This is a genomic window from Ferruginibacter sp. (assembly GCF_049840995.1).
GTDB lineage: Bacteria > Bacteroidota > Bacteroidia > Chitinophagales > Chitinophagaceae > Ferruginibacter.
The window spans coordinates 1-57,671 of sequence record NZ_JASGIP010000005.1; the positions used below are offsets into that span (position 1 = coordinate 1).

Annotated in this window: 50 protein-coding genes (1 of these 50 running past the window's edge); 17 read left to right on the plus strand and 33 right to left on the minus strand. The window is 42.4% G+C overall.

What is annotated here, in order from left to right:
• Positions 1–528: MFS transporter (locus tag QM738_RS14985; protein WP_462277540.1), on the minus strand; the 528-nt coding region annotated here is incomplete at its 3' end.
• 158 nt (positions 529–686) lie between these two features.
• On the opposite strand from QM738_RS14985, the gene QM738_RS14990 reads away from it, so the two are divergent.
• Positions 687–1,022 carry a hypothetical protein gene (locus QM738_RS14990; protein ID WP_462277541.1) on the plus strand — a complete coding sequence of 112 codons (336 nt, stop codon included), beginning with the start codon at positions 687–689 and terminating at the stop codon, positions 1,020–1,022.
• A gap of 81 nt (positions 1,023–1,103) precedes the next feature.
• Positions 1,104–1,982, plus strand: a complete 879-nt coding sequence (locus QM738_RS14995; RefSeq protein ID WP_462277542.1) for a hypothetical protein — start codon at positions 1,104–1,106, stop codon at positions 1,980–1,982.
• A gap of 42 nt (positions 1,983–2,024) precedes the next feature.
• Here QM738_RS14995 and QM738_RS15000 read toward each other — a convergent pair whose 3' ends face one another.
• The 7 genes from QM738_RS15000 to QM738_RS15030 all read right to left on the minus strand — a co-directional run bounded on the left by QM738_RS15000 (position 2,025) and on the right by QM738_RS15030 (position 10,145).
• Positions 2,025–2,456: an acyl-CoA thioesterase gene (locus QM738_RS15000; protein WP_462277543.1), complete on the minus strand. Its 432-nt coding sequence runs from the start codon at positions 2,454–2,456 to the stop codon at positions 2,025–2,027.
• A 13-nt stretch (positions 2,457–2,469) separates the two neighbouring features.
• A complete protein-coding gene (locus tag QM738_RS15005; protein WP_462277544.1) occupies positions 2,470–3,858 on the minus strand; it encodes a serine hydrolase in 1,389 nt (462 codons plus the stop codon).
• 130 nt (positions 3,859–3,988) lie between these two features.
• Positions 3,989–5,905 carry an SPFH domain-containing protein gene (locus tag QM738_RS15010; RefSeq protein WP_462277545.1) on the minus strand — a complete coding sequence of 639 codons (1,917 nt, stop codon included), beginning with the start codon at positions 5,903–5,905 and terminating at the stop codon, positions 3,989–3,991.
• 508 nt (positions 5,906–6,413) lie between these two features.
• Positions 6,414–7,130 (minus strand): SGNH/GDSL hydrolase family protein, encoded by a 717-nt coding sequence (locus QM738_RS15015; RefSeq protein WP_462277546.1) that lies wholly within the window; start codon positions 7,128–7,130, stop codon positions 6,414–6,416.
• 71 nt (positions 7,131–7,201) lie between these two features.
• Positions 7,202–8,854: an alpha-glucan family phosphorylase gene (gene glgP / locus QM738_RS15020; RefSeq protein ID WP_462277547.1), complete on the minus strand. Its 1,653-nt coding sequence runs from the start codon at positions 8,852–8,854 to the stop codon at positions 7,202–7,204.
• Positions 8,855–9,231: 377 nt separating this feature from the next.
• Positions 9,232–9,756 carry a class IV adenylate cyclase gene (locus QM738_RS15025; RefSeq protein ID WP_462277548.1) on the minus strand — a complete coding sequence of 175 codons (525 nt, stop codon included), beginning with the start codon at positions 9,754–9,756 and terminating at the stop codon, positions 9,232–9,234.
• Positions 9,757–9,758: 2 nt separating this feature from the next.
• On the minus strand, positions 9,759–10,145 hold the full coding sequence (locus QM738_RS15030; RefSeq protein ID WP_462277549.1) for a RidA family protein: 387 nt from the start codon (positions 10,143–10,145) through the stop codon (positions 9,759–9,761).
• Positions 10,146–10,261: 116 nt separating this feature from the next.
• Between QM738_RS15030 and QM738_RS15035 the strand changes: the two genes are divergently transcribed.
• Entirely contained in the window at positions 10,262–10,921 is a 660-nt protein-coding gene (locus tag QM738_RS15035; RefSeq protein WP_462277550.1) for a metal-dependent transcriptional regulator, read from the plus strand.
• The gene (locus QM738_RS15040) at positions 10,914–12,788 is read left to right on the plus strand and encodes an Nramp family divalent metal transporter (RefSeq protein ID WP_462277551.1); all 1,875 of its coding nucleotides are present in this window, start codon (positions 10,914–10,916) and stop codon (positions 12,786–12,788) included. Before QM738_RS15035 ends, QM738_RS15040 begins: the two co-directional genes overlap by 8 nt.
• A 6-nt stretch (positions 12,789–12,794) precedes the next feature.
• Here QM738_RS15040 and QM738_RS15045 read toward each other — a convergent pair whose 3' ends face one another.
• From QM738_RS15045 to QM738_RS15065, 5 genes are read right to left on the minus strand one after another with little or no spacing between them, the layout of a single operon-like run.
• A complete protein-coding gene (locus QM738_RS15045) occupies positions 12,795–13,361 on the minus strand; it encodes a hypothetical protein (RefSeq protein WP_462277552.1) in 567 nt (188 codons plus the stop codon).
• A 33-nt stretch (positions 13,362–13,394) separates the two neighbouring features.
• A complete protein-coding gene (locus QM738_RS15050) occupies positions 13,395–14,393 on the minus strand; it encodes a glycosyltransferase family 9 protein (RefSeq protein ID WP_462277553.1) in 999 nt (332 codons plus the stop codon).
• Between the two features lie 28 nt (positions 14,394–14,421).
• Entirely contained in the window at positions 14,422–15,654 is a 1,233-nt protein-coding gene (locus QM738_RS15055; protein WP_462277554.1) for an MFS transporter, read from the minus strand.
• Positions 15,635–16,339, minus strand: coding sequence for a DedA family protein (locus QM738_RS15060; RefSeq protein WP_462277555.1), 705 nt, complete (start codon positions 16,337–16,339; stop codon positions 15,635–15,637). The genes QM738_RS15055 and QM738_RS15060 overlap by 20 nt, the downstream gene beginning before the upstream one ends.
• A 27-nt stretch (positions 16,340–16,366) precedes the next feature.
• Positions 16,367–17,890, minus strand: coding sequence for a dicarboxylate/amino acid:cation symporter (locus QM738_RS15065; RefSeq protein WP_462277556.1), 1,524 nt, complete (start codon positions 17,888–17,890; stop codon positions 16,367–16,369).
• 141 nt (positions 17,891–18,031) lie between these two features.
• On the opposite strand from QM738_RS15065, the gene QM738_RS15070 reads away from it, so the two are divergent.
• Entirely contained in the window at positions 18,032–19,528 is a 1,497-nt protein-coding gene (locus QM738_RS15070; RefSeq protein ID WP_462277557.1) for an amino acid permease, read from the plus strand.
• A 125-nt stretch (positions 19,529–19,653) separates the two neighbouring features.
• On the opposite strand, the gene QM738_RS15075 is transcribed toward QM738_RS15070, so the two are convergent.
• The 4 genes from QM738_RS15075 to QM738_RS15090 form a co-directional block, all read right to left on the minus strand.
• Complete coding sequence (locus QM738_RS15075) at positions 19,654–20,085, minus strand: single-stranded DNA-binding protein (protein ID WP_462277558.1); 432 nt, start codon at positions 20,083–20,085, stop codon at positions 19,654–19,656.
• Between the two features lie 142 nt (positions 20,086–20,227).
• On the minus strand, positions 20,228–20,698 hold the full coding sequence (locus QM738_RS15080) for a DinB family protein (RefSeq protein WP_462277559.1): 471 nt from the start codon (positions 20,696–20,698) through the stop codon (positions 20,228–20,230).
• A gap of 60 nt (positions 20,699–20,758) precedes the next feature.
• Entirely contained in the window at positions 20,759–21,112 is a 354-nt protein-coding gene (locus tag QM738_RS15085) for a SnoaL-like domain-containing protein (protein WP_462277560.1), read from the minus strand.
• A gap of 194 nt (positions 21,113–21,306) precedes the next feature.
• A complete protein-coding gene (locus tag QM738_RS15090; protein WP_462277561.1) occupies positions 21,307–22,059 on the minus strand; it encodes an XRE family transcriptional regulator in 753 nt (250 codons plus the stop codon).
• Positions 22,060–22,275: 216 nt separating this feature from the next.
• On the opposite strand from QM738_RS15090, the gene QM738_RS15095 reads away from it, so the two are divergent.
• From QM738_RS15095 to QM738_RS15105, 3 genes are all read left to right on the plus strand, one after another.
• Positions 22,276–22,737, plus strand: a complete 462-nt coding sequence (locus QM738_RS15095) for a hypothetical protein (RefSeq protein WP_462277562.1) — start codon at positions 22,276–22,278, stop codon at positions 22,735–22,737.
• Between the two features lie 96 nt (positions 22,738–22,833).
• Positions 22,834–23,619 (plus strand): 5'/3'-nucleotidase SurE, encoded by a 786-nt coding sequence (gene surE, locus QM738_RS15100; RefSeq protein WP_462277563.1) that lies wholly within the window; start codon positions 22,834–22,836, stop codon positions 23,617–23,619.
• Positions 23,616–23,921 (plus strand): hypothetical protein, encoded by a 306-nt coding sequence (locus tag QM738_RS15105; RefSeq protein WP_462277564.1) that lies wholly within the window; start codon positions 23,616–23,618, stop codon positions 23,919–23,921. The genes surE and QM738_RS15105 overlap by 4 nt, the downstream gene beginning before the upstream one ends.
• A 26-nt stretch (positions 23,922–23,947) precedes the next feature.
• Here the strand turns inward: QM738_RS15105 and QM738_RS15110 are convergent, their stop codons facing one another.
• From QM738_RS15110 to QM738_RS15120, 3 genes are read right to left on the minus strand one after another with little or no spacing between them, the layout of a single operon-like run.
• Positions 23,948–27,691 (minus strand): sensor histidine kinase, encoded by a 3,744-nt coding sequence (locus QM738_RS15110; protein ID WP_462277565.1) that lies wholly within the window; start codon positions 27,689–27,691, stop codon positions 23,948–23,950.
• An 8-nt stretch (positions 27,692–27,699) separates the two neighbouring features.
• A complete protein-coding gene (gene mazG / locus QM738_RS15115; protein ID WP_462277566.1) occupies positions 27,700–28,473 on the minus strand; it encodes a nucleoside triphosphate pyrophosphohydrolase in 774 nt (257 codons plus the stop codon).
• Between the two features lie 5 nt (positions 28,474–28,478).
• The gene (locus QM738_RS15120) at positions 28,479–29,540 is read right to left on the minus strand and encodes a DUF3667 domain-containing protein (protein ID WP_462277567.1); all 1,062 of its coding nucleotides are present in this window, start codon (positions 29,538–29,540) and stop codon (positions 28,479–28,481) included.
• A gap of 101 nt (positions 29,541–29,641) precedes the next feature.
• Here QM738_RS15120 and QM738_RS15125 point away from each other — a divergent pair, with 101 nt between their 5' ends.
• On the plus strand, positions 29,642–30,472 hold the full coding sequence (locus QM738_RS15125) for a hypothetical protein (protein ID WP_462277568.1): 831 nt from the start codon (positions 29,642–29,644) through the stop codon (positions 30,470–30,472).
• Positions 30,473–30,505: 33 nt separating this feature from the next.
• On the opposite strand, the gene QM738_RS15130 is transcribed toward QM738_RS15125, so the two are convergent.
• From QM738_RS15130 to QM738_RS15170, 9 genes are all read right to left on the minus strand, one after another.
• Complete coding sequence (locus QM738_RS15130) at positions 30,506–33,460, minus strand: carboxypeptidase regulatory-like domain-containing protein (RefSeq protein ID WP_462277569.1); 2,955 nt, start codon at positions 33,458–33,460, stop codon at positions 30,506–30,508.
• Between the two features lie 3 nt (positions 33,461–33,463).
• Positions 33,464–34,708 carry a 6-bladed beta-propeller gene (locus QM738_RS15135; protein ID WP_462277570.1) on the minus strand — a complete coding sequence of 415 codons (1,245 nt, stop codon included), beginning with the start codon at positions 34,706–34,708 and terminating at the stop codon, positions 33,464–33,466.
• A 160-nt stretch (positions 34,709–34,868) separates the two neighbouring features.
• Entirely contained in the window at positions 34,869–36,134 is a 1,266-nt protein-coding gene (locus tag QM738_RS15140) for a hypothetical protein (protein ID WP_462277571.1), read from the minus strand.
• Between the two features lie 44 nt (positions 36,135–36,178).
• On the minus strand, positions 36,179–37,474 hold the full coding sequence (locus QM738_RS15145; protein ID WP_462277572.1) for an OmpA family protein: 1,296 nt from the start codon (positions 37,472–37,474) through the stop codon (positions 36,179–36,181).
• An 80-nt stretch (positions 37,475–37,554) separates the two neighbouring features.
• The gene (locus tag QM738_RS15150; RefSeq protein ID WP_462277573.1) at positions 37,555–38,202 is read right to left on the minus strand and encodes a response regulator; all 648 of its coding nucleotides are present in this window, start codon (positions 38,200–38,202) and stop codon (positions 37,555–37,557) included.
• 44 nt (positions 38,203–38,246) lie between these two features.
• On the minus strand, positions 38,247–40,463 hold the full coding sequence (locus QM738_RS15155; RefSeq protein WP_462277574.1) for a tetratricopeptide repeat-containing sensor histidine kinase: 2,217 nt from the start codon (positions 40,461–40,463) through the stop codon (positions 38,247–38,249).
• A 24-nt stretch (positions 40,464–40,487) separates the two neighbouring features.
• Positions 40,488–41,306, minus strand: a complete 819-nt coding sequence (locus QM738_RS15160; RefSeq protein ID WP_462277575.1) for a PhzF family phenazine biosynthesis protein — start codon at positions 41,304–41,306, stop codon at positions 40,488–40,490.
• 58 nt (positions 41,307–41,364) lie between these two features.
• Positions 41,365–42,285 carry a hypothetical protein gene (locus tag QM738_RS15165; RefSeq protein ID WP_462277576.1) on the minus strand — a complete coding sequence of 307 codons (921 nt, stop codon included), beginning with the start codon at positions 42,283–42,285 and terminating at the stop codon, positions 41,365–41,367.
• 6 nt (positions 42,286–42,291) lie between these two features.
• Positions 42,292–44,670, minus strand: a complete 2,379-nt coding sequence (locus tag QM738_RS15170; protein WP_462277577.1) for an alpha-ketoacid dehydrogenase subunit alpha/beta — start codon at positions 44,668–44,670, stop codon at positions 42,292–42,294.
• A gap of 136 nt (positions 44,671–44,806) precedes the next feature.
• Here QM738_RS15170 and QM738_RS15175 point away from each other — a divergent pair, with 136 nt between their 5' ends.
• The 7 genes from QM738_RS15175 to QM738_RS15205 all read left to right on the plus strand — a co-directional run bounded on the left by QM738_RS15175 (position 44,807) and on the right by QM738_RS15205 (position 53,596).
• A complete protein-coding gene (locus QM738_RS15175; RefSeq protein ID WP_462277578.1) occupies positions 44,807–45,283 on the plus strand; it encodes a DUF1573 domain-containing protein in 477 nt (158 codons plus the stop codon).
• Between the two features lie 30 nt (positions 45,284–45,313).
• Positions 45,314–45,874, plus strand: a complete 561-nt coding sequence (locus tag QM738_RS15180; protein ID WP_462277579.1) for a DUF1573 domain-containing protein — start codon at positions 45,314–45,316, stop codon at positions 45,872–45,874.
• A gap of 197 nt (positions 45,875–46,071) precedes the next feature.
• Positions 46,072–50,418: a PKD domain-containing protein gene (locus QM738_RS15185; RefSeq protein ID WP_462277580.1), complete on the plus strand. Its 4,347-nt coding sequence runs from the start codon at positions 46,072–46,074 to the stop codon at positions 50,416–50,418.
• A 64-nt stretch (positions 50,419–50,482) separates the two neighbouring features.
• Positions 50,483–51,520, plus strand: coding sequence for a PorP/SprF family type IX secretion system membrane protein (locus QM738_RS15190; protein ID WP_462277581.1), 1,038 nt, complete (start codon positions 50,483–50,485; stop codon positions 51,518–51,520).
• Between the two features lie 158 nt (positions 51,521–51,678).
• The gene (locus QM738_RS15195; protein ID WP_462277582.1) at positions 51,679–52,614 is read left to right on the plus strand and encodes a hydrogen peroxide-inducible genes activator; all 936 of its coding nucleotides are present in this window, start codon (positions 51,679–51,681) and stop codon (positions 52,612–52,614) included.
• A 48-nt stretch (positions 52,615–52,662) separates the two neighbouring features.
• Positions 52,663–53,136 carry a redoxin domain-containing protein gene (locus tag QM738_RS15200; protein WP_462277583.1) on the plus strand — a complete coding sequence of 158 codons (474 nt, stop codon included), beginning with the start codon at positions 52,663–52,665 and terminating at the stop codon, positions 53,134–53,136.
• Positions 53,137–53,437: 301 nt separating this feature from the next.
• A complete protein-coding gene (locus QM738_RS15205) occupies positions 53,438–53,596 on the plus strand; it encodes a hypothetical protein (RefSeq protein WP_462277590.1) in 159 nt (52 codons plus the stop codon).
• Positions 53,597–53,640: 44 nt separating this feature from the next.
• Here QM738_RS15205 and QM738_RS15210 read toward each other — a convergent pair whose 3' ends face one another.
• Positions 53,641–54,009 carry a DUF779 domain-containing protein gene (locus QM738_RS15210; RefSeq protein ID WP_462277584.1) on the minus strand — a complete coding sequence of 123 codons (369 nt, stop codon included), beginning with the start codon at positions 54,007–54,009 and terminating at the stop codon, positions 53,641–53,643.
• Between the two features lie 64 nt (positions 54,010–54,073).
• A complete protein-coding gene (locus QM738_RS15215) occupies positions 54,074–55,606 on the minus strand; it encodes an aldehyde dehydrogenase family protein (RefSeq protein WP_462277585.1) in 1,533 nt (510 codons plus the stop codon).
• A gap of 152 nt (positions 55,607–55,758) precedes the next feature.
• On the opposite strand from QM738_RS15215, the gene QM738_RS15220 reads away from it, so the two are divergent.
• Positions 55,759–56,682, plus strand: a complete 924-nt coding sequence (locus QM738_RS15220) for an AraC family transcriptional regulator (protein ID WP_462277586.1) — start codon at positions 55,759–55,761, stop codon at positions 56,680–56,682.
• A 42-nt stretch (positions 56,683–56,724) separates the two neighbouring features.
• Here QM738_RS15220 and QM738_RS15225 read toward each other — a convergent pair whose 3' ends face one another.
• Positions 56,725–57,441, minus strand: a complete 717-nt coding sequence (locus tag QM738_RS15225) for a head GIN domain-containing protein (protein ID WP_462277587.1) — start codon at positions 57,439–57,441, stop codon at positions 56,725–56,727.
• A gap of 21 nt (positions 57,442–57,462) precedes the next feature.
• On the minus strand, positions 57,463–57,671 hold the end of the coding sequence (locus QM738_RS15230) for a carboxypeptidase regulatory-like domain-containing protein (protein ID WP_462277588.1). Its footprint extends 2,128 nt past the window's final position; the window shows 209 of its 2,337 coding nt (coding positions 2,129–2,337); the start codon falls outside the window, past its right edge — the gene reads right to left on this strand; the stop codon is at positions 57,463–57,465.

Genomic DNA, 57,671 nt, shown 5'->3' on the forward strand with positions numbered 1-57,671 from the left:
ATCTACCCAAAATAATAAATGATAACTGATAGAAGCCAGCATACCTGCAGCAGCACTGCCCACACCCCAGCCCAGGTTAATGGCCAGGTGCACCAGCGAAAAAGATTGCGTACGGTTTTGAGGTGTGCTGTAATGCGCCACCGCACTGGAGTTGGCAGGACGGAACGCTTCGTTGATAAGGCTTGCAAAAAATATGCAGATGCAAATGGTAACATAAGAATCCATTTGCCCGATAATGATGAACATGATACCACCACCAAATAATGCCACAAACTGCATGGTATAAAAACCGATTTGATCACTCAGCCTGCCACCCATAAAAGCGCCAAATAAAGAACCGATACCATAAATAGCCACTGCAAGCCCACCTTGTGTTTCCGTATAACCGCGATGGTTACAGTACAGGGTCATAAAGGGCAGCACCATCGTACCGCTGCGGTTGATCAGCATCACTATTGCCAATAACCACATGCGGCGGGTAAGCCCGCTGTAAGCATTTTTATAAAGATTAAGGGTGGTCGTTATCATAACAGCGCTGCAAAGATAATTTTATTACCCACTTACCGCCGGTTAAATTATTGTACGGTAATTGTTATTTATTTTTTTGTAACAACATATTGTTAACACAGCAACTGTTATAAAATTTTAAACTTAGTATTCTCTTTAAACTGCCATTACCAAAGCTGTTGAAACAATGCTGTTCCATATTGCTGTTATCATTATTAACCTGGTTACAGTTTAGTAAGCAGCTCACTTATTTCCATTGCAGGATAAGCAATACTTTCTCTGCAGCACATTGCAATTGCGAAGACGTGCTTGCATCCGGTGATGAGCACAGCAATGATGATATACCATTGCAAAAAAACAATCCACTTACTGCACCGGATGAATTCTATTACATATCAGTCAGCTCTGCAACAAACGATGCTGCAATAAAACATATCATTGAGCACAGCTCATTCATACCGGTATTGTATACTTTCTGCTATTGCCATAGTTTATGGCGCCCACCCTGTTGTTGATATTTCTTCCATTTTAATTATTGGCACTATCCCGCAAAGGCGGGACAGGCATTCTATTACTATTAAAAAAACAATCACAACATGAAATATTTATTCGCTGTAATAGCAGCATTTATTTGTATTACCACAAACGCACAACAAAATACCCCCGACAGGATATTATACGGCAGCATTACAAAAGACAGCCTGCAGCAGGCGCCCTATAACAAATGGTTCAGCAAAGGATTTGATGAATACCATATCAATCCCGGAACAAAAGAAAAGCTACTGGCACAATCCACCAAAGGCATCAGCATCGAAATATTCTTTGGCAGCTGGTGTGGCGACAGCAGAAGAGAAGTACCGCGGTTTTTAAAATTGCTGGACGAAATAAAATTCAACAGGGCCAACACAAAATTAATAAGCGTGGGCGGCAGCGATTCGCTGTATAAGCAATCACCGCAGGGAGAAGAAAAAGGCAAAGGCATTTTTCGGGTACCGGTTTTTATTGTATACAAGAATGGTGTGGAGATCAACCGCATCAACGAATATCCCTCGCTGTCGTTGGAGAAAGACCTGTTAGCTATTTTAAATAACGAAACTTACACGCCGAATTATAAAAGTTTTAGTACGATAAACAAATGGCTGAACGAAGGCAACTTATCCGACAGCAATATCACTGCCAGGAGCCTTGCACAGCAAATACGACCCTTGGTAAGCAATGAATACGAATTGAACAGCCTGGGTTACCTGCTGCTGCAGCACAACCTGAAGGCAGAAGCGGTGACCATATTCAGGATCAATGCAAATCTTTATCCTGAATCAGGTAACGTATTATCCAGCCTGGGAGAAGGTTATTTAAAAACAGGCAATACAGAAAAAGCTATTGCAACACTTGAAAACAGTTTGCTGTTTACAAAAGACGCCACAGCAATGAAAGAAATTTTACAATTGCTGTACCAGGCAAAGGGAGTAAAATAATTCAAAACTAAAAATGGCTCATAAATTTTATGAGCCATTTTTTTATGAAGAAAAGTTATCTGCTTTGGGCATTGCAGCAAATGCCTGTTGAAATTTTTCAGGAGGAATGGCCAGTTTTCTTTTTACTGTATCCAGCCAGGCACCATCTACAGTAACCACTGCAGCCAGTGTGTCACCGTTCTTCCATATCTCGTTCAAAAAACTCCAGCGGCTGAAATCCTCATTCGATTTCAATAATTTTATCCTGATCTCGATCTCGTCACCAAATTTCAGTTCTCTTTTGAACACCGCTTCTTCGCGGAATAAAATGGGGCCGATATGTTCATCCTGTATCACCTGCATGGTAATACCATACTGCGCCAGTATCAGCAAACGTGCATTGGCACAATAATCATAATACTTGCTGTGCAGCACATGAAAATTAGGATCGATATCAGACCAGCGTATCTCAGCCTTCACTGTAAATGTCGACATATATTAGTTCGTTTTATTTATCAAGGTATTGCATAATGCTCACACCGATCTCATCATTGCTCACAGCTGTATTTGCCAGTATCACCAGTGCATTCTTTGTTCTTTCATTGATCACAAAAAAACTTTTATATCCGCCTGTCTGCCCGCCATGAAAGAACACAGTGCCCGATCCCCAGTTTTGTAAGAACCAGTTTAAACCGATCTGCTGCTGCCCCGCAACAAAGGTAGACTCATGCGTTAATGCCACCGCCTTTTTCAAATAATCATTTCTTGTGTCAGCGCTTAACAGCATCGTCGCGTACTTCATCATATCTGCCGCACTGCTCCTGATACAACCTGCGGCAGCCAGCGCTTTAAAATCCCATTGCCCCTGTTCTGCCAGTTCTGTATCATATCCCTGTACAAACAAAGCGCTGTCATTTTTCAGTAAGAATTGTTTGGTATCCATCATACCAGCCTTGGCGCAAACAAATTCCTTTACCATCTTTTCGTAAGGCATTTTATTTACGTGCTCCAGTATATTACCGAGCAAACCCACGGCTAAATTGGAGTACTCAAAACGCTCCCCTGGTTTACGTTGCAGCTTTGCATTTTTTAAATACGCATACAGCAATGTTTCATCATAATCTTTATAAGGATTGATGAGATCAGTCGCCCCAAAATTATCTGGCAATGATGGCAACGCAGAAGTATGGTTGGAAAGATGAACGATCTTTAAAGTATCGTCACCAAATTTAAGTGTGGGTATATCTTTGGGAAGATATTTATTAACAGGATCATTTAATTTCATTTTATTTTCCCCTACTGCCTTGGCCAGTAGCAGAGCCGTAAAGGTTTTGGTGATAGAACCGATCTCGTACAGGTTTTTGGAAGAAGGCAAGAGCGTATTGCCCTTCCTGGTTTCACCATAATTATAAAAAGATATTTTACCCCCTTTTAAAACACCCATACTCAGCCCCCTGGTCTTGCTTTCAAACATGAATTGCTGCACAATATCATCTATCTTTTTATCCATTTCGGATACAAGCTTGTTATCAGTCACCGTTCGGGTAAACGTTCCTGTTACTTCTTTTTTATACGGCTGAAAAAGGAATGTTTCCAGCTTACCTTCCGCATCAACGCTGATATACATGGATAATATCACTTTGGTAAGAGTGGCTTTGTATTTGCCCAGGCTATTTTCGTACTTTTCCAGTTCTACTGCTTTTATTTCTCCCAACGGGAATAAATTATTTTCACAGATCGTTTTGAATTTATCAGCAGTCAGTTGCTTTTTAAAAGCTTCGCCTGCAAGGCCATATAAGCTGTCGATCTGCTTTGCATTGAAGAACTGCACCACTTTCTGCTGCATGGCTTCGTTTGCTTCGCGGCCATCCTGCGCCAGCAGTAGCATCGTGTTCATACTGAATATTACCGTAATGATTATTTTTTGTATCATATTCCTTTACTGTTGCACCGGTTTTAAAAAGTTGCCGGTAATTATTAAAATGTACCGGCAACTGTTATCATAAATACGCTATAAAATTACCACTTTATGCTTCATCATTCTTTTTTTCATTCTTCTTCGCAATCTCCTCCAGAAGTTTTAAACCCAGTAAACCGCTGATACCGCCATTGGCCGTATCACCCCCACCATTGATCAGTATATCCGGCATGATCTTTACATTTTGTGCACCGATGGATTCCATCACCTTTAATTGTGTAAAGTTATTGCCACCCATCGCTTCTACAGAAAGTTTATACGCTTCCGCATTGGATTTACCGATCGCCAGAATCTTTTCCGCTTCTGCATTACCGGTGAGTGATATTCTTTCTGCATCCGCTTTTGCCAACAACTCTATCTGTTCTGCATTTGCTTTTGCCAGTACACGTATCCTTTCCGCATCACCATTCGCTAATAATTTCAAACGGTCTGCTTCTGCAGTAGATTGTAAACGTACACTGTTCGCTTCACCCGTTGCTTTTTTCACCGAAGCATCCGCCACTCTTTCCGCGATCACAACACCCTGGTCGGCTTTTACAATTTCTTTCTGCATATCAGCGATCGCAGTTTCTTTTTCCAAACTCTGCCTGGTTTCCTGCGCTTTCATTTCTGTTTCGTAAGTCACTTTCTGTTCTTCCGCGATCTTACGGTCGGTCAATGTTTTCATCAGGCTTTCAGGAGGAACGATATCACCGATCAATGTATCCACACCATACACATTATATTGATCCAGCACTTCACCAATATGTTTCTTTGCCGAGCTTTGCCTTTCTTTACGGGTGCCCAGGAATGCGATCACATCACTGTCCTGTGCACTGTTACGGAAATAGTTACCGATCGTAGGTTCCAGCACCTGGCTTACCAGGTTGTTCATATTACCAAATCGTGCGATCACTTTCGGCGCTTCCGTAGTGGGAATATGAATGATCTGCGACACGTCGAGGTTAAAAGGGAAACCGTCTTTACTACGCACCGTGATCGTTGATAAATGTTTATCCAACTGATGACTTTCACTTCTTGCATTGGCCCAGTTCAGCACCAGGTTGGTGGTAGGCACCAGTTCCACTTTCATGATGAATGGGTTGATAGGATATTTACCCGGGCCCAGTGGTTCGGCCCACACACCTTTATGCCCCTTGGCAACAATATTACCATGTTTGAATTCCACACCACTCAGATCCACACCTTCATCGCCCACATAACTGATCACCACGCCTACATGACCAATAGGGATCTCCGTCATGTTCACCATATCCACTTTTGCAAACCAGGGATTCAGGAAGTAAGTACCTGCCAGTATCACCTGCTCCTGCAAACCTTTATAACCACCGCTCTGCATAAAGATATCTGCATCCTGGAATTTATTATGCGATTCCACAATGCGGCCCGCAATCTGGCCTTCTTCCAAAGGCTTACCTTCCTGCGTGGTAACCACACCCACTGCATTATCAGGTATGCTCGTCATATCTGCCATGATCACATCAAATAAAAAAGTGTTGATACGATAACTACCGGGTGTGATCACCGCGGTTTGACGACCTTTGCGGCCACCATTTTTTAAAAATGATTCCGCATTCTGAAAGCTGTCGCATTCCACTCTTCGGCCGAGTATAGAACCGGTTTCCAGTTCGGCACCGTCTTTCGCCAGCACCAGTCCCAACTGCCCTGTTGGAATGATCGTAAAAGGTTGGAACTTGATTTCGTATTGCCATATCCATTTCCAGAAATAGATACCGGGAGGCAATGTCTGCGCCTGGAAGCCTGCTTCACCGTCGGTAGCCACAATGCGGCCTTCGGGTAATTGCTGCTTACCGATCAATACAAATTTTTTGGTCACCAGTCCGATGCGGTCTTCGGGCACTATTACAACGCCAAAGAATACACGAAGAATGAATTTGTAAAACAATAAAATAAATAAGAGGATGCCGATCGGCACACCCCATGTCATGAGTACTTGCGAGTCCATTTTTATAAGGGTTTTAGTTGATGAAAATAAGAAATGTTTTGGTTACACGGTCAGCCGTAGGCTTGGTACATGGTCAGACGTGGGCGTCAGACCATGTTGCCGTTTCACGGTCTGACGCCCTCGTCTGACCGTGTAACGGAACGTTGCAGTCTTCCTCACATGGTCTGACGCCCACGTCTGACCATGTGATTGAACGCTACCGCCTTCCGTTGATACCTGAATATAAGTCGTTTACCTGCAATTTCACTTGCAGTAAACAATTATTTAACGCATACCCAGGTAATACGTCAGATGCTATACGGTGGGGAAGTATTGAAATTGGAAAGTATAAAGGCACACAGAAAATAAGGAACAGGGGCCGTGGAATGTTTCATTGTAAATTAATTACCACACAAAGTTTACACGGTTTTTGTTCCCTTAATAATGAAATCGGGAGGAATGGCAGAGTATGTGTTAAGGCTGGTATAAAATGCAGGAACAATGGTAACCGGCAAAAAATGCCACCTTATTACAAAGAAGCCTTCATTACAGGCGCCAGTAATGCGGCCCATTGAGCGTATGCTTTGCCCGAGGGATGCAATCCATCTGCCGCCACCAGTGAAGGATCAGTGGCCGCCATCCTCGTTAAAGGAGTAATATCAATATAAGCAACATTCTTAGCCAGCGTCGCCTGCTTATTGATCACATTAAAAGAATCGATCTGCTTTGCAATAAGCGCTTTATCATAACCATAATTAGTGGCAAAAGGAGTAACACCCCAATCGGGAATGGAAAGCACAGCCACTTTTTTAGGATCATTGCCTGCCAGTTGTACCGCGGCATTCAGTAACTCATTGAATTCAGCTGTGTATTCTGCCTGGCTCCTGCCCTGGAACTGGTTATTAACGCCTATCAGCAAAGTAACAAAATCGTAGGAAGAGCGGGTGGGCGGGGTATTGATCTTTATGGCATCGAGCAGGTTTCGTGTAGTCCACCCTGTTACTGCAATATATTCAGGAGTATTTACAGCAATATTATATTGTTGCAATAGTTTTACAGCCTGTGCAGGAAAACGTTCCTGCTCTGTTACCGATTGACCGATAGTATAAGAATCACCCAATGCAAGGTAGGTTTTATAATACCCGCTTACTGGTGGATTGGAAGTAACCTCCTCATGCTTCTTTTTACAGGCCATCAGCACATAAATGCTGCAGCTGAGTATAATGATCGAACCTATACGTTTCATACTACTATAAACGTAGTTTTTTAAAGAAAGGTTCATTAAAAAAGGCTTTGTTTTACCAAAGCCTTTCAATTTTATTTGTAGAGTATCTCGTAGTATTCCTGCGCCATACGGTTACTGTCAAACTGGAACCGCACATCCCGCATACCATTCTGTATGATCTGGCGCCATACTTCCTGGTTCTCGTAATACAGTGGCAGCACCTGGTTCTCCAGTATATCGTATAGTTTGTCCAGGTCGTATTGATCCTGTTCCTGCACACTGATATTTTCGTAATCGATCGGCGGCACCACAAAACCATTATTACCGTGGTTAATGAATTCGCAGATCCATCCATCATTGGTACTGCAGTTAACCGAGCCATTCATCGCAGCCGTCATACCACTGGTACCACTCGCTTCACGGGGCACACGTGGATTGTTCAGCCAGAGATCAGAGGCCTGTTTTAATCTTTTACTCAAACCCAGTTCGTAGCCGGTGCACACAGCAACATTGTTATAACGCTTGCTCAAATGCACCAGGTTATTGAATTCGCTGATAGCCGGATAGTCCAGCGGATAAGGCTTCCCTGCCCAGATGATCTGCACAGGATATTTTTTATTGCTCAGCAAAGCTTCAAATCTTGCTGTATCTCTTGTAAGCAATTCCGCTCTTTTATAGCCCGCAAAACGACGTGCCCATACAATAGTGAACACATCTTTGTTCATCAGCTTACCGGTTTGATCGGCAACAATATCAAAAGCCCTTTTCTTTAAATATTTCTTACGGTCGTCAAATGCAGCAACATTGTTCTCATTCATAAAATGATACAATTGTTTATCTGACCAATAGAACCAGTTTTGCGCATTCGTGATCGCTTTTATTTCGCAAACACCGGGATATTTATACCACATCTTCCTGCTCACCTCACCATGCAATTGACTTACACCATTGGCAAGCCTTGCAAAGCGCAGCGCTGCCAGCGAATGATTGAACTGGTCGCCTTCCATACCGGTGAGTTTTCTTACATCATCCAGTTTAATGCCGCAGAAATAACTCATTTTTTCGCAGAGGAAAATATCATGCTTTTCATTACCGGCTTCTTCCGGTGTATGCGTGGTGAACACCATTCTCTTTTTCACTTCTTCCACACTTCCGTATTTTTTATACAGGTAAAATGCAGAGCTGATCGCATGCGCTTCATTCAAATGATACAGGTCTGGTTTAAAGTTGAGGATATCCACCAGCTTGGCACCGCCAACGCCTAACAAAATGAACTGCGCTACTTTGGTAGCCACGTTCGCATCGTATAAACGGTGGGTGATGGTTTGAGAAACATAATCGTTCTCAGCCAGGTCTGTACTTAATAAAAATAAAGGGGCGCTTTTGAATGTTTCAGGATTCAGGTACCACACTTTTACCCAAACCGGGTGTTCGTGAATATCCACCTGGAACTTAATGCCGGTATCTTCTAAAAAATTATAGATCTTTTCATTCCATTGCACCTGCAATGTCTGGTCCTGGTTACGGGCCTGGTCGTAATAGCCGTACTTCCACAATATTCCGATCCCGATCAAATTCTGTCTTAGTTCATACGCACTGCGCATGTGCGAGCCGCTTAAAAATCCTAAACCACCGCTGTAAATTTTCAAAGGTTGGTGTACAGCAAATTCCATAGAGAAGTAAGCAACCCGTTTAGCAAAACGATCGTCAATAGAATACGGGACGTTAAAATTGGTAAAACTCATTTTCTGGTTCTTTTTTGAGGGCACAATATAAAAGGAAATTTCAGTAAAAACGAGCAGTTTTAAAAATATTGTGTAAAACGTACACTTTATTTTATTGTGTTGCTGTTATTACAAGCGTTAGTTTTTCACTGCTATGTAAATGGATTAAGCAGACTTTGTTACGATTAAAAACGGGCCTATGCAGAACGCATCATACAGCAGAAAGATCAAGCAGGTAAACTGCAACTACAGGATGATATCAATTGATACACAAAAGAGTAAAAGGTAACCCTGTATAGGTGCGGAGAGATATTCACACCCGTGATGACCTTGTGAGTTAAAGAAAAAACCGCAATTCAGCTGTAGTTAAGGCGGTTAAATTTTGATAATATTCAATTTTAGGGCGCAATTTTTTCTAAAATCAAATCGCTGTAGGAAACTGCAATGTAATCTTCGTTGCTGATCCCGAAAAAATTGGCGTAAAAATCACACTGTTCTTTTAATTTTTCAATGCCGATGCTGCCATCTTTATCAATGGCTTCCACTTCTACAAAACTACCCAGGCCTTCCACCCTGTCGAAATGAAATTTTACATTATCGATAAAATATATTTTCCGTTTTTTATCCACTACTACTTTTACACCGTGCAGTTTTACCAGTATATCTTTTAAGGCTTTATCAGGACTATGCTGATACAACAATATGTCCGATTGTTTTGCACCGGCTGTATTCGTTCTTTCATAATAGATCAATGAATTTTCAATATTGCCCTCCCGCAGTTTTAACCTGCCTGTTGCAACATTAAAATAAGTATCCACCTGGTTGTCTTCGCCAATATATAAAGGTTGCTGTGTAAGCAGTTTTTGTTCCAGTTCATCCAGTGCAGTTGCAACTGCTTTGAATTCAAAATTTACGGTTGCCATTTTTAATCGTTGTTGATAATTGCTGTTACTTCAATTTCTATTAAAAGATCATCGTCTATCAGCCGGCTCACTTCCACCATGGTGGCAACGGGCTTAATGTTCTTGAAAAATTCTCCATGTGCTTTGCCTGCTTCTTCCCACTGGCTGATATCTGTTACAAACATACGGGTACGTACCACATCATTCAACGAAGCACCTGCTTCCTGCAATGCTTTTTCAATTTTTTTAAAAATGAATTGGGCCTGTTTATACATATCGCCCTTGCCTATTAAAACATCCCCATCCATGGCTGTAGTGCCCGCCACTTCTACCATATTGCCCACCCGTACGGCCCTGCTGTAGCCAACAATATCCTCCCAGGGCGAACCGGAACTGATCAGTTTTTTCATGTGCCTGCAATTAAATTTTGCAGCAAGTTACAACACCCGGCGGTAAAATGCGGGGGCAGAATTTGGCAGTTCTAAATTTTATTTTTAGATTTGTCTAAATTTATATTTTTGCAAGAATGAATTTCACCGTAAGCGAAGAGAATTATATCAAAAGCATTTACCACCTGCAGCAGGATAGTGGTATTGTGAACACCAATGCCCTGGCGGCTGAAATGCAGACCAAGGCTGCATCGGTAACCGATATGCTGAAAAAGTTATCGGCTAAAAAAATATTGCAGTACGAAAAATACAAGGGTTTTAAACTGACCGACCATGGCAGAAAAGTGGCCCTTACCGTAGTGCGCAAACACCGCCTGTGGGAATATTTTTTAGTAGAAAAACTGGGCTTTGAATGGGACAAGGTACATGACATTGCGGAAGAGCTGGAACATATCAGCAGCGTGGAATTGATCGAACGTTTACAGCAGTTCTTAGGCAATCCCTCTTTTGATCCGCATGGCGACCCGATACCGGACAGTAATGGCAAGATACCCAAACTGAATCAACAAAACCTGGCCATGCTGCCATTGAATAAAACAGCTATTGTAAGTTCCGTATCCAACCAGTCGCCGCAAATGCTGGAAATGCTGCGGCATTATTCCATCGCCATCGGCACTTCTTTAAAAGTGATGAAAAAATTTGAATTCGATGGATCATTAGAAATAAAAGTTTCCAAACAACCTGCCTGCATTATCAGCGAGCAGATAGCAAAAAATATTTTCGTGCATTATGATTAACACAGAAACCACCACCGCTTCTTTAAGTGAAGTACATGAAACGATCGATACCAAGAAGAAGATCGGCTGGAGAAAGATCTTTTCTTTCTTAGGACCTGCTTACCTGGTAAGCGTTGGCTACATGGACCCGGGCAACTGGGCCACTGATCTTGCGGGCGGTAGTAAATTCGGCTATTCACTGGTATGGGTTTTACTGATGAGTAACCTGATGGCTTTGCTGTTGCAGGGATTATCAGCAAGACTGGGCATCGTGAGAAGAAGGGACCTGGCGCAAGCTAACAGAGAAGCATACCCTAAAATGGTGAATTTTGCGTTGTGGATACTGGCAGAGATCGCCATTGCAGCCTGCGACCTTGCGGAAGTATTGGGTATGGCCATTGGTTTACAGTTACTCACCGGTCTGCCATTGATATGGGGTGTTTCGCTCACCGTACTGGATACCTTTTTATTACTGTACCTGCAAAGAATGGGCATGCGCAAAATGGAAGCGTTCATTATTACACTCGTAGCTATAGTTGCAGTTGCATTTTTAGTTGAGATCATTCTTGCCAAACCTGTGTTTATGGAAGTGGCGCATGGTTTTATCCCCACCTTCCCTAATGAAGAGGCCCTGTATATTGCCATTGGCATCATTGGCGCCACCGTAATGCCGCATAATTTATACCTGCATTCCGCATTGGTACAAACCAGAAAGATAGACCGCACTAAAGAAGGCATTAAACAGGCGTTAAAATTCAACCGCATTGATAGCACCATTGCATTGAACATTGCCTTTTTTGTGAATGCTGCAATTTTAGTTTTAGCTGCAACCGTATTTTTTAAAACAGGTAATTCCAATGTTGCCGAAATAAAAGAAGCACATCGTTTATTACCAGGCTTTTTAGGCAACACTGCTCCTATTCTTTTTGCTGTGGCATTAATTGCTGCAGGACAAAGCAGTACGGTTACGGGTACACTGGCAGGGCAGATCATCATGGAAGGTTATTTAAGTTTGCGCATTAATCCTATGCTGCGCAGGTTGATCACACGACTGCTGGCCATTGTGCCTGCACTCATCGTAATAATTGTATACGGCGAAGAAGATGTGGATTCTTTGCTGGTGTTAAGCCAGGTAATTTTAAGCCTGCAGCTGGGCTTTGCCATTATACCATTGATACATTTTGTGAGCGATAAAAAAACAATGGGCAGCTTCGCTATTAAGCCACTGGTACAGGCTTTGGCCTGGGCCATTGCATCGGTGCTTATTTACCTGAATTTAAAAATGCTGGTGAACGAAGCTTCCGGTGTATTCGAGGGCAATAATCTTTTTGCAAAGATCTGCCTGGTACTATTGGGCGCTTTCTTCCTTTGCCTGTTGCTGTACATCATCCTGCATCCATTGCTTGCCAAGAGTAAAACAAGTGTTTCTATACAGATGCACCCTGATGTGAATACGATCAAGAACCTGAGCATTCCTTCTTTCAATAAAATTGCCGTGGCGCTGGACTATAGCGTGAATGATGAAAAATTACTGGCGCATGCCATTGGACAGGGACAGGAAAAAAGCAGTTATTTATTATTGCATATTGTGGAAAGCCCCGCTGCAAAACTGTTTGGTAAGGACAGTGGTGATTTTGAAACAGAGAAAGATACCGAGCAGATGGAATTCTATGTAAATCAATTACAGGAAAGAGGTTTTGAAGTGGAAGGCAAACTCGGTTTCCGTAACAGGGTAAAAGAGATCGCAAGAATAGTAAATGAGAACGGTGCTGACATGCTCGTGATCGGTGCACACGGCCACACTGCTTTAAAAGATTTTATTTATGGTGAAACAGTGAACGCAGTAAGACATGAATTGAAGATACCAGTATTGGTAGTGAACCTGTAAAGAGATTTATAGTAAAGATAATTGCTGGTTGATCTTTTTATTCCATTCATCCTGTATATCTTTCAGCCGTCCGTTGCTGGTTTGGCCATCATAATCATTCTGCATTTTATCCAGCTCGTTGCAGCTTTCGCGATAAATCTTTTCTATCAGGTCGGAATAATTACCCGCGGTAAAAGCGGCTTTGTTAAGTTTATTGATAAAATTATTGGCCACGATATACGTTACATCAAAATGATGTTGCTCGTGATTCAATGCATAATCTGTTTCATATCCCTTGCGTACCCAGGAGCGTTCTTTGCTGAAATAGCAATATACATCTATAATGATCGTGATTCTTCCTCCACTCATTCTTACCATGGCATCATATCCAAAACCGGAAGAGGTTAGAGCGGCCGCTTCCGCAGGTTCGCCCGCTGTGCCTTTAAAATTGCGCCATATTAATTTCTTTGCAGGATCATAATAAATGGTATCGCTCTTTTCAGAAGGATGATAGGCTGACCATCTTACCGTGGCAACAGTTTGGGCAACTGCTTTTTCGCCGATGAGTAAAAGAAAAAAGAGGATGTAACGCATATTTGTAAATTAACTCATCCCCGCTGCATTTTATTACCTGCCCAGGCGATGATGCACCATATTTACAATTTCATTAACAGCGATATTTTCCATGCATTTAAAATGACCGCGGGGACATTTTTTATAACCGATCTTGCTGCAGGGCCTGCACCACAATTTATTTACCTGTACTATATCATGATGCTGTGCAGACAGTTTTCCATAATATGGATACATACCAAAGGATGGTACCGTGTTGCCCCATACAGAGATAATAGGTTTTTGCAAAGCCGCTGCAATGTGCATCAAGCCTGTATCGTGACTGATCACCAGTTTAGCGCCCCGCAAAATATCCGCTGATTCATTCAGGTTGAATTTGCCGCAGGCATTGTATATTTTAATGTCATCTGTAGCAGCAATTGCTTTACCTTCTTCAGCATCGTTCTTATCGCCCAGTAAAATAATGGGGTGCTGTATGGATGCACACAATTCTTTTAGTTTATGCAGGGGCATTTTTTTGGTGGCCAACGCCGCCCCTATCACCACGGCAATATAACCCAGCATGTGCGAGGCAGGCAGGTCCTTATTATTGATCCTGTCTTTTTCCGGGATAAAATAATCGAGCCCCAGGCCATCATCCACTACGCCCAGAGATGCCACAGTTTCCAGGTTACGGTCTACAATATGTTTTTTAGGAAGGGTGTTTATTTTAAGATTGGTGTAAATGAATTTCTCAACATTCAGTTTATCAAAGGAGAATGCTTTTACTTTTTTCAGAAATCGCTTGATACGCAGCGTACGCAGGTTGTGGTGCAGGTCGATGATATAATCGTATTCTTCCCTTGCCAGTTCGTGCAGCATCAGGTCGAAACTGTCACCCAGTGTATGTATCTTATTGATATAAGGATTATGCTCTGCAATACTTTTATAAGACTGCTTCGTCAAAAAATGAATTTCGGCATCGGGGTATTGTTTGCGTAAACAGCGTATAACCGGTGTAGTTAGCACTATATCGCCGATAGAGGAAAAACGTATGATGAGGAATTTAGCCAAGATTGCACAAATTTACACGAATGGAAATTTACTCTTCCACAAATTCAAGGTCCTGCTGAAAAGTTTCTTTTATCATTATTACAGCCACGGTACCGATCGCCATTATGATGATACCTGTTATCCAGCCGCCGGTAACATAATCTGTAAGGCTGCGCATCCATTTAAATAAAGGCAGGATAAAAATAGCCAGCGTTCCCCTTACCATATTGGGGATGGTGGTAGCGGCAGTAGCCCTTAGGTTGGTACCGAACTGCTCTGCACCAATGGTAACAAATATGGCCCAGAAGCCGGTACCAAAGCCCATTCCGGCACATATAATATACATAGCAGTGGCCGAGCCGTTGTGCAAAGTGGTAAAGAACAGGATGATAAAAATGGCGGTGATGGCGTAAAAAATATACAATGCTTTTTTACGGCTTTTCAACCACTGGCTTACAAAACCCACCAGCACATCTCCTACAGAAATTGCTGCATAGGCATACATGATCGCTTTACCGGGATCAATGTCTTCTTTGATACCCATGGCTGCACCAAAATCATTTGAGAAAGTAATGAGTACACCGATCACGTACCATGTAGGCAGGCCGATCAAAATACTTTTGATATAACGTTTAAAACGATCGCCATTGCTGAAGAGCATGGTAAAATCACCTTTTTGCACGCTCATCTTCTTTACCTGGTTATACATACCTGATTCTGCCACCGATATGCGCAACAATAAAAGCAGTATACCCAAACCACCACCGATAAAATAACAGGTACGCCAGTAAAAATTATATTTCATTAAAAAGGCAAACACTGCTCCGGTCAATCCAATACCGGCTACGAGTGAAGTAGCCAACCCTCTTTTTTCTTTGGGTGTAAGTTCTGATACAAGGGTGATACCTGCGCCCAGTTCTCCTGCAAGACCAACGCCTGCTATGAACCTTACCAACGCATATTGCATTTCAGTTTGTACAAAACCATTGGCGATATTGGCAAGCGAGTATAAAATAATGGAACCAAACAATACACTTAACCTTCCTTTTTTATCTCCCATCATGCCCCATATAATGCCCCCGATCAACAGGCCGATCATTTGCCAAGTGAGAATATTTTCACCTGTAAGTTTTGCCTGGTCGGTGGTAAGGCCGAATGATTTTAAACTTGGAATGCGTATGATGCTGAACAGTAACAGATCATAGATATCTACAAAATAGCCGAGTGCGGCAACTATAACAGCAATGTTAAAAAGAGCATGTTTATTTTTTTGAAGCGTCATCGTCTGGCTTTTTCTTTTTGCCGAAAAATAATTTAATAAAGATGGGAGCAGTTGTTACCAGCACGATACCGATCACAATTACTTCCAGGTGCTTTTTAAGGTCGAAATTAAATTGTGTTTCAAATAATTTCTGCAGGTAGTGGCCCGCAAATAACATTGTGAACACCCAGGCAATACATCCAATGATATTATAGAAACCGAATTTCTTTCTTTCCATCTGCACAATACCTGCCACAATGGGTGCAAAAGTGCGGATGATGGGCAAAAATCTTGCGATGATGATCGCACCGCCGCCATGCTTTTCATAAAATTCCTGGGCTTCGTATAGGTATTTCTTTTTAAAGAGTAAACGGTCTTTCCAGTTGAACATGGCAGGTCCTATCTTGCGGCCAAACCAATAGCCAACCGTATTACCGATTATACCTGCAACCGCTATCAATATGCCTAATAAGGCTAAGTTGATAAAGGAACTACCTGTATCAACACCAACACCGCTTTTCAATAATTCGTTACTGAAGATACCTGTTACAAAAAGTAAAGAATCGCCGGGAAGAAAAAAGCCTGCAAATAATCCTGTTTCTGCAAATACCACGAATAGTACAAACCACAGTCCGCCATTTTCTATATACCATTGCGGCTGCAACAACTGTGTCCAGTGAAAATCCAAAAAGATAAAGTCTAACATCTATAATTTTTTAAAAATGATCGGTTGTTAAGTATGCGCCAGCTGTCCTTCCCATTTGCTTACCGCTGCTGTAGCCAATGCGTTGCCCAGCACATTCGTCATGGTGCGGCCCATGTCGCAGAATACATCTATGGCCAGTATCAGTCCAACGCCTTCGGGCGGAATGCCAAACATGGCGCCTGTTGCCAATACCACCACCAATGATGCCCTGGGCACACCGGCAATACCTTTACTCGTGATCAAAAATACTAACAGCATGATGATCTGTTGCGTTACATCGCCGGTAATACTGGTAATATTGAATGCCTGTGCTATGAACATGCTGGCAAAGGTCATATACATCATACTGCCATCCAGGTTAAAAGAGTAACCCAGCGGCAATACAAAACTTACAATTTTATTATTACAGCCAAAGCGTTCCATTTCTTCCACCAGCTTGGGGTACACCGCTTCGCTGCTGGCTGTGCTGAATGCAATGGACATCGGCCCTGCGATCCTCTTCACCAATACCGCCAGCCTTCTTTTTAAGAACAGGTAGCCTACAAATAATAGTAAGCACCATAACACGGCAAGGCCCAGGTAAAATTCGCCGATATATTTACCAAAAGTGGCCAGTATGCCTAACCCGTTCTTTGCAATGGCTGCTGCCATAGCACCGAACACGCCCAAAGGCGCCACGTACATTACGTAAGAAACCATTTTCAACACTACATGCGATAAGGCGTCCAGCGAATTTACAATGGCCTCTCCTTTTTTGCCGATCGCTGCCAAAGCAATTCCGAAGAATACGGCGAAGATCACTATCTGCAATATTTCATTGGTAGACATGGCTTCAATGATACTACGGGGCACCACATGCTCCACAAATTTACCCAGGGAAAAGCCTTTTGATTTATCGAGCAGGTCGCTCACACCACCCATGTCGGAATGCTTGATATCGGCACCCACACCCGGTTTAAAAATATTTACCAATATCAATCCCAAGGTTAACGACACCAATGATGCTGATATGAACCAGAGCATGGCTTTTCCCCCCACCCGGCCCACGGTCTTCATATCGCCCAGTTTGGCAATACCCACCACCAGGGTGGAAAATACGATGGGCGCAATGATCATTTGTACCAGGCGCAGGAAAATGGTGGTGAGTAATTTCGACAGGTCAGATATCTCATTTAACGCAGTGATAAAGGCGTTGCCGTGAGTTGGTATCACCGTGATCTTATCGATCTTTTTACCTTCTGATAACCCGGAGGGGATATAAGATTTATCTGTATTGCCCACCACCAACCAGGTTTGTGCAGCAATACTGTCTTTTATTTTTTTATAAGCGGCACTGTCTTTTACTACAACGATCTGTTGAAAATATTTTGTACCCGAAATAGTGATCCCGATAGAATCCTTTCCGGTAAAATCCTTTGATGGCGAATAAGTTATTTTGTTGCCGGCAGCGTTTGTATTGATGTAGTAGCCCACTGCAATACCCAATATCATTGCAAGTACAATATATAAGGTAAGCCTGCTTTTTTTTGCTGGTTGCTCCGTTATCTCCATTCGGCAATAATATTTAGTGCCGCAATATAATATTAAAACCCGTTATACCCGCAAGCTTATAAAAATGTACAGCCGGTGGCGTTTTTAAGGATTATTTGCTTATTTTTCCAATTCTTTCATTAACTAAAACGAACCAACTGTATGAGTTTATTTGTAAAAAAGCCTTTAAATGTGCTGCTTGCTGAAGCATCCGAATCGGAAAAGGGACTTAAAAGAACCCTTGGTACCCGGTCTTTGATAGCATTAGGTATTGGAGCTATTATCGGTGCAGGTCTATTTTCAATTACCGGCGGGGCTGCTGCCACAAATGCTGGCCCTGCAATCACTATTTCGTTTATAGTAGCGGCTTTAGGTTGTGCATTTGCGGGTTTATGCTATGCGGAATTTGCTTCAATGATCCCCGTGGCAGGTAGTGCTTACACTTATTCTTATGCTACGATGGGTGAGTTTATTGCCTGGATAATTGGTTGGGACCTTGTGCTGGAATATGCTGTGGGAGCTGCAACGGTTAGTATCAGCTGGAGCAGGTATTTTGTAAAATTCCTGGAAGGTTTTGATATACATTTAAGTGCATCATGGACCGCTGGTCCTTGGGATGGCGGCATCATCAACCTGCCGGCCGTTTTTATTGTGATTCTGGCCAGCCTGCTTTTAATTAAGGGTACTAAAGAAAGCGCTACAGTAAACGCCGTAATTGTAGGTTTAAAGGTGGCAGTTGTTATCATTTTTATTATACTGGGTTGGAAATATATACATTCAGAAAACTACACTCCTTACATTCCTGATAATACTGGAGAATTCGGAAGTTTTGGTTTTAGCGGAATAATAAGGGCGGCAGCAATTGTGTTCTTCGCATACATTGGTTTTGATGCAGTAAGTACAGCAGCCCAGGAAACAAAAAATCCTAAAAAATCAATGCCATGGGGCATTTTAGGTTCGTTGGCAATCTGTACAGTATTATACATCCTGTTTGCACATGTAATGACAGGTGTTACCAGTTACAAATCTTTTGCAGGTAAAGACGGTATTGCACCGGTTGCAGTAGCAATCGATCATATGGGTACAACAGATGCCGCAGGAGTATTGCATCCTGACTATCCCTGGTTAAACAGGGCTATCATTATTGCCATATTAGGTGGTTATGCTTCGGTAATATTAGTAATGCTGATGGGTCAGTCAAGGGTATTCTTTTCAATGAGTAAAGATGGTTTGATCCCTAAGGTATTTTCAGAAGTTCATCCTAAATTCAGAACGCCAGCAAAATCAAACCTGATCTTCATGCTGTTTGTGAGTCTTTTTGCAGCTTTCGTTCCTTCACGAGTTGTGGGAGAAATGACCAGCATCGGTACTTTACTGGCTTTTATCCTGGTTTGTATCGGTGTTATGGTTATGAGAAAAACTATGCCGGATGCTCCAAGGGCTTTCAGAACACCATTAGTTCCATTGGTGCCTATTTTAGGAATTGCAACCTGTCTTTTCATGATGGTTTTTCTGCCTGGCGATACCTGGTTAAGGTTAATTATCTGGCTGATCATTGGTTTCGTGATTTACTTTGGCTACAGTGCTAAAAAAAGTAAATTAAGAAACCCAGGTTTGGCAAATGAAGAAAGCGACATAGATGTTATTGGAAAAAATTAAAGTAATATCATACGATCAAATTATAAAGGCCCGGTAAAATTTACCGGGCCTTTAATTTAAAAGAAAGCTATCAACAAAAAACGGCGCAATACACAATTGCGCCGTCCTTAAATCTATCTTTAAAATTAAAATGGAAGATCGTCATCTGCAGCTGCAGTAACCACCGGCGCTGTTCTTACAACCGGTTGTACGGTATTGTTGGTATGGCTTACATTACCGGCATTTGCACCAGGCTGGCCTTCGCCACCACCTAACAATTGTATGCTCAGCACCCGCATACGCAATGTTGCCGCTGCCTGCCCGTCTTTATTCATGTAGGCATCTGCTTCCGGTACACCTTCAGCATATACTGTTTTGCCTCTTGTAAGGTATTGTCCTATTCCTGTTCTGTCGGTCCAGTAAGCACATTCCACCCACGTGGTCCTTTCTTTTAGATTACCCTGTGCATCTTTAAAACGTTCCGTATTGGCCACACTGAAATTAATAACGTTCTTTCCATTGACTTCCTTAACGACACAATCTCTACCAAGATTGCCGATAACCTGTAATTTGATCATAATTGAGTTTTTTAAATGTTAATCGATGTATCTACGTGTTATAAAATTATGAATTAGTTCAGGATATGCCGGCCCTCACTTGCCCACATTTCGCATGCAGCAATGTTGATAGTTTTTTAAACTCTGAGTAATGCGCTCTTTTTCAATCCCATATTTTGGGTCTTATCGTTTTCACCGTACGTAAATAATCCAGTAGCTGACCGGTATGCACCGCTTCATGATAGGCAATGCGCAAAAGATAGTCTCCAAGGGTACGGCGTTGTCCTAAATTCTTACGGACTATATAAATTTCTTCCAGTTCTTTTGCAGTAAAGCCATTGATCATTTTTAAAAAACGTTCCCGGTAAGGCTGGGCATTCTTCAACTCATCTTCGATGGAAAAATAAGGGTTGCTTTTTAAAGGGCTTTCAAAATTGCCCAGTTCGCCACCATGCAAAATAATATGATGATATATATTTTCTCCTTCCAGCACATGCCGCACCATTTCTATACAGTTCATGGCATCTCCATCCGGCCTCCAGAATAAATAATCATCCGCAATACTTTTCCATACTTTTATACTCCTCCTTCTTACTTCCTCAAAGTTTAATATCAACAGGTCCTTGGCATTCATGTTATTTCATTGGTTCAGTTAAGGATAAAATCTTTATGCAGCATTCGTTGTTTTACTTCTTTAAAAAAAGAACTGCTCCAGTACGATCTTGCCATCTTTTACTTCGTACACGGCTACTTCATCCATTTGCATTCTTGGTTGCCCTTTTATTGTTACATCCATACCCATGGTGCAGGTAAAGAAGTTACCAGCTACCTGCGGCTTATTACAATAACCACCGTGCACCTCTTCTATCATTTCACTGAATTGCTTTCCTTTTTCCCGGATTGCTTCAATACCCTCAGCGTTACTGAACATTGGGTTATCGGGTTCAATGCTCCTGGCATTGTCACTGTACAATTCTGTCTGAATATGTTCGTACCCGTTTTGTTGAGACAGTTCGTAAAACCTGTCGGCTACCTGTTGTGTTGTCATGATGTTTTTATTTTTAGTTTTGATTAAAATACCTGGTCCAAAAAGACAATAGCTTTCTTTAGCAATGTTACCATTGCCGGCTCACTTGCAATAATGATAAGATTTACAATTTTAGTATAATGGCATAGCTGCACAGGCATGTTTTTAAACCATGCTGCCATTAACCGGTCCGGAGTTTACAATAAGAAAAGGCCTTAGTTCATTTTTTTCTTCAGGGTACTCACCTGGTCCTGCAGGTTATTTACCAGGCTGGCCAAAGAGTTTACATCCCACCGCTGCTGTACACTTACTTTACTTATAACAGATTGGGCCATCCATAATTCCACCACATCATCTGCATTTACCTGGTAAGGTTGGTATTGGGGGTTATCACTCACCAGCGTGAGTTTATTTTTTGTTTTATTGTTTTTAACCACTCTTTTATATACAATACCTTCATTGCGGCTTACAACTATATAGGCCATATTATTTTTTATATCTTCCAGCGAATCTACTTTTTCGCCTACAATGATACTGCCGCTGGGCGTGGGCAGCATACTATCGCCGATGATCTCAAATGCACGGTAATTGCCACCGCTGAGCATGGGTAATGTAAAAGTATTCAGCTCATCAATGAATTCTGTATCTGCATAACCGGCCAGGTAGCCGGCCGCTGCTTTTACCGGTACAAAGTGGATCAGGTTTCTTTCGGCACTCATCATTTTCTGCTGCCTGCGTTTGGCCAGGTAACTGCCCCCGGTATTGCTCAGATCTTTCAACAGCAATTCATCCAGGGTAAGTTTAAATATATCACTTACTATTTCCAGGATATCGATCCTGGGGTCAGCACGTTCTTCCTCATAGGCCCCGATCAAAGAACGTTTGATACCGAGCTTATTGGCAAATTCTTCCTGTGTCCATCCGCGTAGTTTGCGGAGATATTTAAGATTCTGTCCGGCTTGTGACATAGTACAACTAATTTGATTAGCACAAATATACTAATATTTTTAGTTTCTCCAAATTTATTTTTAAATACAGGGTTGCGGGTTTAAAAGTTACGGGTTACGGGTTATTTTATTGTTTGTTCTGTTAATTATGTCAAGACGATAAAATAACCCGTAACCCATAACCCGCAACTTCCTCACATTGACTAAAAGATACTTATTTTTGCGGCAAATCTTTTTATGAGTTACTTTTTACCTATCCATAATATACTGCGCTGGGCGGTACTGCTTTTTGGTTTACTTACAGTTTTGAAAGCGCTCACCGGCGTTTTAGGCAAAAGAAATTATACAGCGGGAGATAATAAGGCCAATCTTTTTTTTATGATCAGCTGCGATATCCAGTTACTGATCGGGCTGATATTGTACTTTAATAACTCGTGGTTTGACAACCTGAAGAACAATACCAGCGTGGTAATGAAGACCGGTATGCTGCGTTTTTTTGCAATGGAGCATTCACTGATGATGATCATTGCATGGCTGCTGGTGCATGTAGGCCGCAGCATGGTGAAAAGAACAGACATTGATGCCAAAAAACACCAGCGCAGCCTGATCTATTTTGGTATTGCTTTGCTCATCATCCTTGCTATGATTCCCTGGCCATTCAGGCAGGAAGTTGCAAGGCCATGGTTCAGGGGGTTTTAATTTTTTAATGGCGAATATTTTTATATGGTCATATTCTTCCGCAATATGAAGCATTTAAAAACTCAACATTCGATATTCACACATTCAACATACTAAATGGCAACTAAGAAGAAGAAAGAACCGGTGATCCTGATCACGAATGACGATGGCATTACTGCACCGGGTATCAAGAACCTGGTGGAAGCAGTGAAAGAACTGGGCAAAGTAGTGGTGGTGGCACCCGATAAACCTCAAAGCGGCATGGGCCATGCCATTACCATCGGCGAACCTTTGCGTATGAACAAGGTGGATATTTTTGGCAATATCGAAGCCTGGCAAACCAGCGGCACACCGGTGGACTGTGTGAAACTGGCGGTTGATAAAGTACTGCACCGCAAACCGGATATCTGCTTAAGCGGTATCAATCACGGCGCCAACCACAGCATCAATGTTATTTACAGCGGTACCATGAGCGCTGCCATGGAAGCATCTATTGAAAGTATACCCAGCATTGGTTTTTCCTTACTGGATTTTAATATTGAAGCTGATTTTACAGCCGCCCGTTTTTATGTATACAAAATTGTAAGTGCATTGCTGCAGCAAAAAATGGATAAGCACCTGTTGCTGAATGTAAATATCCCTGCCGTAAATATGGACCAGATAAAAGGTGTGAAAATATGTAAGCAGGCCTATGCCAAATACGAAGAGGATTTTGATGAACGCAAAGACCCGCAGGGTAAAAAATATTACTGGCTCACCGGTAAGTTCATCAATTTTGATAAAGGAAAAGACACGGATGTGTGGGCATTAAAAAATAATTATGTAAGCGTGGTGCCTGTACAATTTGACCTTACCAACTATACCTTAAAAAAGCAATTAGAAAAAAACAAATTCTTAAAATGATCTTCAGAAAGGATAATTTTATTTTGGGTACCGTACTGGGTTTTACCGGTCCTTTGATAGGTGTGCTTATTTTTAAGTACGTCAAATTTCGCTCTTACAGTTTTCGCGATACGCTTGACTATATTCTTCACAGTGACCCGGGGCACAATACTTTATCCGTTGCATTGAGCCTGGCATTATTGGTGAATGCTGTTTTATTTACCGTATACATCAATACCCATAAAGATAAAACTGCCAAAGGCATTTTTGCTTTAACCTGTGTATATGGCCTGGTGGTATTGTGTTTAAAGACTTTTTCTTAAAAGATAATCCCTTACAAATAATTTTATCATGCAAGGGGCAGTTCCACAAAAAAAGTGGTGCCTTCTCCTGCACTGGTCTCAAACCATAATTCGCCCTTGGCCTGCTCTACAATGCCCTTACACATGGCGAGCCCCAGGCCGGTACCGGAAGTTTTAGTAGTGAAATTAGGTGTGAATATCCTGGAGCGCATTTCTTCGGGTATGCCCATACCGTTATCTTTTACTTTTACCAATATCTTATTACCCCGCAATTCTTCTTCTACTTCTATCACAGCAATTTTATTTTCAGGCACCGCCTGTATCGCATTCTGGATAAGGTTGGTGAAAAGACGGTTGATATGCGTACGGTCTGCATTAATAAGCACCGGGTTCGATAATGGCGTGCAGTCCAGTTGCACCCGGTCGTTCACACCGTACAACTGTGTTACCAGGTACAATACTTCATGCAGATCGAATACTTCGTTACGGGGATTGCCGATATTGGCAAACTGGCTGAACTCCCCTGCTATCTGGTTCAGGTGATTGATCTGTTCCACCAGTGTTTGTGCCACACTGCCGGTTAATTCTTTTACATTGCCGGCGTCATTGCTGATGGCTTTTTGCAGGTATTGCAGGCTCAGCTTCATCGGCGTAAGCGGGTTCTTGATCTCGTGCGCCACCTGCCGCGCCATTTCACGCCATGCACCTTCCCGCTCGCTTTTTGCCAAGGCATTCGCACTTTCATCCAGCTTGGCCACCATCTTATTATATTCTTTTACCAGTTCCCCGATCTCATCATCTCTCTTCCAGTCAATAGCTTCATTCATTTTACCCAGGTTCACCTGTTTCATTTTATTACTGATGAAAGAGAAGGACCGGGTGATACGGTTGGTAATGAACAAAGCAACGATACCTGCTATCAGGAATATGAACGCATTGAGGTTAATGATCGTTACTAAAAAGTTAGCGATCTCCAGTTTTAATTTATTCTGCGAAGTAAAATATGGAATGTTTAAATAAGCATATTCCCTGCCCGTTTCATCAATTACCGGCACATAATTGCTCACAAATTTCAGCGTACCGATCTTCTCATCTTTAAAATACTGTACTTCTTTTAATTGGTTTAAATGATAATAAGCCACCGGGTCCATTTTGGTACTTACAATACCCTGGTTGTAAGGCAATGGAAGAGAAGATACCCGCAGGTTACCTTCCAGGTCGTACACATTGATATCGGCTGCATGTATCTCTGAAATTTTACTGATGGTCTGCTCCAGTTTTTCTTTGAACCCTTCATCATAAATTTTTATCACATCATCAAACACCGCAAATTCCGACAATGAATTACGTACTTCATTTTCCATTACATGAATAGTGCGGCTGAGGCGTTCCCGGTTATTATTCTCGTACCGGCGGATAAAGAATAAAATGGTGGCAATACCAATTACCACGAAAGATAAGATGCTGATGAATATAACGGTACCGTGTATCTGATTTCTTATGCTCAGTTGCCAGTAGGTCTTTATCTGGTCCCTGTTTAAACGGGAGCGCACAAAAACGTTGATGAGCCAGAACAGGCCTGTTACCAGCAGGAATGCACAGAACAAATAAGAAAAAAGCGTGATCGTTTCTATTAAAAAATTATCCTGCTTGGCAATGATCACCACGTCGCCGGGGCCGGCCTTGTACCAAAGCTCATCATAGTCTTTCTTCTTTTTATTTTCAAATTCATCTCTCGGCACTTCGCGTTGGGTAAGCCGGGTGGCAAAGGCATAATCATTGTGATTATTGATCAATTGCAGGTTGTTGTACACGGCAAATGCATATACCGAAGAATTTTCAATAGCATTGATATTGCCTCGGGAAAATAATTCCGGGTAAGGCGCTTCCGATTTAAAATTTTTGGGCGCTGCAAGAATGAATACATAGCCCAGTAAGCGACCGGATGTATCATTGATATTTTTACGGCTGATATAACTGAACCGGTCGTAAGATTCATCATAATAATAAAGATCCTGTATACCGGTAGGGCGCCCTTGTGTGCTAAGGATCGTATTCAGCTCATTAAAGCCTGTGGAATCTTTATTGTACAGGGGTTTCATCTCTGCATCAAATGTGTATACCCTCGTATCGTACTTATTGGTGTAGCCAGAGAAATTACTGTTCACCAGGCTGTCTTTAAATAAAGTGCTGGTGGAATCATTCCTGAATTTTTCAAAATTAGCAGCGAGGAAATCCGGCCTGAAATCGGTGAGTAAAGTATTCATCAGCGTTTCGCTTGCAGGATCGGCCTTATTGGAAAGCGTTTCTGCATAGTGCTTACGGTTCTGCAATTCCTTGATATCATTTTCCTGCACAATGACCGCTGTAATGGACAATGAAAAAAAGAACAGCCAGAAAACCAGCCGCGATGATGATATGCGTGTGGTGAGCAATGCCAGGTAATTGCTGCTGAGTAGCACCAGGAATACTAATAACCAGATGAGAAGATATAACTCGAACGCAACAATGCCCACGTTAAAGCCAATGGTAAGTAATGTAAGACCAATGATGGCCGCCACGATATACAGCGGGATGAAATTTTTGGGAAACAAAGGCCGTAACAGGTACAGCAATATCTGCCCCATTACAAAATAGCCAATAGCGATACAGCAAAGCACCACAAAACCAATGATGCTGTAAATATTTAACGTAAAGAAATTGATCACATCAAAAGATATCTGCGAATCGGCCACCATGCTGCGCAGGATATGACCACAAACAAAAGTTGCTGCGATAAATATAAAAGCCACTACGGCCAGCAATAACCATTTTATTTTTTGTGCACCAGGCGCAAGGGTGTATTTTTTTTCCTGCAGTTTATGCCGGATAAAAAGTATGATCCATACAAACAAAAATCCGTTGATAAGCAGATCCCCCAATGAGCGCAGGATGATGCTGGAACCATATATCGCCGGGTCGAACAGTTCAAATTGCCGGAAATTGAGCGGGATGGGAAAACTGTAACTGAGGATACGCAACGCCACAATAGTACCTGCGAGGAACAGTACTGCCTTCCATAATCGGTTGTGTAAACTGATGTACACCGCACAAAGATGAATGAACAGGAATACCAACAGGGCGCCCGCAATACGCAGCCATACCGAAACAATATTGTTCTTGGAAAGTGGTATGCCGCCTTTTTTAGTAAGGTAAAACAGGAAATCACCGGCGCTGTTATCTACTGTCACCACGCCTGAATCGCCGGAAATGTCGTAGTAGTTCTCAATATAATCGCCGGTAACAAAAGTATTGTGCAGGTATTCGTTGGTGATGATGTAATTCCATTTAATGGGTATCAGGGCAATGGCAATGCCTCTTACCGTGCTTACTTTTTTCCATACATAATAGCCGTTCTGCAATTGTAAAAAGCCCGATGTATTGGAAGTATACAATAACTGGTCGCCGGGCTGTATGGCCTGCGTATTCCAGAATACAGCATTGTACTTTCCCTGGTCGTTGGCCTGGTACAGGAAGAAGAAATATTTTTTTTCGGTGAACTGCTGCAGGGATTCTTCCGAGTAGGTTTTGGACGAAAGCTGGTGCAAAAGGAAGGTATCGCTGGTGATGGCTGCAAAATCCTTTTCCTGTCTACGGATATGAGATTCAATGGCCTTTTTAACCGAATTGGCCGATGAATTATCGCTCCAGTAATTATCGATGATGAATGAAAGGGTAATAAGCCAGGCCGCAGTTACCAGCAGGTAACTGTTCTTATAAAAAAAGCGCAAAAAAGTGCTGTTCTTCTGCAATTAAGGGATTAACTGGTTAAATGTTTTATACGGTTCCAGATGGCATCCATTTCTTCCAGGCTCATATCATGCAAATGTTTACCATCTTTTAACGCTTCAGCCTCCATTTTAGTGAACCGGCTGATAAATTTCTTATTGGTCCGTTCCAAAGCGTTTTCAGCATCTACCTGCAAAAACCTTGCAAAATTTATCAAAGAGAAAAAAACATCTCCCATTTCGTCCTCCATTTTATCAACATCGCCTGTAGAAACGGCTTCCAGCAGTTCCCGGTGCTCTTCTTCCACCTTGTCCCAAACCTGCTCCCGGGTATCCCATTCAAATCCCACCTGTTTGGCTTTTTCCTGCAGGCGCATGGCTTTTACCATTGCGGGTAAGGCCCTGGGCACACCGGCCAGTACAGAGGTTTTGCCTTCTTTCAGCTTTAATTTTTCCCAGTTCTTCTTCACATCTTCCTCATCGTTCACCTTTACATCACCATAAATATGCGGGTGCCGGTGGATCAATTTTTCGCAAACCCCGTTGATCACTTCTTCCAGCGTGAACTGGTTTTGCTCTGCACCGATCTTTGCATAAAATACAATATGCAGCATCAGGTCACCCAACTCCTCTTTGATGCTTTTCCAGTCGCTGTCGGTGATGGCATCCGCCAGTTCATAAGTTTCTTCGATCGTTAGCTGCCGCAGCGTGTGTATGGTTTGTTTCTTGTCCCAGGGGCATTGCTCCCGCAGGTCGTTCATAATACCTACTAACCGCTCAAAAGCTTTGCTGTTGGCTGAATCCATAAAAATTATAGTTTAAAAAGAGATGAGAATACGAACCCTGTAAGCAGTAATAACATGGTGATAGCAAATGCAAAACTGAGTATTAAAAATTTGAGTATCGTTTTACCACGGCGTTGCTGGTAAAACTTGCGCATTGCTTTGTACAGGTAAAAAAAGGCGCCGAAAAACAGCAACACCTGCAGTATGCTGATCCATTTCCAATGCATGGCGCTGTTGAATTTGGCCAGGCCAAAAGTGAGCAACATGGTTATGAACATGAAAATGTAAAAATGCACGCTGAAGATGCCGTGATTTACATAATAGAACTGCTTACGGCGGTTGTACAATATTTTAAGCAGCAGCGCAAATAAAGGCAGCGAAATAAAGAACAACTGCGGCAGGCTATGCAGCAGTATATTGGTAAAAGCGCTGATGCTTTCTGTAGGATTGTTATTGAATTTTTTATTGATCTCGATCTGTTTATAGATCAGTGAACGCATGATCCAGCCATCATGCTCCTTTCCGGAACGCAATACACTATCGTATTCCTCCTTCGATTTGTAATCGGTATTGGTAAATGTAATGGTGCCCGAATGCGAAATGCTGTCGAAATATTGCTTCACCACTTCCTTTGTCATCGGCAAGGGCTCTTTTTTATCCTGCTTGTTGATATTCCTGGTATAAGTATCCAGTGTAAGCGAATCCATTTTTTCCACCTCGGCCCAGCTTTGGCCGTTGATCTTAATATCCCCGGCAATAGTATTTTTATCAACCTTAAAAAACGAAAAGAATATTAAAAAGAAAAATGCAGACGTAAAAATATACATCCGTATGGGGTTGAGGTAACTGGCCCTGCGGCCGATCATATATTCGCGGGGCAAAAAGCCCGGTTTGGTGATCAGCAGTTTCAGTGTGCTGAAGAATTTGCCATCAAAATGCGTGATATCCTGGAAGAAGTGATTGACCAGGTGCAATAGCGATTCCCTGGGCTCAATATTTTCCTGCCCGCAGAGATGACAATACTTTCCGTATACCTGCGCATTGCAGTTTAAGCAGTTTTTTTCTTTGCGCTCTTTAAGATGGCTCAAGGTTTTGTAATTTTGTTAAAATTAATAAAGTTTATCTTCACCACCATTTATGGCATAATTTAAGTCGTAAAAAGGCGTTTAGTGTAAAATTTAAATCCCCAATGGTAAAAACATCTTTAGTTGCTGCGGTAATCTTATTTTTTTCAGGTGCATTGCATGCACAGTATTATTACAAGGATATTGTAAGCAACAGGCAGTTGATCGAGGAAATGGCCAGGCTGAAAGAACAAAAGATAAAAAACATCAGCCTGAAAAGTTTTGAGGATGACGGTACCGCCAGCGAAGGTTTTTTTTGTGAGCGCAAGATCAGCAAGAATTATACCTCAGTAGAAACAGTGAGTAAATCCTATTCTACGGGTTCTTCCATTTTTACCTCCTCGTTCAATGATAAGGGGCTTTTGACTCAAACAGTGGATAGTTCTGAAATTTCATCCAGCACTTCCATTTATACCTACGATGCCAGCAACCGCATTACCAGCATTCTTTCTATCGTGCGTTCCAGCGACGATGATTTTAAGAATGAAATAAGGGAAGAGCATATTTACGAATACAACGACAAGGGCGTTATTGTAAAAATGACCCGTATAAAAAATGCCGGCGACGCCACCATTTTTGTTTTTTCTCCCGACGAGAACAACAATGTAAGTATTGAAAAAAATACGAAAACAGGCGACACTTACTATTATTATTACGATACCAAGAACAGGTTGACTGATGTGGTACGACTGAACCAGTTCAATCAAAAAATGTTGCCGGATTATATTTTCGAATACAACAACCAGGGATTAATATCGCAAATGACCACTACCGAAGAAGGTGGTAGTTATTATTTTGTCTGGAAATACACCTACGATAACGGCCTGCGCATCAAAGAAAAATGCTACTCCAAAGAAAGGCGCTTGATGGGCTCTATTGAATATGAGTACAAATAATTTCTGCCCGTTTATACAATACTGAGTTTTCGGCTACCCTCTTCTATTCCCCCTGTTGCCTTGTGCCGGGGCGCCATTTGGCCTGGCGCCACCATTGCCATTACCCATTCTTGTATTAGTACGTTCGCCTTTTCCTTTACCTCCCCCAAACTTCCTGGGAAAGTAAGACAGCGTGATCATAAAATATTGCTGCAGGCCATTGCTTACACTGCTGGTGATGCCATCCGGGTTGGCAAAATAACTGATGTTCTTAAACTGCTTTAAAATGTCCGTTGCCGTAAATTTCACTTCAGCCTGTTTGCTTTTTAAAAAACGATAAGATGCATTACCGTTCCAGATGGTGATAGGTTTTACTATACCGTTATTTTTAGAATAAGAAATGTTACTGGTAATACTGGCATCTTTGCTCATATTCACCGTAAAATTAAATTCTCCGGAAAAGGTATGTGTATTGAACTTACTGTTCTTATAACCCGTTTGCCGGCTATTGTTCGCATTGGCATTGGCCCCCACACCAGCAATAAAAATAGTTTTATAATAGTAATTAAAGCTCAACCTGTGTGAAATGCTGGTGGTATTGATGATGGTGGAAATATTGTCAATATAGCTGGGCGAGCTGCCGAAACTGACACTTCCAAAATATTGAACCTGTACCTGGTTACCTTTTATTTTTCTGCTGTAAGAGGCATTATAGTTTAAAGATGAACTGTAACGCCGGTCGCCATTTACTGTGTAGCGTACCTGCTTACCATTTAAATAGACCGAATCACCACTGCTCACCCTGGCTGTATCACGAAGAAAGATGGTGCTATCCGCAAACGGGTTCAAAACATTGCTGAAATTTCCGTTTATATTGAAAGAGAACTGGGAGGGCCTTTTAGTATTAATGGTAGAAAAATTAATGTTTGCATTTACACTATGCCCCTTGCTGTTTACCAGGTTAAGCCCTCCTTTATACAATGAATATAAATTACTGCTATCCACTACCGGTGCGATCTGGTTAATGGTTGGATAGTTATAACTGTTATCATAATTAAGGCTACCATTTAACCGGTATCGCTCCATCACCTGGCGGGAATAGTTAGTACCGATATTAAAACGTAAAAAAGAAAAAGACCGGTTGATATTCCTGTTCGCACGGGATGAAATGTTTTCTTCATTAATAAATTGATTATTTAAGGACGTACGAAAACCATAAAATACAGATCTGCGGGAAGACCATTTATTAAAATTCTTATTTAAAGCCAATGAAGGTGTATATTGAAAAGTAGATACCGTTTCATTATAAGTAAGTGTTTGGTTGGTATTTTCCTTTTGATTCACATCTATATCAAACACTTTATTATCATCTTCATTCTTCTGGTAATTAATATTGTGATTGGTGGAAATGTCTATACCAAAAAGATTGAACCTGCCAAACAGCAAACGTTTCAATCCACTATATCCAAGTGTACTGGTAAAGCTGGTAGCACCTGTTTGTTTCAGAGAATGTCTTTTAATGGTGGTGTTCTGCACACCGGTAGCGCTGTAAAAATTATAGATAGTATTCTCATTCCTGTCCGAATTATTTTCAGATCGGGAAAAAGAAGCGCTGGCATCAATCGCTTTCAGTGGATTTTCCGAATCGAAATTGGTATAATTAACGGCAGCATTGAATGACCTGGAGTCGCCAGTACTTTGTGAATTACTGTTGCGGTCACTTACAGGAGCGCCCTGCCTTGTATTGATAACAGAACTGCTGGCGTTTTCACTGTAGGTATTGCCTGAAGTGCCGCTGCCGGTAATACTGAAACGTTTGTTATAATCTAGGCTTTTGTTATAATTCATCCGCACTACATGCCTTTCGCTCTGGTTGATATTTTCGGAGAAGGAATTAATGATCTGGTCGCCGCCCTGTAAATAACGCTCCTGGTAAGTTTGTGTATTGGCATTGCCGGAATTGTTGTCGTAATCGTAACTGCCATTTATCCGGTTGCTGCGGCGCTCGTTCTCATTTTGTGTAAAAGAATGGGTGAACTGGATGCCGGGTGATATCACCCTGTTAATACCATTGCGGCCAAAATTGCTGCGGTTGCGGTAGATAGCATAATTATTCCTGAAAGTGCTTTCCCTTTGTATATCTGCCAATCCTGCAATATCCGCATTGATATTATTGGTACCGCCGCCAAATGCCAATGTAGATTGTTTATTATAGAACTGCAGGGCAGCATCTGCCGTATATCTTTTATCAGTACCATATCCGGCGCCATACTTACCAAAATAACCACTCTTTTTATCTGCCTTTAATTTAATATCCATGGTAAGCACCGAATCTTTAGGCGCCTGTGCATCCGTCATTTGAGAGCGGGTGGCTTCGCTGCTCATATCCACTTCATTGTATACCTGTATCTTGTCGATGATATTTTTAGGCAGGTTTTGTGTGGCAATGCGATGATCGCTGTTGCCCAGGAATGGTTTACCATCCACCAATACTTTCGGAATGGCTTTTCCATTCATCGTTATAGAACCATCGGCCCATATCACCACACCGGGCACTTTGTTCAGCAGGTCTTCTGCCACTGCATCATTGGCCATTTTAAACGCAGCAGGATTGATCTCAAGCGTATCGCCGTTCATACGGATGGGCGCAATGGAAGTAATGATCACTTCATCACTCGTTTTGGGCTGTAAAAAAATGGTGTCCATTTTTTTAACCGCAGCATCCATGGTAAACGATCGCCTGAATTCTTTATAGCCTGCAAAGGATGCCGCCAGCACAAATTTTGACTGCAGTGGTAAACCCGTGATCTCATATCGTCCATCCTTATCTGTTATCTTAAATTGAAAAATGGAAGAGTCCGGTTTATAAATGATGACCGTGGCAGACTCCATCAAGACATTGGAGGTTGTATCTTTTATAATGCCAGATATACGTCCTGTACCTGGCTGCGCCTGGGCAAAAGCACAAATTCCAAAAAAAAGAAACAGTGTTAGGGTAATTTGCTTCATTAATTAGTTTCTATAGTTGAAATTGATGAGTACCGGGTTACTGTCGGCTGTTGCTGTTTTAAAATAAGCCTCCAGTAAAGGAGGATATTTTACGTCGTCTTTTTTATGATCCTCCAGTATCTTTTGCCCATCTGCTGCATACATCCTTGCATAAACAGTATGGCCGTCGTTGAAAGCTACATTTCTACACAAGGGCAGGTAATAAGTACTGCTATCGGGACTGATCTTATCCTGGCTGTAAAATGTTTTAGTCTTGGTATCATACAAAAACTGCTGCCATTCAAACATCATGGTCTGCATGGTAAAATTCAGGTAGCGCCCCGAAACATTGTACACATAAAATTGTTTCACCAGCCGCCTGTTCTGCCGCAGGTAGTTATCTTTTTCAGTTCTGTTTTGAAAGTCTTTGGAAAGAAAATCTGCAGGAATAGCCCTGTCCATTGGCAGGATCATATCATACACTTTATACAAACTATCATTCTGCAAAGCATACACGCTGTAATCATACGGATGTGTCACCCATCGCTGGTCTTCTTTTGCAGCAGACGAAACAGTAACGTTGCCCCCGTCAAAAATATAACGGCTGTCTTTTTTCTTATCGTATTTAAAATATTGTTTCAGTAAAGAATCACCACGATAGATCTTCAATTCATAATCTTCCTTTTTTTCAAAGTTCTTATCCACTGTTATCTTATTCACGTAATGCATCCCGTTGATATAGGGCACCGGGTTGAGGATATCGGTGTGCGTGATCTTTTGTTTATGTACCGAAAAGTGAAGCGTATCAGTGAGATCGATAAAATATTTGCGGAAATACTTCAGGTTTTTCGGGTTCTGGTAATCCTCCAGTATCTCTGCATTATCCTTATTGGTTAAGCGGTACATTTTATTGGTCGTAACCATTTCCAGCCCGTCTTTCTGTTCATTATAAGTCAGCCTGCCAAAGTCCAGTTTGTTGCCGAACTTTTTTATAAATCGCCCGCTTTTATCAAAAACGAAAATTTTCTTGGCACTGTAGTCACATACCACGAAGAATTTTTTAGTGGGGATGATCCTGCTGTACCGGTCAAACCTGCTTTCGGAAGTGGTTTCAAAAACAACGTAACTGTTGATCGTAATAAAATCCGATTGCTTACCGCCGGCAGCAGACTTAGGTTCAAAATAGATCTTCTCCTGTGCAAAACAGCCAGCAGCAGAAAGGAAGGTAATAAAGATAAAAAAGAGAACAGGCAATGGCTTGGTTAACATTCCAATTGTTTATACATGGCTAATTAGACGACATTACTGCCGGTTTACCGTCGCAAAATAATTGAAATGTTGATCAATTAGTAATTTAATGGTCAATGTAAACGAAATCCACAGGATTTGACATGCTGTAAGGCGCTGCAGGCGGGCAATGCAGCATTGCTCAGTTACAGCCGCCGGCCTGCATAAGCTGCAGGTATATTTTTGATTTTTCTGCAAGCGCCCTTGCGGGTTGTGCCGCATACTGTGCATTCAGCGCACCCATCCGGCTTTCTGCATTGCGCAACTGGCTAAGTCGATCCTGCAGGCAATTGATCTTTATACTGTAACTGGGTGCATCCGCAGGACGTTTATTCCTTGCCACTTCTGCATTACAGATACTGAGTTGCACATTCAGCATATCGCCCTGTATCATAAATAGCGGATCCGTCATGCCCAGGTAAGCATTCTGTACATTCCTGTCCTGGTACACATTACCCTGTGGTACGGTACGCAGATTTTCCTCTTGTCTTCTTAATTGTGCTTTTTTAAATACAATGATATTTTCCCTTTGTGCAGCACATTCATCATCGCTTCTTATCTGCGCTTCTTCACGGTCGATCTTCGCCCATTCCTTTTGCAGTTCTTCCGTACGCTTACGCATAAATTCATCTTCCTGTACCTGGAAACGGGTGGGATTAAAACAGGTATTCACTTCATCCACATCTGTGATCTTTGCATCGTAACTACCAGAAGTTTCCATTTCCATGATCATGTATAAACCTTTATCGGTATACTGGTAACCAATACCAAAATTGCCGAGGTATTTATTGGAGGTCACGTTGATATCGGGCGGATAATTCTTGCCAAATAAATAATATACGGTCGGGCTGCTATCAAATTTATAAGCCCATGCTTTTATTTTACCACCGCAATAAGTCCGTATCTCTGTTTTTTTATGCAGTGCGGCAACAACATCCGGCGATGTCATGCCATACTGGTGTGTAACCGTATTGCCGGTACTTACCCAGTATTTTATCACACCGTCCTTACCTTCTTCATTATGATAGTTAAAAATATTGCCTTTGTTGCCGATCACAAAAAATCGAAAATTCTTTTCATCAGGTTTAATATCACACAAACCACCGGCGGCACCCGTACGGGGCGGCAGGTAACTGACATATCCATCGGTGGTATTAAAGTAAAGACATTGCTCCACAATAGCCCTTCCGGTAGATAATTTAACTTTTACCTGTTTATCAAAACATAAATTATTCCTGTTAGGTAAAATATTGATCACCGGCGTTTGGCCCGATACACAGGAAGCCCTTAAAATGGCCGTTTCCCATTCGCCACCCGACCAGATGATGGTATCACGCCTTGGAGGTTGTGCGCAAAGCTGCTGCACACAAAGCAGTATTGTTATAAATAATACCCAACGTAGTTTCATGGTTACAATGAATGATCATTAAATAATACGGGAACAGGGATCACTTACAGTTTGGTAAATTCCACCCGCCTGTTCTTTGCCTTGCCTTCGGCAGTAGTATTGCTGCCCACCGGCATGGAAGAGCCTTTACCATCCGTTTCTATCCTGTCATTATCAATGCCGTAATTAGTGGTAAGATAATTCTTGACTGCTGCCGCTCTCTTCTTTGAGAGATCAAGATTTTTTGCAGCAGTACCATCTGCATCTGTATGACCGGTGATACGTATTTTAAGATCAGCATTGGCTTTTAACGCATCACCAAACTGGTTGATGATATCATACGATTCTTTCTTGATCACATCGCTGTTCACATCAAAAAGAATATCATTAGTAACAGCCCTGCCTTCTTCCATCAGTTGTTTGATCAGTAAGCTGCGGGCATCGGTTTCTGAAGAAGCAATGCGCAGGTTGCTCACCAGCACACCCAGATCAGAAGCAGGAACGGTGTACATATTGCAGAGGAAAAAATTATTTCTCAATTCAGGCGTAAGCGCACGGGGCAGATCGATGAGTTTTGATTTATCAATATATACCCTCACCCTCGTTTTATTGATCGCCATACTTACATGCAACACTTTGTTAGAGTAAGTGGGCAGCGGAAAATCATTCTTATTACCTACAGGATCTTTCAAACCATATTCCAGCTGGCGGCCATCGTTCTCATTATAGCGGTTCATGCTCACATAAAATTTATCCTTGTAAAAAAGATCATCCCGCATCACATCTTTTACCGGCGTTAATCCAAATTCAATAAATGGAGTTTGCCTGTCTCCGGAAACCTGTAAATAAAGATCGAACTCAATGGTGCAGTTCTCCGGCAAGGCTTTATCTATTACAGGGTTCACCACGGAATTATGGGTAATATCCAGCCACTTGCCGGGTTGCCCGCTCACAGTTACCACTTTACCGCTGCCATTCGTATTCCATTTGGCAGGAAAATCGGATAAAGCATCCTGTTTAAAATCATCATAAAAAATAACCTTATTGCCGGCAACAAAATCAGAAAAACTATTGGGTTGTGCACCATTTCCCGAAGACGAAGAACTGCCACTGCTGCTATTGCCTGTATTAGCATTGGCGTCTGTATCTTCTTTCTTGTCTTTTTTACTTTTCTTTTTGAAAATATTACCGATGGCTTCTTCTGTTTTATCAAGACCTTTATCGATCGCCTGGTCGGTTTTTGTATTCACCCGTTGAGTGGTCTTGTCCTTTACTTTCTGGTTCACTTTTTCGGCAGTGGTTTGCGCAAAAGCACCTGTAGTACACAAAATGGCAAAGAGGAAAGTGAGTATAGTTTTCATGATAAATAATTTACCATAAATGTATAAACCGGTCATTGCAGCAGCACCTACATGATAATGTAGTAAAAGGGGAATTGTGGTTAAAAGAGCAGGCTGATCAATTTGTTCTTCAGGGCCTTGCTCACGGCTTCTGTGGCAGAATGCACGTGCAGTTTATCGTAGATCTTTTTGATATGAAAACGTACGGTATCAATACTTACATTTATTTCTGCAGCGATCATTTTATAGCTGTAGCCATTCACCAGGAACTGTAGTATCTCAGTTTCACGGGAAGTGAGATTATTTTGTTCCTGCTCTTCCGTTTTTGCCCGGGGCACCATCAGTAACACTTTCCTGGCAACAGAGCCCGTCATAGGCGCACCACCGGTAAGCACATTACGTATGGCAGCAGGTATTTCTTCAAAAGCATAACGTTTAAGGATATAACCTGCGGCGCCTGCGCAGATAGCATTGAAGATATTTTCATTGTCATCAAAAACCGTGAGCATGATCACCGGTAACTGGCTATTGATATTCTTTATTTTTCGCACCGCCTGCACACCATTCACATTGGGCATATCAATATCCATCAACACCACATCCGGCTTGAATTCCCAGATATCTGTCTCCACCGTTTCGGCATTGGGCATGGCAGCCACCAGTTCAAAATCACTTTCTTCTGTAAGCAAAGCCTCCATGCTCACCCGCAGGGCTTCATTATCGTCGTATAATAGTATGCGTACCGGCATTGTAACAAAATAAAATAAAAATCAATTCCTGTTCCGCCACATCATTATGTAGCGGGTATCTCCACCGTTATAGAAGTGCCTTTGCCCGGCGATGTTTCCAGAATAAAATTACCATGCAATGCACCCGCCCTTGCCTGCATATTCTTTAACCCGTTGGAAGATCGTTTCATTGCACTGTCAAATCCCACCCCATCGTCTTTCACCGTAAAGATCACATTGCTTTTCCTGCTCTCTACAATAATGTGGATATTGCTGCACTTTGCATATTTGGCAGCATTATTCACCGCTTCTTTAAATATCATGAACAGGTCGTGCCGCTGCTGCATACCGATATGCTTTGCAATACTGTTCTCATCCACCGAAAAAACTACATTGATATTTTTCGGTTCCAGTGTATGACTGGCAAATTCCCGCATGCGTACCAGCATATTTTCCAGCTTGTCATTATCGGGTTTGATGGCCCATACAATATCACTCATACCCTGTTGCATCTGCGATGATTGCTCTGTTATTTTTTTAATTAACCCCGATGCTTTTTGCTGATCCTTAAGAATATTATTTTGAGAAACCTCCGATAATATTTTAATACTGGTAAGTGTGGAACCCACTTCATCATGAAGGTCCTTGGCAATATTATTACGCACATCCAGCAATTCCTTTTGCTGCTGCAGCTTGCGTTTCAGCTGGTAGCGGTTGAAAAATATAAAACCTACCAGCAGTAATAATACAGAGCCTGCAATTAGAAAATTCTTTTGCTGCTTCTGGTTCTGTAATTCTTGCTGCTGCAGCAATTTTGCCTGGTCGGCCAGTTTCAGTTGCTGCTGGTTGTTCTGTGCCACCAGTAATTGCTTTTCTATCTGCTCCGATTGCTGCTGTATGGTAAGATCCTGCAGGGCCTTTGTTTTAGACAACAGGTCGATCTCGCTCTGCTTTTGTTTGGCCAGCAAAAGGTTGCCCGAAATAATGGCTTTTTGTTTTTCGATCTCCAGTTGTTTTATTTTTTGATCCGCATTCAATTGAATAATCTGCTGGTCTTTTTTTTCTGTCTGATAACGGGTTTCCAGTTCTGCAATATCAGCCTGTGTATTATCAGACACCACGCTATCCTTATAAGCAAAATATTTTTTAATATTCTCGTACGCATTATAATAATCCCCGCGAATTTTAAAGAAGATCGTTTTATTAAGATAAGCATCCCGCAAATTGCCCTTATCCTTCAGTTCTTTTGAAATAGCAATACTTTTATCAAAATAATTCAATGCCGTAAGCGAATCCAGTCGATGCTCACTGTAACGTATACCCGCAGCAATATACCTCCGGGCCAGCATGGGATCTTTACCGGATTGCTTTTCCAGCAGTGCGATCGCTTTCAGTTCATACTTAAATCCCTCATCACCTTTTCCCTGCCGGTCCAGTATCAGTCCCGATGTAACATAGGCCTGTATGATCCTGCGTTCATCTTTGGTAAGTTCCGCAGTTTTGGCACAGAGTTCGCGGTATTTTTCCACCGCAGCACTGTCGATACCCAGGTAATACTGGCACAGGTTACAATAGCTTACAGACAAGCGGGGCAGGTCGCCCAGCTTTTCCCGCAGCGCCACTGCTTTTTTTCCATACTCAATAGCTTCCTTTATCTGCCCGATGGAATTGTGCATGGCCGAAAGATTATTATACACCATGGCCATCCCTGCTTTATCATCTATCTTTTCATATACCCGCAACGCTTTTAAAAAACAGTCGGTTTGTTTTTCTGCTTCCGATCTTTGTCCGTAGGTATACCCAAGATCATTCCATGCAAGGCCGGTATAATCGTTACCGGCTTTTATTAATTTAAGGTTCAGGGCTTTTTCAAAATTTTCAATGGCGGCCTCAGACCGGTTGGCATACATATTTACCTGGGCAATGTGCATGTACCCGATAGCAGTGATCAGCGAATCTTTTATTTTATTGCCGATCCTGATCACGGCATCAGCAGCAATTTTATCGCTGTTATAATTGCCGCTTTCAATTAACACATCGTTCATTTTAATGAGCGCATACGCTTCTCCCCTGGCAAACTTTTTTTGTACACTTAACTGTCTTGCCTTTTCGCATTGCAGCAAAGCATTGGTATAATCGGCATTACCGAAATATTCTTCCGCCTTATTTAAATAGGAAAAAACAGCTGCAGAATCAAGAGAGGTATTGCCTGTTTGCGCTTTTGTAATTATACACGAAAAAATGAGCCACACCAAAAATGATATGTGTTTATTTATTTTCATTATCGTGGTATTCAGCAACGGGGCTTACACCGTTATTACAGCTTTCATGTAATATACGCAATTACCCGCCATAGTTACTCTTTCGGCATTCAGTTGTTCGCACCAGAGCTCGCCGCCGCGTTTGCTTAATTGCAGGGCACGCATTTTATTCTTCCCCAGCTTTTCACTCCAGAATGGTATCAGCTGCGAATGCGCCGAACCGGTAACAGGGTCTTCATCCACTCCCACTGCAGGTGCAAAAAAACGGGATACAAAATCAACCGGCCCGGTAGGATCATTAGGTCTTGGTTTACCCGGCGCTGTAATGATCATTTTATCTATGCTCATCTTCATTAAAGTAAGATCGGGCGTGCAGGCTTTTACAGCATCTTCATTTTCCAGCTCTACCAGTATATCGCGGTAGCGGTACACACCTACTATTTCAGCGCCGCTTAAAATATTCCTTAAGTTATCAGGATAAATATCCAGCCGTTCCGGTTTCCAGCTGGGAAAATCCATAATGATCAGGGCATTCTCTTTTTTAACTTTCAATACACCGCTATGGCTGCTGAACCTGATTTCGGATTTATTAAAATTCAATATTTCAAATAACACATAAGCGCTGGCCAGCGTGGCATGCCCACATAAATTGATCTCGGCCAACGGTGTGAACCATCGTATCTCAAAATCAGTATCATTCACCAGCGATGGCACAAAGAACACCGTTTCACTCAGGTTATTTTCCATGGCGATCTTCTGCATCAAGCCCACGTCCAGCCATTTCTCCAATGGTATCACGGCAGCAGGATTGCCACCAAACAATTTATCTGTGAACGCATCTACCTGGTACAATGTTAACTGCATGGATCATTATTTATGTTATATAAGCAATCGTAAACCGGTTTTTAAAGAAAGCATTTACTTAGTCCACCTTAAATTGAATATTCACCTGCGCATTCACCGAAAAATCAGAAGACAACCTTAATTCATATCGCTCCTTACCTGCAAGAATAAGCATGTAGGCCGTATTAGGCGGAATACTGCCCAGGTTATTGGCCATCAGTTCTATTGCATGCAGGCGGTTGTTCTTATCCAAAGGTATCACTACTTCATAAGGCTTTACACCCAGGCCCAGCCGGTCAATGATCATCTTGCCATTGTCAAAAACAGTGACCGTATCCCCGTCAATATCGCCATTATCATACAGCACCAGTTTGATACTGTCTGCAGTGGTTTCAATGGTCTGCGAAAGTTTGGATGTACGGCTTTCCTTAACATGCACAAGATCCGTTACAGCAGTATCTGTATTTATAACAACAGGCGCTTTCACCACATCTTTTATAGTGTCCTTCGGGATGCTGTTCGTTGCTGGAATTCTTTCAGCTTTATCTTTATAATACGCCACTTTAGCAGCGATCAGTGCAGTGGTATCGATCTGATCACTCGTTCTTTTGTATTGCACCGGGAAGGGCATACCAAACGAAAGCAGCTTTGCCCCGATCGATTTTGCGGATGCAGTTCCAGATAAATATTCTATGTTCCCCCTTTTGGAATAATGCAGGTGATAAGTACTTAGTGCATGCGTAGGCGTATGTTCAATAAAGTTGGTGTTCTTTCCCTTGAACTTTTTTTTGGAGCTATCGTAAGTGGCGGTAAAATTTGCTTTGCAATAACCCATTCCGGTATCGTAGGTATATCCAAAGCAGGAATCGTTCACATGAAATATCACGATCTTGCAGTAATTGCCTCCTACACTTCCTTCCCAGGTACCGGTAAGGTCCTGCGCAAAAACAATAAAGGGCAAACAGCAAAAAATAAGGTTCAGACTATATTTCAGTTTCATAACAAGTTATTCACTCATCATTTCCTTCACCACGGCCACCACATCTTCGGCGTTGGGTTTGCTGAAGTAATCGCCATCGCTGCCATAACTGGGGCGATGCGCTTTAGCAGTGATCGTCCTGGGCGCCACATCAAGGTAACGGTAGCCTTTTTGTTCTTCCATTACTTTGTTGAACATATAGGCAGCAGCGCCACCGGGTACATCTTCATCAACAAACACAATGCGGCTGGTCTTTTTAAGCGATTCAACAATGCTGTGATTGATATCAAAAGGCAGCAATGTCTGTACATCTATCACTTCGCAGCTGATGTTCATTTTCTGCAATCGCTCAGCAGCTTCGCTTACAATACGCAGGGTGGAGCCATAGCTCACCAGCGTGATATCCTCCCCTTCCCTGATCACTTCCGGTACACCTAACGGCACCGAGTATGCGAGTATATTAGAAGGCATTTTTTCTTTTAACCTGTAACCGTTCAGGCATTCAATGATCAAACCCGGATCGTTGCCCTGCAACAGTGTATTGTACATACCTACGGCCTGCACCATATTGCGTGGCACACATACATACATGCCGCGTAGTGCATTGATCAGCATACCCATGGGCGAACCACTGTGCCAGATACCTTCCAACCGGTGCCCCCTGGTGCGTACGATCAGCGGGCAGCTTTGCTGGCCCACCGTGCGGAAATGCGTGGTGCTGAGATCATCACTTAAAGGCTGCAACCCGTATAGCAGGTAATCCAGGTACTGTATCTCGGCAATAGGCCTTAATCCTCTTAAAGCCAGCCCAATGCCCTGTCCCATAATAGTAAGTTCCCGAATGCCGGTATCAAATATTCTTTCTTCGCCGTATTTGGCCTGCAGGCCACTGAAGCCCTGGTTCACATCGCCGATAAAGCCCAGGTCTTCACCAAATGCCACCACTTTTTTATTGGAAGCAAATAATTCATCAAAGTATTTATTCAGTATCTCGTACCCGTTCAGCGTTTTTGCATCTTCGCTGTACCAGGCCGGTATGGCAGGTACATGCAGCGCCGATTTAGGGCCTTCATTATACAAAAAGGTATTGTACAAACCCGCATTCAGTTCTTTCAGGCTGTTGTAATAATTCCTCAACGCAGTGGGGTCTTCATCAGTTACAATATCCAGCGCTTTTGCCAATGCTTTTAAAACATCGCGGCGCATCGGTTCCCTGTTGATCGTTAATTCGCTGATGATATTTTGTATCTCCGGGTCTTTGATGGCTGTTGCGTTGAACAACTCCACCGTTTTTGCCACCTGCTCCTGTATCGGTGAAATATATCTTTCCCAGGCCTTTTGTTTACCGTTCTTTACAAATTCCCTGGCCTCATCCTGCACATCATTCAGTTCTTCTTCTGTAGCCAGCGTGTTCTCTATCATCCATTCCTTCATCTGCTTGATACAATCCCATTCTTTTTCCCAGGCCAGCCTTTCGGGGCTTTTATAACGCTCATGGCTACCCGAAGTGGAATGCCCCTGTGGCTGCGTGATCTCTTCCACATGGAATATGGCAGGTGTATGGGTATCCCTGATCTTGGTCAGCGCAGGTTCCAGCACTTCGCACATGCCGGCATAATCCCAGCCTTTCAGTTTGTAAATATCCAGGCCATTGGTGCCGGGTGTTTGCTGCATGCCCGATAAGGCTTCAGATATAGACGCTTTGGTTGTCTGGTATTTTTTTGGAACAGAGATACCATAACCATCATCCCAAACAAAAATTGCCAGCGGCACCTGCAGCACACCGGCAGCATTCACGGTTTCCCAAAAATGCCCTTCACTGGTGGAAGCATCGCCAATGGTGCAAAAACATATTTCATTACCATTGTTGCTGAGATTTTTGAATTCCTCCAGCACTTCGGTATTCCTGAAAAGTTTGGAAGCCAACGCAATCCCCAATGCCCTTGGCATCTGGCTGGCGGTAGGCGCCATATCGCTGCTGGTATTTTTTTGATGTGCCAGCGGCAGCCATTCCCCATTTTCATCCACATTTTTGGTAACAAAATGGGCGTTCATCTGGCGGCCGGCGCTAAACGGGTCATTCTCAACATGAGGATCGGAATATAATTGTGCAAAATATTGCTCTACATTGGTAATGCCGCTGGCCAGCATAAAAGTCTGATCGCGGTAGTAACCAGACCGGAAATCACCCGGCCGGAAGAACTTGGCCACTGCCACCTGCGCCACTTCCTTACCATCGCCAAAAATGCCGAATTTGGCTTTACCGGTCAACACTTCTTTACGGCCCAGCAGGCTTATTTCCCGGCTGATGCAGGCATAGCGGAAATCCTTGATCACTTCATTGCGGAAAGTGTCAAAACTCAGCTTTTCATCAGCAGCTATTTCGTTGATATTTACTGTGTCCATATTGATTGCTGTATATGATACGACAAAAATATAAATTATTGAAGCAGGTTTGTTAATAATCTGCTAACAGGATAACAATTTACAACAGAATTAGCCGTTTTAGTATCTTTGAAATGGAAACTTAATATTAAATACTATGAAAAAAATATTTACACTGTTGGTTATTGCCTGTACGGCTACCGCTGTAAATGCCCAGCAAAATCCAGCTCCCGCACCTGCACAGGTGGCTGTTACAGACCAGAAAGCTGCGGTTCCTGAAACACTGGTTTTAAAGGAGACCGAGTTCAATTTTGGTAAAATACCACAGGGAAAGCCGGTAACGCATGTTTTTGAGATCAGCAACTCCGGTACTGATTCTTTAAGGATCGTGAATGTACAGGCCAGTTGTGGATGCACCACCCCGGAATGGGAAAGGGATAAACCCATTGCCCCCGGTAAAACTGCTAAAATAACCGTAGGTTATAATGCAATGGCGGAAGGTCCTTTTACAAAGCCGGTAACCATTACTTATAACGGATCTGAAGTAAAACAGTTATTCATCAAAGGAGAAGTGTGGAAAACACCTACCTCTTCGGCTCCTGAAAACAAGAGCTTAAGCGACCTGAAAAATTAAATCATCATAAAATCACCAAAAAAATCAATAATGAAAAGACTATTCTTATCTCTTACAGCATTAGTACTTGCAACGGCTTCCTTTGCACAAAAGAAAGCGGACGAATTAGCAAAATTTGCTACTGAGATCATCGACCAGGGTAAATTAAAACAAAACAACCCTGAAGAAGTAAAATTTGTTGTTACCAACATTGGTAAAGAACCACTGATCATCGAACAGGCTAACCCAACCTGCGGTTGCACTATCGGTGACTACACTAAAACTCCTATCGCTCCGGGCGCTACCGGTTATGTAAGTGCAAAATTCAACGCTGCAAATGTTGGCCACTTTACAAAAACTCTGACTGTAAAATTTGCCGGCGCTGATGATATCAAGAATATCACTATCACCGGTGATGTTTTAGCTGCTGAAGAATATGACAAATGGAAAACGGATAACCCAAATGCTGCTATTGTAAAAGCTGCTCCTGCCACCACACCGGCACCTGCTGCTGTTGCTGTACCTGCAAAAGCGGTTAAACCAACCGGCGCTAAAAAAGCAAAAACAATAACTAAACCAACCCCGGTTGTTACTCCAGCTGTTAAAAGCTAATTTAAGACAATCTTAATCTCTTTATAAAAGAACCTCCTTCCAGTAAGGAGGTTTTTTTGTAATTTGCACTGCCCTGGAAAAGAATATTTTTTAAGTCAATAAGCGTTTTTGTTCTCCAAAGGGTCATGATTACCAGGAAACAGTTTAAAACGGAACAGTTTTTGGTAAATCATCTTTATCCTGCTTATTACTATTCGATGAAACTATTTTTACTTAAGACGTGCTATATAAAGATCCCCCTTATACTAACCCTATTAGTTTTAAGCAGTTCTTTCGCCTTTGCACAGCCCGCAGCTGATTTTTCTGCCAGTCCTTTAAGTGGTTGTACGCCCTTGGCGGTAACATTTACCGACAGGAGTTCCGGTGGACCAACTTCCTGGCAATGGGACCTGGGTAATGGCACCCAGTCCACACAGCAAAATCCTACTACCACCTATTTTAATTCGGGATTGTATACCATTACACTTACAGTGACCAATGCGGCCGGCAGCAACACTATTACCCGTAATCAATATATTAAGGTAGATGATAAACCGGTAGTGGATTTTTCGGCCCTCAATACCTCCGGTTGTTTTCCTTTACGAACGAGCTTTACAGATCTTTCTTCCGGCGGTTCGGCGGCCCTTTCCACCTGGGAATGGGATTTTGGTGATGGCGGTTTATCCACTGCACAAAACCCCTTCCATAATTACACTGTCGCCGGCAATTATACCGTTACCTTAAAAGTCACCAATGCAGGAGGTTGCTCCAAAGTAGTAACCAAGCCGAACTTTATACAGGTGTCGCCCGGTGTTACAGTAGATTTTAGCCACAGCGCACCGCAACTCTGCAAGCCACCGGAAACCATCAGCTTCACCAATCTTTCCACTGGTCCGGGTACGCTCACCTATCAATGGGATTTTGGGGATGGGGGCACTTCGTTTAATGCCAACCCGGTATATACTTACACAGCGGGTGGCACTTACACAGTTACATTGATCACACAAAGTAGTTCGGGATGTGTTGATACCATCACCAAGATAAATACCGTTGCGATAAGAGATGTGGTATCTGATTTTACAGGTCCGGCCACCGTGTGCCAGGACGCCCCGGCCAGCTTTACCAATACCTCTGTGCCGGTATCCGCAGGTTCATTATGGGATTTTGGCGATGGCACTTTTTCTACTGCGGTCAATCCCACCAAATCATACACTGCACCGGGAGTTTACAATGTAAAACTCAAAAATAATTATGGCACCTGTGCAGATTCAGTTACCAAACAGATCACGGTACTGAACCTGCCTACGCCCGATTTCAGCGCTCCCGATGTTACAGATTGTAAAGTGCCGTTTACGGTAAACTTTACTGATCTTTCCACCGGTGCTGTAAGCTGGGCCTGGAATTTTGGAGATGGTGGCACTTCTGCGTTACAGAATCCTTCGTATACATATACTGCATTGGGCAATTATTCCGTGACATTATTTGTAACGGGCGCCAATGGTTGCGGCAACACTATTATAAAACCACAATATGTTCGTGTACAGCATCCCGTTGTAAATATCAATGGATTGCCGCTGGAAGGTTGCGTTCCTTTTACCATTTCGCCAACACCCAATGTTACTACAGTGGATGGCATTGCTTCCTACCTGTGGGATTTTGGTGATGGAGGAACTTCAACCGCAGCCAATCCATCTCATACTTATGGCGTACAGGGCACCTATACTGTAAAACTCTATATCACCACCAATGATGGCTGCATAGATTCAGCCGTGTATTTAAATGCAGTGAAAGCCGGTAATAAATCGCTGGCCAACTTCAGTGCGGCACCATTGGCACAATGTGTTGGTCAACCGGTACAGTTCACTGATCTTACTGTACCTTCTGACAGGTGGAGCTGGGATTTTGGCGATGGCATAGGCACCTCCACTGCAGAAAATCCGAGTTATACTTACCAGGATACGGGCAAATTCAACATCCGCCTGATTGCATGGAATAATGGTTGCCCGGACACGATGATAAAAACTAATTTCATCACGGCGCTGCCGCCTGTTGCAAGGTTTACCAGCATCTTTAATTGCAACAACAAATTAATGGTGGCATTCAACGATCAGTCGGTGCTGCCGCAAACATGGGCCTGGGATTTTGGGGATGGATTTACCTCTACTCTGCAGAACCCAACACATACTTATGCCGCTTATGGCAGCTATAATGTTTCACTCACTGTTACTAATGGAGGTTGCAGTAATACCAAGGTGAACAATATTGTACTGTTTACAGAAACGGCCAATTTTTCGGTTACTGATGATACGATCTGTAAAGGACAGACAGCTCAGTTCCAGGTAGTGGGAGTTAACCAGGGCAATATTGCCACTTATTACTGGGATTACGGAGATGGCAATGCAGGTTTTGCCGGTCCTGTGACCACACATATTTACAATGCACCCGGGCTTTATACGGTTACACTAACGATGGTGGATACACGAGGATGTGTGTACAGTGTTGCAAAGCCTAATATCATCAGGATATGGGGACCTTCTGCTAATTTTTCGCAGGTGGCAGGGCCCAGATGCAGGCCTGCGACCGTTACTTTTAACGATCTTTCCACTACTGATGGCGTACATCCGCTTACCAGCTGGAGCTGGACCTTCGGAGACGGGCTATCCCAAACATTCAACAATCCACCATTTACCCATGTATATGATACGGGTGGCTTATTCTATCCTGTACTAACGGTAACGGATACCTACGGCTGCAGTAATACCTCCACTGTGCAGGTAACTGTGGCCATGTCCGATCCCAAGGCAAAATTCTTCAGCCCTGATACGCTGACCTGTGTTGGAAAGAATGTAGTATTCACCAATACTTCCACTACTCCTTTAGGGGCGCTTACTTACCTGTGGGATTTTGGGGACGGCACTACTTCCACTGCAGTAAACCCGGTAAAAGCATATGCATTGGATGGGGATTATACGGTAACCTTAACCGCTACGGATGGCGCCTGTTCCAATACTACTATAAAAACGGCTTATGTAAAAGTGCATACTGCCAAAGCAGCTTTTAGTGTGAACGATTCCATCAGTTCCTGCTCGCCTTTTGAAGTGATATTTACCAATACCTCTTTATACGCTACCAGCGCCAAATGGTTCTTTGGTGACGCCACTAATTCCACATTGGCAAAACCAACACATTACTATTCCATACCCGGCACTTATATTGCCAAGCTGGCCGTTGCGGGTCCGGGCGGTTGCGTGGATACTGCGTACAAAACCATCATACTTTATGATTCAACTGCATCGTTAACTTACACTCCATTGGCAGGCTGTTCGCCTTTGCCGGTAAGTTTTCATGTTACCACACCTGGGCCAGTTACTTATTTATGGGATCTGAATGATGGTAACACATTAACCACTACCGACTCCAACCTTGTGTACAATTATTTACTACCCGGTAAATTTTTACCTAAAGTAATTTTAGAAGACCAGACCGGTTGCCGCATACCGGTTGTAGGTGTGGATACTATCTATGTTACGAAAAGTTATGTAAATTTTGCAGCCGACGATTCATTGCTCTGCGATAAGGGGCTTGTTAATTTTTCTGACTCCACAGTAAGCAATGGCATTATCACTAATTACGATTGGAGTTTTGGAGATGGTGGCACTTCCACCCTGCAGAATCCATCCCACAATTACAGCGGTGCAGGTTTTTATACTGTAAGGCTCATCGTTACTACAGCCAATGGTTGTACCGACACATTGATAAAACCGAATTATATCAAGATCGTAACTTCTCCTGTGGCCGATATTGGAGGCAATGTGCCGATATGTATGCAGAGCAAGCTTACCTTTAAAGGATTGCTGCAACCGGATACCTCTGCAGTAAAATGGTATTGGGATTTTGGCAACGGTAAAACATCCATTACACAAAATCCATTGCCACAGCGCTATGATACAGCAGGTAATTATCCATTGCGGCTGATCGTGACCAACAGCAGCGGTTGTGCCGATACTGTGGACCGTACTGTGATTGTTTATCCCCTGCCATTGATCAATGCAGGGCCCGATAAAGTGATCGGTGTAGGTTCGTCCATCGCTATTGTACCAACAGGGTCGCCTGTGGTAGATTACCTGTGGAGCCCTGCAACAGAACTTACCTGTACTAATTGTTACAGCACTGTTGCTTCGCCCAAAAACACCACCACCTATACCATTAAAGTTACCGATGCCAATGGCTGTATCAACAAGGATGAGATCACCATCATTGTGGTATGTAACGACAAGAATGTATTCATCCCCAATACCTTCTCACCTAATGGCGACGGGGTGAACGATCGGTTCTATCCACGGGGCACCGGCTTGTTTTCCATCCAAAGCATGCGTATATTTAACAGGTGGGGCGAAATGGTTTTCCAGAAAGCAAAACTTTTCCCCAATGATCCTACTTTGGGATGGGACGGAAGATATAATGGCCAATTGCAAAACGCTGATGTATACACCTATATCATTGAAATAGTATGCGAGAACAGTGAGATACTGACCTATAAAGGAAATATCACCCTGATACAATAAAATAATTATGGGAAAATTCCGTTTAGCATATAATTCAGTTGCACTAACAACAAAAAAGAGCGTTATGATAAAAGGTTTACCCAAACCTTTACGGTGTTTTTTACTGCTGCTTGTATTTGGTATACAGGCACATGCGCAGGATATTCATTTCTCCCAGTTTTTTGAGACCCCTTTACTCCGCAACCCGGCACTGGCAGGCATTTTCAGTGGCGATATCAGGGTGCAGACCGTTTACCGCAATCAATGGAACAGCGTTACCACGCCTTATCAAACAGGTTCATTTAATGTGGAATATAAAAAGCCAGTGGGGAAAGGCGACGATTTTCTTACCATTGGCGGCGAGATACTGTATGATAAAGCAGGCACTATTGCCCTGCAATCAACACATATATTACCGGCGCTCAATTACCATAAATCATTAAGTGGTGAAAGGAATATGTACCTCTCCCTGGGCTTTATGGGCGGATGGGTGCAACGCAGCATTGACAGAAGCAAAGTAACCACCAACAGCCAGTATGATGGCACAGGGTTTAATCCCGGCCTTTCTGATGGCGAAACTTTTCCAAGAAATTCTTATTCTTACCTGGATGGAAGTGTAGGCATGAGCTTTAACAGCCAGATAGGTGAGAATACGGACAATAATATTTACCTGGGTGTGGCGTATCATCATTTCAACAAAGCCACCAAGGTCTCATTTTACGGCAATCCCAATTACGAGATGATACCCAAATGGGTAGGTTCGCTCGGCGCCAGGATGAACATCAATGAATATGCTTTCTTTACTTTACTCGCAGATTATTCCAAACAGGGGGTGTTTACCGAAACGATGGTAGGCGCATTATACTCATGGAGGCTGGATGATATTGAGGATCCCAAATACATTCTGCATGCCGGTACTTTTTTACGCTGGAAAGATGCCATTGTACCCGTTGCCAAACTGGATTTTAAACCCTTCTCGGTTTCCGTAAGTTACGACGCCAATATTTCGCAGTTAAAATCTGCCAGTAAAGGCCAGGGCGGTTTTGAACTGGGCCTTACCTACCAGAAATACCTGGACAGGAACAACAGCAGCGTGGATGCTGTACGTTGTCCCAGGTTTTAATAAGACTCCTTTTCACTTTTCTATTCCTTCTTTTTTACCGGCACTTTAAGTACTGCTGAATTCATTTACTATTCATTTCATCTGAAAAGAATGCTTTTTTATTCATAAATCATGTTGATAATAATTACAATCACATAGATAATTTCTATTTTTACAACATGACGATCACACAACTGGAATACATCATTGCCGTAGATACACACCGGCATTTTGCCACCGCTGCAGAACAATGTTTCATTACCCAGCCTACTTTGAGCATGCAGATACAAAAGCTGGAAGAGAACCTGGGCAGTAAAATATTCGACCGCAGCAAACAACCGGTGATACCTACCGAAATTGGTGAAGAGATCATTAAGCAGGCAAGGATAATACTGAATGAAGTAAAGAAGATCGATCAGCTGATAGCAGATAAACAGGGCATTTTACAGGGCGAATTAAAGATCGGTATCATACCCACACTGGCCCCTTACCTGCTGCCGCTTTTTTTGCAACCCTTTCTAAAAAAATATCCCGGTGTTACCATTAAGGTAAAAGAAATGACCACCGATATTATCGTGGAAAAATTAAAGACAGGCAGGATCGATGCAGGATTACTGGTAACACCCTTGCAGGAGAACAGCATCAAAGAATATCCATTGTTCTATGAAGAGCTGGTGGCTTATGTTTCCAAAAAAAATGCGGCATATAAAAAAACTTATGTACTGGCAGATGATATTGACCTGAAAGAATTATGGCTGCTGGAAGAAGGGCATTGCTTCCGTTCGCAGATCATTAATTTATGCGAACTGAAAAAACAAACCCGGCAGCAAAGCAATTTTGAATACGAAGCAGGCAGCGTGGAAACATTACGCAAAATGGTGGAACTGAATAATGGTGTGACCATATTGCCGGAACTGGCCACACTCGATTTCTCCAGCCGGCAGCTCAACATGATCCGTCATTTCAGATCACCGGCGCCTGTACGGGAAGTAAGCCTGGTAACACACCGCGATTACATTAAAAAGAAACTGATCGATGTTTTAAAAGAAGAGATCGTGGCAATACTACCACCCAAACTTGCCCTGAATAAAAATAAGAATCTCGTAAAAATATAAATGAGCAACAGGTTGTTCAAAGCCTTTAACTTTGTAAAAAAAAATACCATGGCAGTAAGCGTAGGACAAAAAGCACCCGATTTTATTTTACATGATTCTGATAAGAACCAGGTAACCCTCAGTGAGCAGAAAGGCAAGACCGTTTTGCTGCTGTTCTTTCCACTGGCATTTACCAGCGTTTGCACCAGGGAGCTTTGCGCCATCCGCGATGATATCAGCCGCTACAATAATGCCGCCGCCACGGTTTTTGGCATCTCTGTAGATGCTTTTGCCACCCTGAAGAAATTCAAGGAAGACCAGGGTTACAATTTTACCTTACTGAGCGATTTTAATAAGGAGGCTTCCACCGCTTATGGCTGCTTATACGATACTTTTGCAGGCTGGATGAAGGGGGTAAGCAAGCGGGCCGCATTTATTATTGATAAAGAAGGAGTTGTACAATATGCTGAAATACTGGAATCTGCCGGTGATATGCCCGATTTTGAAGCAATAAATGCCCGGCTGGAACAATTAAATGGGTGATTTTAGCGTTGTAACCTTGCCTTTTTGGTAAAAAAGAGGCCGAATTAACAAAAAATGGCATTTTTTTAGCTTAATTTTTTGTTGATTATTTCAGTATGATTAATTAACTTTACTGTATTGAAACAAATTTTTTACATACTTATTTTTATTATTGGATTAAACTTTACTTCTTCTGCACAAAATAAAAACGCTGGTTCTAGCCAGAATGCTGCAAAGTTGATAAAGCTCTACCCAATCCCTGCTTCAACAGTGATCAATTTTGATTTCGTTAGCGGGTACGATAAGTCCTACACTTTAGAGAATCACAAACTTCACCGGTAAAAGAGTTTACGAACAAAAAAATATTTCTCAAAAGATCACGCTTTCTTTAGACGAATTTTCAAGAGGCTTCTACTATTATCAGTTGCGTGACAAGGCCGGTAACCTGGTGGAAACACAAAGATTCCTTGTACTGAAATAATTCTTCAGTATCCCATTTCAATTCTTCATTTTAATTATTGCTGTTCACTCACCAATGGTGCAAGAATCATTCATTTCTTCATCCGTGAATATTTTAGAATGGATAAAGAACCGTACGCCCAATGGTATCTCCAGCGAAAAGCTGCTACCCCTGCCGGGTGTTACATCCAACGTAAGCTGTGTATGCTTCCAGTATTCAAACTGATCAGCTGCCATATAAAATTTACAACCTGCAATAGTTCCGAGACACACATCACTGCTGCCTGTTTTAAACTCTCCTTCTGCAAAACACATGGGTTGGCTACCATCGCAGCAACCTCCACTCTGGTGAAACATTAAAGGCCCATGCAACTGCTTTAACTGGTCTATTAGTGTAAGCGCCGCCGTTGTAGCCAATATTCTTTGTACTGCCATAAAACATTGTTTAAAAAATAAAGCAGTGATATAAAATCACTGCTTTACCCGTTTGCGTTTTAGTTTAAAAGAATCCCAGTTTTTGTTTGCTATAGGATATCAGCATATTCTTGGTCTGGCGGTAATGGTTCAGCATCATCTTATGTGTTTCCCTGCCAAAACCCGATTTTTTATATCCGCCAAATGGTGCATGCGCAGGATAAGCATGATAACAGTTGACCCATACCCTGCCGGCCTGTATAGCCCTGGGCACCTGGTAAATTTCATGTGCATCCCTTGTCCACACCCCTGCGCCAAGACCATACAGGGTATCGTTGGCTATGGCAATGGCTTCTTCAGTAGTTTTAAAAGTGGTAACGGATGTAACGGGCCCAAAGATCTCTTCCTGGAAAATGCGCATTTTATTATTGCCTTTAAAAATGGTGGGCTTGATATAATAGCCATGCTCCAGTCCGCTGTTTTGGTGAAAAGCCTCCCCACCACATAATACCTGTGCGCCTTCCTGTTTGCCAATATCGAAATAGCTGAGAATTTTTTTGTACTGATCTTCCGATGCCTGCGCCCCCATCATTACCGAGCCATCCAAAGGATTACCCATTTTAATGGCATTGGTGCGTTGCACTACCCTTTCCATGAACTTATCATAAATATTTTCGTGTACGAGTATCCGTGATGGGCAGGTACAAACCTCGCCCTGGTTCAATGCAAACATTACAGCGCCTTCAATGGCCTTATCAAAAAAATCATCATCGGCATCCGCCACCGATTCAAAAAATATATTCGGGCTTTTGCCACCCAGCTCCATGGTAACAGGAATAAGGTTTTCCGAAGCATATTGCATAATGAGTCTTCCCGTAGTGGTCTCTCCTGTAAAAGCCACTTTGTTTATTTTGGGTGATGTTGCTAAAGGCTTGCCTGCTTCAGGTCCAAAACCGGTTACAATATTCAATACACCTGCGGGCAGAATGTCACCGATCAGTTCCATCAGGCACATGATGCTGGTGGGTGTCTGTTCTGCCGGCTTTACCACCACTGTACAGCCTGCAGCCAGCGCCGGTGCTATCTTCCAGGCTGCCATTAATAAAGGGAAGTTCCAGGGGATGATTTGTCCCACTACGCCAATGGGTTCGTGCAAATTAATGCTTACTGTTGTGTCGTCGTGTTCGCTGATGGTTCCTTCCTCGCTGCGTATTACCCCGGCAAAATACCGGAAATGGTCTACAACCAATGGGAGATCAGCAGCCCTGGTTTCCCTAATTGCCTTCCCGTTATCAATGGTTTCCACAGTGGCCAGGTACTCAAGATTATCCTCCACCACCTGTGCAATTTTTAACAGGATATTACTGCGGTACCCGGCGCCAGTTTTGCTCCAGGTTTTAAAAGCTGTTGCTGCCGCATCAATGGCTTTATCAATATCTTTCGCGTTGCCTCTTGCCGCTTTTGTAAACACTTTAGCATCAATGGGCGAGGTATTGTCGAAATATTCGCCGCTTTCCGGCGCCACCCACTGCCCGCCAATATAATGTTCGTATTTTTCTTTAAATTTTGGGCGTGCCGCCAGGTTTGCCTTTGGGGCTGCGGCTGTTGCTGTGCTCATATAGAATGGTTTAATCGTTAAATAATACCCCAAGTTGAAAAATATTCTTTTTGTGGCCCAGTCATTTTAGTATTTTGTTATAGCACAATTGTACTTTTACCATTGGCACTGTTGGAGGAAATACTTAATTTGGTATTGAAAACCTGCCTTGATTGCCTGTAAAAAATCATCTTCAGAAAATCGATCTCACACATCCAAAGTATTTACAAACACTGGTAGAGAACCGGCGCATCTTTAACCTGAATAATTGCGAACTGAATATTTTTGAAAGCTACCAGGAGACTTATAAAGTACCGCTTACCTTCAGCGATTTTGTTATTACCAGTATGGTGCGGGGCAAAAAAGTAATGCAGCTTTTAGATAAGCCTGCTTTTGATTATTTACCGGGCGAAACGGTGATTGTGCCGGCGAATGAAACAATGGTGATCGATTTTCCGGAAGCGGCGACAGAGAATCCCACACAATGTATTGCACTGGCAGTGGATGGACAATATATGAACAACACCTTACAGTACCTGAATACTTTTTACAACAGCGATCAACAGGATGCACACGAGTGGAAACTGCAGTTCAATAAATATCATTTTGATAATGATACAGAAGTTACCGGGTTGATCAACAAACTCATCCGTGTGTGCAGCAGCGCTGATACAGGCAAGAATATTTTTGCGGATCTTAATTTGAAGGAATTGCTGATACGTTTGGTGCAGAGCCAGTACCTGCACCAGGTAAGCACCAGCATTGATGATACGAGCAATCACAACCGGCAGCAATACGTGCTGCATTATATACAACAACACCTTACTGAAAAAATTGCCGTGGATATGCTTTGCCGTAAAGCTTATTTAAGCCGTAATATGTTTTTCAGCTGGTTTAAAGAACAATTTGGCATTACACCGCTGGATTATATCAATAAAGAACGCATCAAGCTGGCCAAGCAATTACTGGCCGATAAACGCAACAGCATTACCAGCGTGAGTTTGCAATGCGGTTTTAGTGATGTAAATTATTTTGTACGGATGTTTAAAAAGCTGGAAGGCATTACGCCCGGCATTTATCAAAGTTGTATTACCTGACCGTAACACGCTTCCGGCTTTAATAGTTTTATCGATCGGCTCCTATAATTTTATTACTTTTCCAGAACCTGAGATATGCGTGGTAACTGTGGGGTTACCGAAATAATAAATATCCCCGCTACCTGATATACTGGCATCCAGTGTTTGCTGCACTTTTACTTTTGTTGTACCCGATCCACTGATCTTTGCAATGCCATTATCTGCATTTACAGCAGACAGATCTATATAGCCACTGCCGCTTACAGCAGTGTTCACAGTTTTTGCATTCCCCGAAAATAATTTTATAAATCCCGAGCCACTTACCGCTGCAGATAGTTGGTTGGTCAATTTCATACTGTCGATAGTAAGATTACCCGAACCACTCAGGGTGGCATTAAAATCGTTTGAAGACAGATCGCCTGTTACATTCACATCGGCAGAGCCGCTTAAATTCAAACTTTCCAAAGATGGAGCGCTGATATTTACAACAATATCGCTGTGGCTTCTTACGTTCACATCATTCCTGAATTTTATTATCAGCACATTGCCCGACCTGTAGGTTTCAATAACATCCAGGATATTTTGCTGCGCTGCTAACTGCACCCTGTAAGTGGCGCTTTGTTTAAAATATATCTTGCCGGAAATGCTGGTGGAAATGCCGGTAAAATTATTTACAATCCTGTCTTCCGTTTGAACAGGGCCTTCGCCCACCACTTTTCTGCAGGAAGAAAAAGAGAAAATGCTCATTAATACTGCTGCTAATACTACTATGTTTTTCATTTTTATATTTTTAAGGGTTGATCAAAATTCTACTTTGTAATTGAGTATAGGCAATAAGCCGGTTTGGTAATTGGTCACGATCTTATTCTGTGTTTCATCGTAAGATTGATTGTATACATTCAGTCGGTTGGTTATATTCTGTATATCGAGTGACAATGTACTGGTCATATATTTTTTATTCCATTTGATACTTACTCTTATATCCGTTCTGAAATATGCAGGGTTCTTTA

Bases quoted from the DNA above. Each gene is read 5' to 3' on its own strand.
- QM738_RS14995 (WP_462277542.1), top strand. From the start codon at position 1,104: ATGAAATATTTATTCGCTGTAATAGCAGCATTTATTTGTATTACCACA.
- QM738_RS15000 (WP_462277543.1), bottom strand. From the start codon at position 2,456: ATGTCGACATTTACAGTGAAGGCTGAGATACGCTGGTCTGATATCGAT.
- QM738_RS15005 (WP_462277544.1), bottom strand. From the start codon at position 3,858: ATGAACACGATGCTACTGCTGGCGCAGGATGGCCGCGAAGCAAACGAA.
- QM738_RS15010 (WP_462277545.1), bottom strand. From the start codon at position 5,905: ATGGACTCGCAAGTACTCATGACATGGGGTGTGCCGATCGGCATCCTC.
- QM738_RS15015 (WP_462277546.1), bottom strand. From the start codon at position 7,130: ATGAAACGTATAGGTTCGATCATTATACTCAGCTGCAGCATTTATGTG.
- glgP (WP_462277547.1), bottom strand. From the start codon at position 8,854: ATGAGTTTTACCAATTTTAACGTCCCGTATTCTATTGACGATCGTTTT.
- QM738_RS15025 (WP_462277548.1), bottom strand. From the start codon at position 9,756: ATGGCAACCGTAAATTTTGAATTCAAAGCAGTTGCAACTGCACTGGAT.
- QM738_RS15030 (WP_462277549.1), bottom strand. From the start codon at position 10,145: ATGAAAAAACTGATCAGTTCCGGTTCGCCCTGGGAGGATATTGTTGGC.
- QM738_RS15035 (WP_462277550.1), top strand. From the start codon at position 10,262: ATGAATTTCACCGTAAGCGAAGAGAATTATATCAAAAGCATTTACCAC.
- QM738_RS15040 (WP_462277551.1), top strand. From the start codon at position 10,914: ATGATTAACACAGAAACCACCACCGCTTCTTTAAGTGAAGTACATGAA.
- QM738_RS15045 (WP_462277552.1), bottom strand. From the start codon at position 13,361: ATGCGTTACATCCTCTTTTTTCTTTTACTCATCGGCGAAAAAGCAGTT.
- QM738_RS15055 (WP_462277554.1), bottom strand. From the start codon at position 15,654: ATGACGCTTCAAAAAAATAAACATGCTCTTTTTAACATTGCTGTTATA.
- QM738_RS15060 (WP_462277555.1), bottom strand. From the start codon at position 16,339: ATGTTAGACTTTATCTTTTTGGATTTTCACTGGACACAGTTGTTGCAG.
- QM738_RS15065 (WP_462277556.1), bottom strand. From the start codon at position 17,890: ATGGAGATAACGGAGCAACCAGCAAAAAAAAGCAGGCTTACCTTATAT.
- QM738_RS15070 (WP_462277557.1), top strand. From the start codon at position 18,032: ATGAGTTTATTTGTAAAAAAGCCTTTAAATGTGCTGCTTGCTGAAGCA.
- QM738_RS15075 (WP_462277558.1), bottom strand. From the start codon at position 20,085: ATGATCAAATTACAGGTTATCGGCAATCTTGGTAGAGATTGTGTCGTT.
- QM738_RS15080 (WP_462277559.1), bottom strand. From the start codon at position 20,698: ATGAATGCCAAGGACCTGTTGATATTAAACTTTGAGGAAGTAAGAAGG.
- QM738_RS15085 (WP_462277560.1), bottom strand. From the start codon at position 21,112: ATGACAACACAACAGGTAGCCGACAGGTTTTACGAACTGTCTCAACAA.
- QM738_RS15090 (WP_462277561.1), bottom strand. From the start codon at position 22,059: ATGTCACAAGCCGGACAGAATCTTAAATATCTCCGCAAACTACGCGGA.
- QM738_RS15095 (WP_462277562.1), top strand. From the start codon at position 22,276: ATGAGTTACTTTTTACCTATCCATAATATACTGCGCTGGGCGGTACTG.
- surE (WP_462277563.1), top strand. From the start codon at position 22,834: ATGGCAACTAAGAAGAAGAAAGAACCGGTGATCCTGATCACGAATGAC.
- QM738_RS15105 (WP_462277564.1), top strand. From the start codon at position 23,616: ATGATCTTCAGAAAGGATAATTTTATTTTGGGTACCGTACTGGGTTTT.
- mazG (WP_462277566.1), bottom strand. From the start codon at position 28,473: ATGGATTCAGCCAACAGCAAAGCTTTTGAGCGGTTAGTAGGTATTATG.
- QM738_RS15125 (WP_462277568.1), top strand. From the start codon at position 29,642: ATGGTAAAAACATCTTTAGTTGCTGCGGTAATCTTATTTTTTTCAGGT.
- QM738_RS15130 (WP_462277569.1), bottom strand. From the start codon at position 33,460: ATGAAGCAAATTACCCTAACACTGTTTCTTTTTTTTGGAATTTGTGCT.
- QM738_RS15135 (WP_462277570.1), bottom strand. From the start codon at position 34,708: ATGTTAACCAAGCCATTGCCTGTTCTCTTTTTTATCTTTATTACCTTC.
- QM738_RS15140 (WP_462277571.1), bottom strand. From the start codon at position 36,134: ATGAAACTACGTTGGGTATTATTTATAACAATACTGCTTTGTGTGCAG.
- QM738_RS15145 (WP_462277572.1), bottom strand. From the start codon at position 37,474: ATGAAAACTATACTCACTTTCCTCTTTGCCATTTTGTGTACTACAGGT.
- QM738_RS15150 (WP_462277573.1), bottom strand. From the start codon at position 38,202: ATGCCGGTACGCATACTATTATACGACGATAATGAAGCCCTGCGGGTG.
- QM738_RS15155 (WP_462277574.1), bottom strand. From the start codon at position 40,463: ATGAAAATAAATAAACACATATCATTTTTGGTGTGGCTCATTTTTTCG.
- QM738_RS15160 (WP_462277575.1), bottom strand. From the start codon at position 41,306: ATGCAGTTAACATTGTACCAGGTAGATGCGTTCACAGATAAATTGTTT.
- QM738_RS15165 (WP_462277576.1), bottom strand. From the start codon at position 42,285: ATGAAACTGAAATATAGTCTGAACCTTATTTTTTGCTGTTTGCCCTTT.
- QM738_RS15170 (WP_462277577.1), bottom strand. From the start codon at position 44,670: ATGGACACAGTAAATATCAACGAAATAGCTGCTGATGAAAAGCTGAGT.
- QM738_RS15175 (WP_462277578.1), top strand. From the start codon at position 44,807: ATGAAAAAAATATTTACACTGTTGGTTATTGCCTGTACGGCTACCGCT.
- QM738_RS15180 (WP_462277579.1), top strand. From the start codon at position 45,314: ATGAAAAGACTATTCTTATCTCTTACAGCATTAGTACTTGCAACGGCT.
- QM738_RS15185 (WP_462277580.1), top strand. From the start codon at position 46,072: ATGAAACTATTTTTACTTAAGACGTGCTATATAAAGATCCCCCTTATA.
- QM738_RS15190 (WP_462277581.1), top strand. From the start codon at position 50,483: ATGATAAAAGGTTTACCCAAACCTTTACGGTGTTTTTTACTGCTGCTT.
- QM738_RS15195 (WP_462277582.1), top strand. From the start codon at position 51,679: ATGACGATCACACAACTGGAATACATCATTGCCGTAGATACACACCGG.
- QM738_RS15200 (WP_462277583.1), top strand. From the start codon at position 52,663: ATGGCAGTAAGCGTAGGACAAAAAGCACCCGATTTTATTTTACATGAT.
- QM738_RS15210 (WP_462277584.1), bottom strand. From the start codon at position 54,009: ATGGCAGTACAAAGAATATTGGCTACAACGGCGGCGCTTACACTAATA.
- QM738_RS15215 (WP_462277585.1), bottom strand. From the start codon at position 55,606: ATGAGCACAGCAACAGCCGCAGCCCCAAAGGCAAACCTGGCGGCACGC.
- QM738_RS15225 (WP_462277587.1), bottom strand. From the start codon at position 57,441: ATGAAAAACATAGTAGTATTAGCAGCAGTATTAATGAGCATTTTCTCT.